Source organism: Verrucomicrobium spinosum DSM 4136 = JCM 18804, assembly GCF_000172155.1.
Classification (GTDB): Bacteria; Verrucomicrobiota; Verrucomicrobiia; order Verrucomicrobiales; family Verrucomicrobiaceae; genus Verrucomicrobium; species Verrucomicrobium spinosum.
Window position 1 is genome coordinate 7,142,409 of sequence record NZ_ABIZ01000001.1, and the last position, 57,671, is coordinate 7,200,079.

Consider the following 57,671-nt stretch of genomic DNA (forward strand, 5'->3'; position numbering starts at 1 on the left):
GCCCCATGCCCTTCAACCATACCTGGACAGACCGCATCAACGCCTGCTGGTAAGTGGGCAGGCTGCCATCCAGACTGCGCACCCGAATACGCAAGAGCGCCTTGCCAGGGGTAGTGCCCCGCTGACTCAGAAACCAGGCTTCCAGCGGTGCAAAAAGCAGCAGCGTGACAGAATTGAACAACAACTGCTCCATCCCCGGCCGCATGAGGACCTCCACCGCCTCAGGTGGCAGCAGGCCTCTCAAGGCGAGGCCCAGCGTAAAGCTGAACCAGAAGTAGTCCACCATGCGCGCCCAGAAGCGCATCCATGGCCGCGGGCGATCCAGATCCTCCGGGACCACATGCTTGGCGGCCTCTGCCGCCGCCACCACATCCGGGGCGGGCGGCCAGTATCCGTCGAATTCATCCAGCTCCCTGAGGGGCACCCAGTTCGGCACGCCGAGGCGCCACACCAGTTCATCGCCCTTCAGCAGACCTTCACGGATCTGCTCAATGATCCGAAACTGCGAGTGCGGACCACTCCGGTCGCCTGCGATGGAGAGATGATATTCCATCCTCAGGAAAGGTAGGCAGCGTGGCTCCGTCCACCATGGACAGGCCCGAGCCGAAAGTAAGACCGATCAGAGACGATAAACAATACGGGCTTTGTCGCCGTCATAGTGGGACATTTCCAGCTTTACCTGGTCACCAATGACGAGACGAATGAACCGCTTGCGCATCTTGCCGGAAATGTGGGCGAGGACTTCGTGGCCGTTCTGGAGCTTCACGCGGAACATGGTGCCAGCGAGCACGGCGGAAACGGTCCCTTCCAGCTCGATCGGCTTGTCCTTGTCTTCCATGCCCTCAGGGCTCTGGCCCAACTGAGGACCAGGGCGCCCCATGAAACCACGTCCACGCGGACCACCACGGTGACCCCCGCGACCGCGACCACCTCCGCCACTCCGACGCGGAGGGCCAGCATTTCGGGGTCCAATCCCGCCTTGCGGGGAATCATTGCGGTTCGGTTGATTCGGCTGGGGTGTCATATTTGATCTACAAAAAAACAAAGGCACAGAGATTGCCCGAAGGTGCCGCCTGAGAGGGGGGCTGACAAGCTGAAAGTGGGCAATCCCACCCACCCTACACCCGTTTTCCAATGAATTCCTCCTATCTTGGAACAAAAATCAATGTCCCGGTGGCAGTGTCTTTCACATACTTCACAGCCACAGACTTTTCACCCCTGCCGCGGGGCAGCAACCAGCCCTCCAGATCGAACTCATACGTGCGCCCGTGGGAATAGCGCGTCCACCCCTGGCACAGGCCCTGTTTGTCGTACACGTACACATCACGCCAGGCCTTGCGGACGGTGAGCAATGGATCCACATACGCCTTGGCCCCGGTGCGTTCCAGGAACTCAGGCAGCAGCACCTCGCTCAAGAGCGTGAGGTTGTATTGGCGAAGGTGATACCGGATCGCGGGATTGGGCTCCTGCCACGAGGCGGTGAGGCGGCCGTCATTCTCGCGGAGGATCCCGTAGTCCACGAGGCGCTGCTGGGCGGCCTTGATGGCCTCCTTGGCCCCCGCTTTGGAGGAAGCGCCAATGAGCGCCTGCAACTCCGGCGTAGGCAGGGTCCAGAGATCCAGCCGGTCCGCCACTTGGGACACTGCCAGCTCCATCCGCCCGGCCAGGGGGTTCTCGCCTTCCGTGAGTTTCGATTTGAGGCTTTCCTGGAGCTTCTTTTGAGCGTCCTCCGCCGCAGCCTTGTCCGCGCCGACGCTGAGCTTTCGCCAAGCCTCCTGTGAAGGAGCGAGGTCAGAAGCCAGACTTTGGAAGGCGTTCGCCCCTTCCTTGCCCAGTGCTTCCGTCAGCAGGCGGCTCCCCTTCGCCGTTCCGTCACTTCCCAATTTGCGACCCAACGCGAGCCAGCGAAGGTCCGTCTCCGCAGGCAATCCCAGATCGGGATTGCCGGCATCATAGCAAATCTCCTGAAGCCGACCCTCGGCATCGTAGAACCGCATTTCGCTGGCTGGCATGGCGAAGCAGACAAACGCCGGGGCCGACCAGGTGACGCCATTGCCTACGAAAACGCCCACATCCACCCGATGCGAGGTGATTCCTGTCGCGGCCTTCGTTTGCGGTTGCCACTTCACCGTGATGCGGGCCGTGTCCCCACTGCCCTGTGGTTCGATCTTCACCCGCTCAGGGTCCCCTTGCAGCAGCACCCACTTGTAGGTCAGGGGACGACTCATGAGATCGGGCGACTTCCTCGCTGTGACCACGATCTGCCGCTCTTGAGCAGCCCCTCGAAAAACACGGGCAATGACACCCGGCACATTGCCCAGCTTTTCATCTGTCACGGTATCCAGCTCAAAGAAGTCCTTGTTGGGCGTGGCCCCGGTCTCCTCCAGCACTTCCAAGATGGCCACCGGAGGAATGAGTGGGGGCAGCATGTCATGTGCCTCCGCCACCATCTTCGCCTCATCGATCTGGTTGCCGTCAAAAACCGGAGGATGCGCCGCACCGGTGAAGTAGTCCGCCTCACTTTTCACCACCCGGTTGCTCCTGCGGAACACGGCCTGCAAGGTGGGTGCCAGGATGCGGTTGCGCAGCAGCACCTGTTGGGTTTCAGGCGGCAGGGCGGCGGCCGCGCTGAAGAAGGCCTTAAGGAAGGGCTGATCCGTAAAGGACGAGCCCTGGGAGATCACCACGAAAGGTGTGTTCGCCGGAAACAGATCGCCCCAACCATTGCGACCATTCCACCCCGGGTCGTAGTCCTGATGCTCCGGGTAGAAGTAGAGATTGTTGCCCAGATACTGTGCGTTGAGAAACTCGAACCCCTGGCGGTTGCCCATGTAGAGGCGGGGCAGGCTGCCGCCTTTGTCGGCTGCGGCTGACATGGAGCAATTCCCAAGCACGGGAAACGGGCGCACTTGATTGGCGGGGCCAATCTCCGCCTTTCGCTCCTTTTCGACCGCTGTCGGCTGATAGAGCTGCACCTGCGGCCAGACCTTGATGTCGTACAGGGAGTGCCCGCCATCGCGGTTTTCGTACTGGAAACCATTGAGCCCCGCTGCCGTGCCCTCGCCGTGCCACTTCAGGATGAGCTTCCCCACCTCGTCCGTCCGGGTCGTGACCTGCGCAAAAATCCCCGTCTGCAGGAAAAGGCAAAGAGCCGCGTACAGGCCCGGTCGAACGCCGGGACTTTGCCAAATGGTGCCGTGCTGCATGTCGTTGCCTTTCCGTGCCGTAATTCCTCCCCCTGCATTCCCTCTCGCAACCCCTGCCCACGTTTAGCCACCAGGCCAACGAGTGTCAACGCAGCTCCCCAACTGAAACCAGAAAACCTGACACTGCATCCTGTCAGATGTGACAAAGCCAAGGTTGCGGGCGGACGGAACCACGCTAGAGCACCGCATCGTCCAGTACGGCGTTTGCGCCGTACTCCTACCACCAGTTGCCTGTTCGTTGATCCCGTCCGCCACCTGCAAAATTCGGAATGGCCATTCCCATCATCATCAATCCCGCTGCCAACAGCACCAAGGCTTCCGCCCAGATGGAGCGCATCCGGAACCTCCAGCCCACCCCTGAGATCCATGTGACGGAGGGCATCGGCAGCGCTCGTGAGATTGCCGCCCGTCTCGCCGCAGAGGGGCACCCCATCGTGGTGGCGGCAGGAGGCGATGGTACCGTAAACGAGGTGGTGAACGGACTCGCCGCCCACCATTTGTCCATCCCCGATGCAGCACAGCACACGACGCTGGGCATCCTGCCGGTTGGCACCATGAACGTCATGGCCTACGAGATGGGGCTGCCGGGCCGGAACCTTGAAGCCTGCTGGGACATCATTCACAGGGGAGCCACACGTGAGATCGATCTCTGGCAGGCCAATGAGCAGTACTTCGCCCAGCTCGCAGGCGTGGGGTTCGATGCCGAGATCGTGCAACAGACTCCGTGGGAGATGAAGCGTCGCTATGGCCCCCTCAGCTACGTGATGACCGCCGCCCGCATCCTCGGTCAGGAGGCACCGGTGCTCTCAGTGGAAATCGAAGGCCGCCCACCACTCTATGGCTCCGTGGTACTGCTGGGCAACGGCCGCCACTACGGTGGCCCGGTGCCTGTCTTCCGCGATGCCTCCCACACCGACGGCCTGCTGGACGTCCTGATCCTACACCAGCGGCGTCCCCTGGAAGCCTTCCAGTTCCTCGCCGCCCTCGTGGCTACGGGTTACCAGGAGTGCAACGACATCGACTACCTGCAGGTAAAATCCCTCAAGGTCACCTCACAGCAGACGGTGCCCTATGAACTCGATGGCGAACTCGGCCTCAACACTCCGGTGGAGATCAGGCTCGCGCCCTTCAAACTGAAGGTGCGGGCAGGAGCGTAGCGCAGATTGTTAATCTGCTGTGCCGCCGACAGGCAATCGGCATCAGTCAAAAACAAAGCGGCCTTCGAGTTCCCCCGAAGGCCGCTTGTCATTTCAGCAGTGAAAACTGAAAACTTGAATCTGCAAACACCCTACGCGCCCACCAGTTTGCGGGCCTCATCCAGAGCCGCATCCACCTTGGCCACTTCCTTGCCACCGCCGCGCGCGAAGTCGGGCTTGCCGCCGCCTTTGCCGCCCACGATGGGGGCGATGGCCTGGATGATCTTGCCCGCCTGAAGCTTGGCCTGATGATCCTTGCTCACTGTGGCGATAAGCGAGACGTTGCCGCCGGCGGTGCCGGCGACCACAACGATGCCACTGAAGAGGCTCTTAAGCGCATCGCTCACGGCCATCGCATAATCGCCATCCACCTCGCCCAGATTGGCGATGATGGCGTCATTGCTGGCTAAGCCGAGGAGAGCCTTCGCACGCGCCGCCGCTTCGCGCTGCTGGGCGGACTTGAGGGCTTTTTCCAGCGCCTTCTGCTGATCCAGGAGCGTCTCGATCTTCTTCTCGAGATCCAGCGTGCCTTGAGCCAGGACCTTGCCGGCGAGAAGCTTCAGCAGGTCCGCATCGCTCCGGGCCGCGCGATAGGCTTCAAGTCCGGCAATGGCCTCAAGACGACGCACCCCGGCGCTCACAGCACTCTCACTGACGAGGCGGAACAGACCAATCTCACCCGTGGAGCGGGTATGCGTGCCGCCGCAGAGTTCCATGCTGTAACCGTTGAGCGCGTGAGCCTGGCCGCCGACTTGCACGACGCGAACCTTGTCCCCATACTTCTCTCCGAAAAGCTGCATGATGCCGGGGTTGGACTTCACCTCCGCATACGGAAGCTCGTCCCAGGAAACAACATCATTGGCCACGATTCGCTCGTTCACGAGACGCTCGATGTCGGCAAGCTGGGCAGCAGTCAGGGCGGCGCTGTTGAAGTCAAAGGTGAGTTTGTCAGGTCCGACGAAGCTGCCCTTCTGGGTGGCTTCCTTGCTCACCACTTCATGCAGCGCCCAGTGCATGATGTGCGTGACCGTGTGGTGACGCTCGATGGCGCGCCGGCGGGAAGGCTCGACCGCGAGTTGCGCTTCCACGCCCACGGAAGGCGTGTCTTCCCCATCCAGGAAGTGCAACCAGGTGTTGCCCACCTTCTGGGTGTTCGAAATGGGGAAACTGTCCGCACCGATGATCAGCGCCCCAGAGTCGCCCACTTGACCACCCATCTCAGCATAGAAGGGAGAGCTGTCGAGTACAACGGCCGTCTTGTCCTTCATGGAAACAACCTCCAGCACTTTGGCGGGCGCCTCGAGGTTGTCGTAGCCGATGAACTTGGTCGGCTCCTTGGTTTCGATCTCGCTGAGGGAAACGACTTGCTTCCGGCCTTTGCTGTCTTCAGTGCTCCGCTTCTTCTGCTCTGCCAGCAGGCGCTCGTACTCGGGGACGTCCACCGTCAGGCCACGTTCGCGAGCCAGCAACTGGGTCAGGTCGATTGGGAAACCGAAGGTGTCGGAAAGGCGGAATGCCACCTCGCCCGTGATCTCGGTGCCTTTGCCAGCGAGCTTGTCGGCCTCGGACTCAAAGAGGCTGATGCCGCGATCCAGCGTGCGGTTGAAGCTTTCCTCCTCCATCTTGAGCACAGACTTCACATGCTCCTTGCGGGCGCGGAGTTCAGGAAACACCTCACCCATGTGCTGGGCCAGCACGTCCACCAGCTTGTAGAAGAATGGCTCCTTGAACCCAAGGGTGCGGCCATACTTCACCGCACGGCGCAGAATGCGGCGCAGGGTGTAGTTGCGGTCGTTATTGCCGGGGGAGATGCCGTCGGCGATGGAGAAGCTCAGGGTGCGGATGTGGTCGGCGAGGACGCGGAAGGCCACGTCGATCTTCTCCTGCTCCGTATCACCCGTGCTGCCAGAGGCGGGCAAAGTGCTGGCATAAGTTTTGCCGCTCATCTTCGAGATCTCGTCGAAGATGGGCTTGAAGACGTCCGTGTCGTAGTTGCTGATCTTCGCGTTCTCGAAGTCCGTGAAGTTCCTCGTGCCCTGGATGATGCTGGTCACGCGCTCAAAACCCATGCCCGTGTCCACATGCTGGGCGGGGAGCTTCGAGAAGGTCTTGTCCGCATTTGCATTGTACTGGATGAACACGTTGTTCCATATCTCAATGCAGTCAGCACTGCTGCCGTTCACCAGTTTGGCACCTTCGCGCTGGCGGCCCTCGTCCAGGTCGCGGGGACCAGGCGTGAGGTCGATGTGGATCTCTGTGCAGGGACCGCAGGGACCGGTCTCCGCCATCATCCAGAAGTTGTCCTTCTTGTTGCCGTTGACGATATGAATCTCCGGATCCAGCCCCACGCTGCGGAACTTCTCCGCCCAGTAGCCCCAGGATTCTTCGTCACGCTCGGCGGGATCACCCTCACCCGGCTGGTAGATGGTCGCAAACACGCGGGTCGGCGGGAACTTCCAGCGCTCGATCACAAGTTCCCAAGCCCAGGAGATGGCGTCCTTTTTGAAGTAGTCGCCAAAGCTCCAGTTCCCCAGCATCTCGAAGAACGTGTGGTGGTAGGTGTCCAGACCCACGTCCTCCAAATCATTGTGCTTGCCGCCGGCGCGGATGCATTTCTGGGTATCCGCCGCCCGGGTGGGCAGGCCCTTGTGCAGGACGCCCGGCCAAGTATCCACATCCGCCGGACGCTCCCCCAGGAAGATGGGGACGAACTGGTTCATCCCGGCATTCGTGAAAATGCGTGCTCCATCCCGGCTCGTGTAGCCGACATTGTCGCTGGGCACGATGGTGTGCTGCTTCTCTTTAAAGAAGTCGAGGAAACTCTGGCGGATCTGGGCGCTGGTCATGGGATGCGGGCGGAAAATGAGCGGGGACACTAGCCCCGTTTCGGCGGTCGGCATAGGAAAAAGTGGGACTCCGGACCGCGGGAGGCCATTCGGGCAAGTCGGCGCTTGCCCCCACCGGGGGGTTTGTTCTATCTTCGGCCCGTATGGACTACCAATCGCCGCCCCCGCCGCCCGAAGGTCCGAAACCGGAAATCCCCCCCACGCCGCCCCCGGCAGCTGAGATTCCGTCGGCCCCTGCCGAGGGCTCCCACCCCGGACTGCCCGGCATGGGCATCTCCCAGGAGGAACGGAACATGGCTATGTTTTGCCACTTGGGCAGCCTGGCGGGGTATGTCCTCCCGTTGGGCAACCTCCTGTTACCGCTCATCCTATGGCTGGTGAACAAGGACAAAATGCCCTTCGTCAACGATCAGGGAAAGGAGTCCGTCAATTTTCAGATCTCCATCACCATTTACTTTTTGGCCTCCTTGGTAGTTGGCTTCCTGACCTGCGGGTGGGGCCTGCCACTCGCCCTCCTGCCGCCGATTTTCTCCCTGGTCATGGCCATTATCGCCTGCCTGGAAGCCAACAAAGGCATTGCCTACCGCTATCCCCTGTGCATCCGGTTGATCAACTGACCCATGCAATGTAGGCCGGTCCTTCTCCCACCCGGTCCCTTTTCGCTATTGTTTCTCCGACATCAACCACTCCCTCCTCTACTCTCACTATGGACGAAAAAATACTCTCCAAGCCAAAAGACCCCCTCGACGAGTCACATGACGCTGTCGGACTGATGGACGCCCTGATGGACTTCTCGTTCAAGACCGCGATCACGCCCAAGATCGCGCATGTTCTCTACATCGTCGGCCTCATTGCCGCCGCCCTTTTTACCGGTCGCTGGGCTCTCGACTCCTTCCAACGCGGCATCATGGGTGGCATGACGTCCCTGCTCTTCGCCCCCGTCCTCTTCATCCTCTACGCCCTGCTCACCCGCATCCTCCTCGAGGTCGTCGTGGCCCTTTTCCGGATCCTGGAGCATCTGAAGAGCATTGACCGGAAGACGAAGTAGGGTGCCCCGGCGCTTTATTTCTGTTTGTAGTTCGAACTAGAGTTTGAACTACAAACAGCTTCTACCGGCGATGCCCCCTGTCACGCCGACACCCCGCGCCACTACGACTTCTTGTCGTCCAAACCTCGCTCGATCTTATAGAGCACGAACTGGGCATGGGCCTGATTGGCCGCTGCCACAGGGTTCTTCTGGTACTGCGCCTGGATGGTCCGCAACTGGACCAAGGCCACACTCTGCACCGCTGGCTGGTACGCCCGACCATTCACGATGTTGAGCAGCCGGTCCACATAGTCGAGCTGGAGGTTCTGACGCAAGGTGCTGACAGAGGCATCCGCTGCCTCACCCGTCATGACGGCAGCAGTGAGATCGCTCATCATGGTACCGAGGACATAACGATTCCCATAAAGCGTGCTGTCCAGGATGCGGTGCTGAGTGTTCGGGTGCATGAGCTGGTCCAGCAGGGAACGCTGGACCTTGAGGGCGCGCTCATGCAGTTTGGGATCCTCCCCGTTGTCACGGAAGTCAAACCCACGACGCTGCTGCTGAAGGTGGGCGAGGAGCTGCTCCGGCGCGACCCAAGCCTCCGGACCGAAGCCGTATTGGGCCAGGGCCCGCATGGCCGCCTTCTGCTTCTCCAGCTCGACCGGGCGGAAAGGTGAGGGCGGGTTGTCCTTCACCTGCCCCACGTAAGCGCGCTCTACATACACGCCACCAATGTACCGGGAAATGGCCGTGAGGGCATTGCTCGACTCCGAGGTGAGGGAGATGTAGGCATTGGTCAGCTCCTGCCAGCTCTTGCCCTGGGTGGGATAGTCCGCGAGCAACTTGCCCGTAGCCTGCTTGACCAGTTCACAACGGGCCACGCCATACGCGACCGGGTCGCTGCTCATGTCAAAGAGCATGGCCCGCGGGTCGATGGCCTTGCCATTGGCGCGCATGTCGTCCGCGTCATTGGCAAAGGCAAGCTGGGGCTCGTGCGAACGGCCCGCAATGGCGGCGAGGCGTTTACTTTCCTCCTGCGGCTCCGGTGCGGCCACGCTGTAGCCGTACTCGATGGCCCAGTCATCATACGGCCCAGGGGCATTGATGTAATATTGCCCCTGGCGCGCCCGGTCCGGCCCCAGATTCAGCGGCATGTAGTCCATGACGGATCCGCTCAAGCCGGTCTTCTCCGTGAGGGCACGGTTCTGCAGCTCCTCCGGGGAGTGCAGATGACTGGCGCGGAAGTTGTGGTTCAGCCCGAGCGTGTGGCCAAGCTCGTGCAGGATGAGCTGGGTGAGGCTTTCCTTGAGCAGCACATCGAAGTCCACATCATCCGCCTTGCGCAGGCGCATCATCTGGTTCCCAAAGAGCAGCCCCTGCTGCATGACGTTGGCGGCCATGCACGAGTTCTTGTCAAAGAGGTTGCCTCCCTCGGCAGCATCCATCCCGGCCAGTCCCACCTCATTCCAGAGACGGCGGGCCATGAGGCGGTTCTTCACAAACACAAACTCCAGCATGATGTCGGAGCCCAGGATCTGTCCGGTTCGAGGATTCACAAAACTGGGGCCGTAGCCGCCGAAGGGGGCCTTGGGCGAGGAGGTCCAGCGCAGCACGTTGTACTGGATGTCGTCCGCATCCCAGTCCGCATCATCCGGCTGCTCCTTGATGATGAGGGCATTCTTGAAGCCGATCTTCTCAAAGGACTTGTTCCACTGGAGGGCGGCGAGACGGATGGTGTCACGGAACTCGATCGGGGTCGTGTTTTCGATCCACCAGACGATGGGCTCCACGGGCTCGCTCAGCGGTGCATTGGGGTCCTTCTTTTTGAGGTCCCAGCGGTGGATGAAGTCGCGCCATGGGGTCACCTCCGTGGAGGTCTGGTCCGTGAGCTGGGTCATGAAATAACCCACCCTCGGATCATCCACACGGGGCTGGTAGCCGTTGTCCGGCATGGCGATGAGCGTGTGCTGGATGGTCACGCTCACATAGCGGGGGTCCGTCACATCGCCCAGTTGTTTGTCATCGTCGTTCCGGGGTGGCGTCGGATTGTCAAACACATACTCCACCGAGCAGAGCGTGTTCTTGGGGTAGGACTTCAGCTTGGTGAACTTGGTCTTCGTGTCCGAGAGCTTGCCGAGGAACGCCTTTTCCCCGCCGCCAGGCTTCACCTGCAACAGGGTTTCCTTGAGGAAGAGGTTACCGGCATTCAGCAGCACGCCCTCAGTATTCTCCGCCACCACAGCCTCAACCGCCATCACGGCATGGCTGGTGTTGGCCTGCGCGGCACGAGCCAGCGGGTGCATGGGGTCGAAGTAGAAGGCGGTGTTCTGCTTGATGAACTCCACCTTGTCGTAGCTGCGCTTCATCACGAACACGGTCTCATCATGGAACTGGCCGCGATTGTGACCGGCAGCGAGCACCCCTTCCACCGTGTGGGAGAAGTAGATGAACTCACGCTCCATCTGGTCCTTCCGCACAAACAGATAGACCGTCCCATTCTCGCGATCACGATGCAGGTTGAACAGGCCTTTGATCTCATCGCAGTTCTTCGTCACATCGGCGATGGTCTTCTTCTTGGGCGGAGCGGGCACCACCGTCACGGGCGCAGGTCTTTTTTCCTCCACCTTGGCAGCAGGTGCTTCCACAGGATTGGGTTTCACCTCCGGTTTGGCCTCTGGCTTGGCAGGTACTGGGGACGGTGTTGGAGCAGGCGTAGGCGCAGGTGTCGGGGCCGGTTCAGGCTTGCCAGGGGGCGCTGGTGCAGGTGCAGGCGTGGGACCAGAACCGGGCGCTGGCGCGGGAGCCGGGGCAGGGTTAGGGGCAGGCTTCGGAGCAGGCTCCTGGGCAGCGCTCCAGACGGCGATGATCAAACAAGTCAGAGGAAGCGCGAGCATCCCGGCTGGGCGGAGAGAGAATTTCATATTGCAATGGCTATTGCCAAAGACGCGCCGATGGGGCGGTTTTTTAGGACTACTTTGCCGCGAGGTCAGAAGAATCCCAATCCAGGCTCACAAAAACGGGTCGATGATCCGAGCCAAAGTCAGGCCCCACCTCCCGTCCACTCACTTTCCAGTCAGACGAAACGAAGACGTGATCGATCATGATCCGGTCTGGCAGCCACACATGCCGGGTAGCCTCAAAGAGCCGCCCCTGACTGGTGTCCACCAGATGGGTCTGATACAGGAAGTCCTTGTAGAGCCAGGCCCAAGGAGTGCAGTTGAAATCGCCCGCCACGATCACCGCGCGCCCCTCCTGCTGACGCTGCACGCTCCACAGCCTGATCTCTTCATGCATGACATGGCGGTCCGCAATCTCAGCCGCTGAGGTCGGGTGAGGGGCGTGCACATTCAGCAAACTCACGGGCTGCCCCTTAAAGTCGAACTCCGCGACCATCCCAAGCTTCTTGGGCCCGCTCTCCCCCAGCTTGTGGAGTCCGACTTTTTCCCAGGCCCCCCGGCTCAGGATGGCCAGGCCCCACGATCCTTTGCGATGATACTCCAGCCACTGGTGGGGATAGAGGTCCTTCAGACGAGGCAGCATCTCCGCCCAGCCTGGCGACACCTCCTGTAGGACCACCACGTCCGGCTGGCGATCCCTCAACAAGGTCTCCAGCGCAGCGTGATTCTGATTCCGACGGAGCAGGTTGATGGTGGCGATTTCCAGTGTCGAGCCCTTGGCCACCACGGTCGTCGGAGCCGCGGCAGGCCGGGCATGAGGCCACAGCGCAGCGATGTTCAACGCCAAGCCCGCAGCACTGAGGCCGACCAGCTTCCACCGGCGCAACCCCAAGCAGAACAACAGCCCAAGTGCGAACGCCACCACATATTGGGGTCGCAGATGATTGTAAAGATCTGGATACCAATGCCAGCGTCCCGCAAATCCCAGCAGAGTGACCGCGAGCCCAGCCGACAATCCCGACTCCAGCCAGTGCCGGACAACAAACCGGAAGAGTCCTCGCACTTTCATTTCCGCAGAGCGGGATTCACTGGGTCAGTTCAGCCCAAAGATCTCCGCATCCCTCACCACGGGATAGGCACGCCCGCCCTTTTCACTTTCCGTCAGCAGCAACAACTGCTGCAAGCCAGCGGGGATTTCAGAAAACAACAAGGTGACCTGGAACTCAGGTTCCGCCTCGCTCACATCCAGCGGGGTGCATTCGATCACCCACCCCTGCACACTCCATTCACGATGAAGCCCAAGCAGATCCGTCTGGATCGAGAGGGCAAGTTCTGAAGAGACTTCCAAGGCCCGACTGCTGGCGAAGATCACGCCAGTAGTGCTGATGGAACACATCCGGGTGACAACACTGCCCCCGCTCGCCGCTTTTGCCTTCCGTTGGTTCGCTCGTGTACCCATGGCTTTGCCTTGGTTTGTGCAACGGAAGGGAAGCTGCATGGGGTGCTCCACGGTGTCAACCGAGTTGCATGTGAAAGATGAACATCTTCTCAATCTGAAGAACGCGGATCGAAGGCGTCCCGCAGCCCGTCACCGAGGAAATTTAGCGCGAGCAATGAGGTGGACATCAAGCCTGCAGGGAAGGCGAGCAGCCACCACTTGCTGTCGAGCGGATTGATGACCTGCGCCCCATCCTTGAGCAGCGAGCCCCAACTGGCCGCCGGATCCTCGATGCCCAGGCCGAGGAAACTGAGGAAGCTCTCGTCCCGGATCACCGCCGGAATGGTCAGGGTCAGATAGGTCAGCACAATGGTGCTAAGGTTGGGCCAGAGATGCTTCCAGATGATGGACCAGCCCTTCTGCCCCATGGCACGGCTGGCAGTCACGAACGCCAGTTCCTTCAGCACCAGCACCTGGCCACGGACAATGCGAGCCATGGTGAGCCACTGGATGAACCCCAGGGAGAGCACCAGGAGGAAGATCCGCTTGTACGGGATCATCGCTCCAGCCCAGGCTTCCAACCAGCCCCATTTCTCCCGCTGACCCCAGAGGCGCAGACCGTCCAGGGCATCAGTGAAATAACCATCAAATGCCGCGATGAAGATCATCACAAAGAGCAGGCTGGGCACCGAGTTCAAGATGTCCACCAGACGCATCATGCCGCCGTCCACCCGCCCCCCGGCATAGCCGCTGATCATGCCGTAGGTGCCGCCAATGATGAGGCTCACCAATGCTGCCACCAATCCCACCCCCAGACTCACCCGGGCCCCTGTGAGCAGACGGTAGAAAAGATCCTGCCCGTTCACATCCGTGCCCAAGAGGTGCCTCGACATGCCCCCATCACACCAGGACGGCGGCACATAGGAAGACTCGCTCACCATCTTCACCTCCGCTGGCAGAAACGCCGGCACAAAAATCGCCGTCAGCGCCACCCCCAACAGGTACCAGAAGCAGAGCATGGCCACGCGATTGCGTCGCAGCACCTGCCAGCCATTCGGCGGCGAGCCTGCCCATCGATGAGGGGTCGCAGCAGCGTCAGGCATGCAACTGGATGCGTTTGTCGAGGAACGTGTACATGACGTCCACCACGAAGTTAAAGAATACCAGCAGGGCGGAGTACACCACCACCGCCCCCGTCAGCAGGAAAGGGTCCGTATTCTGAATGGCATTCACAAACACCATGCCCAGTCCGGAAATGTTGAAGACACTCTCCACCACGAAGGAGCCTGTGAGCACATACGCGGCCATGGGCCCGAGGTAGGTGACGACAGGCAGAATCGCCACCTTCATCCCATGCCGGGCCAGGGCGGTCGCGTCATCCAGTCCCTTTGCCTTGGCCGTGCGCATGTAGTTCTGCGACTTCACATCCAGCAGGCTGTTCCGAGTCAGGCGGGCCACATAAGCCAGAAACGGCAGCGCCAGACAAATCGATGGCATGATGAGCTGTGCGATCGTGCCAAAGCCCCCGATGGGCAGCCAGCCTAGCTTCAGGCCGAACAAAGCCACAAAGAGCGGCCCGGTGATGAAGGACGGAATGCTGATGGCCGCAAGGGCTAAGAACATGCTGGTGACGTCCAGCGCCGAGTCCTTGCGCATCGCCGCCAGAAACCCCATCGACACACCGCCCACGGCGGCGATGACAAAGGCACTGCCACCCAGTATCAGAGAGTTGGGCAGCTTCTGCCCCAGAACTTCCGCCACAGAAAGATTCTGATACCGCAGCGAAACATTGAGGTCCCCTTTCAGCAGGCGCTTCACATAGCGCGCCAACTGCCACCACTTGGGACCATCCAGTTCCGCATTCTTTTCCCGCTCCGCCTTGGCCGCCGCGGTGAGTTTCTCCCTCTCAAACGGTCCGCCCTTCTGGGAGATGGACAGCAAAAACGTCAACGACACCACGAACCCCAGCACCACGAGGCTGCTGAGGAATCGGCGGAGGATGAACGCGAACATCGGCCCCCGACTTAGGCGCGACAGCGCTCAAGGGCAAGAGGCAAACTGGAAATGATAAATTCTGAATTTGGAATGAGGAATGAACAGCCAACACCCTGCCCAGAATCAAGAGCTCCGCCGTTTGGTGCATTGCCCTCAATTCATCATTCCTAATTCAGAATTCCTGATTTTCTGCCGCTACTCGAGAGTAATGCCGCCCCAGTAGCCAAACTCCCAGGCCCAGCCGGTGGCGGCACCTTCGAGCTTCACATCCACTTCCTGGCCGGCGAATTCACTGAGGTCGGCGGCGACGGTCTTCCAGCGGTCGCCATCGTGGCCGATGACCTGCTTCTTGATGACCTTGTCCCCCACCTTGATGCGGAGCTCCCAGTCGCCCTGATCATGGGACGCCACCACCACGGTGAGCTTGTGCGGTTTACCCGGGGCCAGCTTGACCTTGCGCTCCAGAGTGGCGGGTTTGTTCTCCGCAAACGGGTGCATGAGGAGCACATTCTTCCGCCCCTGGTACTCTGGCAGCTTCACCGGGGTCCGCTCGAAGTCCGGTGCCGAGACCTTCCAATCCGGATTCCACAGAGACACGCTCTCCCAGTCGATGGCCCGCCAGTTAGTTCCGCCGGAGGGCTTCTTCGCCACCGGGGCGTCCATGTTGGTGCTGAGGGCGATCTTCTTCTCCCTGGTCAGCGGCCCCTCTTCTGGTGGAGCCAGGATGTACCAGATGAGGTTGCGGAAGGCATCATCCGGCAGCGCGCCGAACCCCATGGGCATGAGGCTCTGGTGAGTGTTCTCCACCTTGGCCACCTGATCCCGCGGCACGATCTGCTCTGCACCGCCGATGGCCAGCACCTTCACATGGGAGGGCGTGTCCTCCACCACGCGGCCGCTCACCGTGCGGTTGTCCTTGGTGGTCACGTTCACCGCTTCATAGCCATTGCCGATGATCTGGTTGGGATCGATCACATTGGACAGCAGCGCATCGAGGTTGCTGCGACCACTGCCAATCAGTTCCGGCCCAACCTTTTGACCACCGCCGAAGAACTCATGGCAGGTGGCACAGGTGGCCTGGAACATGAGCTTGCCAGCCGCCAGATCCGGCTCCCCTTCCAGGCTCGCTTTGCGCTTGGCAGCGATGAGGGCCTTGACGTCCGCATTGGATTCACGCCAGACGCCCAGCAACTCTTCCGCCCGCCTCTTCAATGCCGCATCCTTCTGAGTGGCGAAGAAGCGGCTCACAATCACCGGTACATCGGCACGGGCCACACGATGGTCCTTCACCGCATCCAGCAGCAAGGCGGCCCATTGCGGGCGGCTCGTCAGGGTTTGGGAAATAGCAGTGCGCACCGCCGGGCTGCCTTTGGCCCAACGCTGCAAGAGCAGGGCAGGCATGGCCTCACCACCCGCCTCCGCCGTGGTGCGTACGGCTTCCAGCAGCAGCGGCTCGGGAACGTCCGACTTCACGAGCGATTGAAGCCCGTCCAGGATGGCGACACCACCGGCCTTGCGCGCCACTTGCAGCGCATCGATGCGCTGTTGCAGCGGGGTCTTGTCATTGAGCACCAGCGTCATCGTCTCGGCCACCGCGGCCTTGTCACCCCAGAGCACCGCCAGGTTGTGAGCCTGCTTGCGCACCTCTCCGTTCTTGCTGGCGCGCCACGCTGCGAGCTGCGCGGAGGGATCGGCCGTGGGTTTCAGCACACCACTCTCCTGGCCCTTCACCAAGCCGTCGAGCGTGGTGGCGAGAAGGGCCTCTTCACCCTCCAGTCTGGCGGCGAACTGCAGCGCGAGATCCATGTTCTTTGCATCTCGTGTGTCTGACAGACGGCGCATGGCCTTGTATGCCAGCGTGCGCGACATGGGCTGGGAAGCCGGAGCCACCGTGGCCAGCCATGGCACCCACTTGTCCGGCTTCGCGGAGAGGTTGGGCTCGAGAGCCATCCAGAGATGGAAGGCGATGAGACGGTCGTTCTCTGCGCCGCTGGATTTCAGGAGGTTTTCGAGCGCCACAGGGTCGAGATCCCCAATCGCGTAAGAGAACGGTAAAGGATAAAGTTCGCGTTCCAGTGCCTTCACGTTTGGTTCTGGGAGACGACTGGTACGCCCCAGAGGAGTTGGCATAAAGTACTTCTCCACCATCACCCCTCTTAGGGCCACTGCCGCAGCTTTTCGGACCGTGGGATCGGCATCAGAAGCCAGCTTTTCCAGGATGGGATAGAAGTGCCGCTTCACACTCTGCCCTTCACGGACATACTCCACTCCGTAGTGCAGCATGTTGTCTGGCGTCTCTCCCGTGAGTCGGGCCGCCCAGATGCGCAACGCCGGATCGGCATCCGTCGCCGCAAGTTTAATGGCTTCCAGAATCTGCTGAAAATCTCTCACGCCGCCGGCATTGAGGGCCCACAGCGCCTCCATCCGGGTGCTGGGTTCCCTGGAGGTTTTGAAAAGCTCAAGAAGAAGGGGTGCCGCAGCGCGATCATTCAGCTCCTCCAAACAGCGGCGGGCCGTGCGCCGCACCCAGTTGTTGCTGTGACCCATGAGCTTCACCAGTTCCGGCGTGCCCAGCTTCTCCAGATTCAGGTCCTTTGATTCCCTCGAACCCACGCCGGCCTTGGCCAGCGCGGGATCATCCTTTCCGGTGTACACCACCCGCCAGATACGACCACGGGCGCGGTCCACGCCTTCGGGATTGGCCTTGGCATTCTGATAGCAAGGGTACTTGTCGCACCAGTCCATCACCCAGAGGAACCCATCCGGCCCCGTCTTCGTACTCACGGGGCGGAACCACCCGTCATTGGCCCGCAGGAAGTCGCGCACCGGGGCGGCCTTGAAGCTGGCCCCCATCGGGTTCACCACTTCCTCATGAATGGCGTTGTCATGGATGTTGCCGATGAACAGGTGCCCGTTCGCATCAGCGGGATAGCGGCCCCCTTGATAAATCTGAATGCCCGCGTAAGCGGCGCGGAAGTGCTTGAAGTTCACGATGCTGGGCAGCAGCTCGTACGAGTACGGATTCTCCGGCGCTCCACCCTGACGGACATAGAGCCCACCCGGGGACATATGAAACAAGTGATCGATGACGCAGGCGCTGACGAAGTGATTGCCCGCAGCGTCAAAATCACATCCCCAAGGGTTGCTGGTTCCGTCTGCATACACCTCAAACATCCACGGAGCAGCCTTGGACTTGTAATGCGCGTCAGAAGCCCAGGATTCCACCGGCTTGCACCGCCCGATGCCAGCGTTGAACACCACCCCCTGATCCTTGGGATCTCCCGGGCGGCGCACCTTGGAGTGGGTGAACACCCCGTGCGTCATGTAGAGCCAGCCATCCGGCCCCCAGGAGAAGGAGTTCAGCAGCTCGTGCGTGTCCTCGCGGCCAAAGCCGGTCAACACGACGCGCCATTCATCCGGTTTGTCATCGCCGTCGTTGTCCCGGAAGTGGAGAAGATGCGGCTGCTGGCCGATGTACACGCCGTTGTCCCCATAGAGAATACCGCAGGCGAGATTGAGGCCCTCCAGGAACACTGTACGCTTGTCGGCCACGCCATCATTGTCTGTGTCTTCCAGAATGACCACGCGATCTCGCGGAATCGGCCCCTTGAGATCCGGCATGGGGTGATAGAGATCATCCTTGGCCTCGCCACCGAAGGGCGCAGGGGCCGTGGAGCCTTCCGGGTATTCGTAGAGCTCCACCACCCAGAGCCGCCCCTTGGGATCCCAGGCCATGCCCACGGGATTCTCAATCATCGGTTCGTGGGCAAAACACCGCACCTCATACCCGGGCGGCACAGTCATTTTCTTCTGCGCCTCCTCAGGGGTGGGACAGATGGAGTTCGCGGGAGCGCGCTCGCCCACCAGCTCTTTGCTGGCGGTTTGGGCTGAGGCGGTCCCCACGAGCCCCAGGGCGAGGAGCGACAGGAAAAGGGTGGGAGTTCTCATGGGAAGGAAGATGCGTGGTCGAATGCTACGAAAAACGGCCTGGGATCTGGCGGACAACTTTTATGACGAATCGGTCGTCAAGGTTCAAGGCGTACTCCCCTTTGCCCCACTGCCCAAGATGCACCTTGTGACAGTGAAAATTCTCTCCAACGTCCTCCCATGCAGAAAAAGCGGACGATCAAGATCAACAAGCCCCCGATTCTTTACCCGGAAACTCAGCGAATCATCACCCGGGTGGAAAAGAAACTGGACGGCCCCTTCATCGCCTACTGGTCCAGCGGCAATGGTTCTGTGTGCCACAACGACGTGGCGGCCTTCTTCGAAGTGCTGAAGAACCTCGGTCACCAGAAGCATCTCTATCTTTTCATCAAGTCCAACGGCGGCAACGGGCAGGCTGCCCTCCGCATCGTGAACCTGCTGCGCCAGTACGCCACCAAGATCACCGCCCTGGTGCCGCTGGAGTGCGCCAGCGCTGCCACGATGATGGCGATCGGTGCCGATGAGATCAAGATGGGCCCCCTGGCCTATCTCACCGCGGTGGACACCTCCCTCACCCACGCGCTCTCCCCGGTGGACCGTAACAACTACGCGGTGGCCGTGAGCCAGGACGAGCTGAACCGCGTGCTGCGCCTGTGGCGCGAGTCCTCCCAGGCCGGCGACACCAACCCCTACAAGAATCTCTACGATCACGTGCACCCGCTCGTGTTTGGGGCGATCGACCGCGCCAGCTCCCTGTCCATCAAGATCTGTGAGGAGATCCTCTCTTATCATTTAAAGGACGCGACCGAGCGGGAGCGCATCAGCAAGCACCTCAACTCCGCCTACCCCAGCCACGGCTATCCGATCATGTTGCGCGAAGCCAAACGCGTCGGCCTGAAGGTCACCGAGCTGGATCCCGAGCTGAACGATCTGCTGGTGAGCCTGAGCGAGCGCTACTCAGAAATGGGGCAGCAGGCCATCACGGACTTCGACGAGAAGAACTACCACGACCATGAGATCCTCAACATCATCGAGGGCAAGGGTGTGAGCTTTAACTTCCAGAACGACAAGGACTGGCACTACCGTGAAAACGAAAGGCGCTGGGTGCCGCTCAATGACCAGAGCGCCTGGAACAAAAACACCATGGTGGCCGGCAAATTGCGCACGACCCGCTTCCACATTCGCTAAGTTAAGAGCACTCCCCGGGGCCACTCGTCACCCACTCCTCCTGGCATGAAGCCCCACACCTGCCCTCGGTCCGCCTTGCCAGCCCATGGGCTTTCCTGGCCCGTGGCGCTGGTGATGGTGGCTCTGATCGCCTCTGTAGCGGCCTATTGGTGGCATCTACAGGACCAGGCGCACGAGGCGCGGGTGGTGGCGCGAGTAGGACCGGCCACTGCCACACAAGAGATCACCCGCCATCAGGTTGCCGAGGCCTTGAGATCCCTGCTCTGGCGGCGCAGTGAGACCTGGGAGTCGCTGTCTCCCCAGCTTCAGCAGCAACGCCGCCTTGAAGCGCTCGACAGCCTGGTGAGCTCGCATGCACTTCATCTTTGGGCGCTCACCCAGCCAGGGAATGAGCACCCGACAGCAGCGGAGGATGCCCTGCAAACCTTCATCAAACAGTTCGAGATCCCTGACTCCTGGCGGCAGCGTTCCAAACTCCAGCAGATGAATGAAGCCCAGCTACAGGCTTGGGTGGAAGAGGAAACCCGGCAACGCCTGGCGTTCGACGCCGAGATGAGTCGCCGGATGGCCAGGGTGACGCCCGATGAGATCAAGGCATGGCTCCGCGATCACGCCACTGAGGTACAGATCCCAGAGCGACTCTCTGCCAGCCATGTCTTTCTAAGCGGTCACGATAAGGACAAGCCAGACCGCACCGCAGAAATCACCGCGTATCATCGTCGCATCATCGCAGGCGAGACCACACTCTCCGCACTGGCGGGTGAGGTCTCCGAAGATGGTCGCAGCAACAAGCTAGGCGGAAGTCTGGGCTGGTTCAGTCGCGACCGGGTGCCTGCCAACTTCGCGGAAAAGGCCTTTGCCCAGAAGGTTGGGGAGCTTAGCGCCCCTTTCCGCACGGAACTTGGTTGGCACATCGTCTTGGTCCATGCGAAGCGCCCCGCCCGCCCCGCCACGTTGGAGGAAGCACAGGCCGAAGTCGCCGCCCATCTCACCTCCGTCCGGCGCAGCGCCGAATCCGCCAAGTTGAAGGAGGAGATCCTGAAGCTCATTCCCGTGGAAAAGCACCTGGACCGCCTGACCGGCGTGGCCCCGGAAAACTAGGGGCAATCGACGCTGCGCAACCTCATTGCGTATTCCAGCAGTCCGCCTACTCTAGCGCCATGTTTGGCAGCAAAAATAACAGCGTGGGCGTCATCGGCCTTGGCATCATCGGAAGCCGGGTGGCCGAGCGCCTGCGCAATGCGGACTTCAACGTGTATGTCTGGAACCGCTCCATCAAGCCTGAGCCAAACTTCATGGCCTCCCCTGCCGAGGTGGCGGAAGTCGCCCAAGTGATTCAGATTTTCGTACGTGATGCCGAGGCACTCGTAGCGGTGATGGAAGACATGAAAACGGCCCTGACGCCGGATCATGTGGTGCTCTGCCATTCCACGGTCAACTCCTGGGGCATTCGCCGGGCCGTGGCCATCGCCGACAGCGTGGGGGCAGCCTTCCTGGACGCCCCTTTTACCGGCAGCAAGACGGCGGCAGAGAAGGGCCAGCTTGTTTATTATATTGGCGGCGATCAGGCACCCCTGGATCGCGCCCGAAAAGTCCTGGAAACCAGCGGCAAGAAAATCATCACCCTGGGGAAGGCGGGCGACGCCACCGTGCTCAAAATCGCGACCAACCTCATCAGCGCCGCAGTGATCGAAGCACTCGCTGAAGCCATGGCCATCACCAAGGCTGAAGGCATTGATGTTTCCAAGCTGCAGGAAGCGCTGGCTGACAACGCGAACTCCTCCGCCCTGCTCACCATGAAGCTGCCCACCATGGCAGCCCGCAGTTACGCCCCGCATTTCTCCCTGAAGAACATGCTCAAGGACGCCCGCTACGCCCAGGCGATTGCGGACGAGAAGGGCCTGGCCCTGCCCGTGCTGAATGCCTCCGCCTTGGCCATGGACCGAGGGGTGCGGAGCGGGCAGGGTGAGTTTGACTACTCCGTGGTGCTGGAAAACTTCGCCCCCATGCTTCGCGCCGTCGAAGAACGGGCAGCCCGGTTCAAGGCCAAAGAAGCCGCTGCCGTGCCGCCGCCCACACCAGTAGAGGCCGCACCAGTAGAGCCCACGCCAGTAGAGCCCACGCCAGCTGAGCCCACGCCAGCTGAGCCCACACCAGCTGAGCCCACACCAGCTGAGCCCACACCAGCTGAGCCCACACCAGCTGAGCCCACACCAGCTGAGCCCACACCAGCTGAGCCCACACCAGCTGAGCCCACACCAGCTGAGCCCACGCCAGCTGAGCCCACGCCAGCCGCGGAGACACCGCCACTGGAAACTGAAAAGAAGAAGGCGGAGGCGGACGCCGTGAAGACAGAGGAGGCTGGCAAGGTGACACCTCCTGCGGATGCCGCAGCAGAGAAACCCAAGGAGTCTCCCCTCAAGCCCCTGGCACCCACATCCGCCTCAGCCGACGCGCCTTCCCTTGCCAAGAAAGACGAAGCCGCAAAAGACAAAGCTGCACCTGAGCCGTCATCCGAACTCCCTGCAACCATCACCAAGGATGCCGAAAAGGCTCCTGCTGAAAAAGAAATCTCCGAAAGCAAAGACGCAAGCACCGCCACCGCGGAAACCAAAGACCAGCAAAAGGACGAGAAAAAAGAGAAGGACGTTCCTGAGATCAAGGTGGCGGGAGATGCTCCTGCCGAGAAGAAAGAGGGTGAAAAAAGCGCTGCCGAAAAGGCCCAGAAAACCGCCAGGGATTCTGATGAGAAAAAGGCGGAGCCAGATGCGCCGACTCCTTCCGGTCTTCCTAAACCTCCTGCCATTGCCAAGGCTGGGCTGAAGCCCTCCGCCCCCGGCTCAGACAAGACCGAGGACATCCCAGACAGCAAGTTGGCCGAGGGCACAGCAGACTCGTCCAAAGTTGAGAAACCCAGCTCTGCCCCAGCCCAGACCGAAGTCGCCCCAGCAGTCAAACAGCCCTCCTTTGTCAGCCGCCTCTTCCGAGGAATCACTGGCAGGGGCAAAAAGGACAAACAAGATCAGGCGACACCGCCTGTGGCGAAAGACGTCAAAACACCCGATCCTGTAAGCGCAGCAACACCTTTGCCAGCCGCCCCAGCGGTCACCGGGAAGGACAAGGGCCAAGACAAACCCAAGGAGGCCGCCAAGGAGAAGGACAAGACTCAGAGCTCACCACCGACCGCCAAATCTTCGGGCGGCTCTCTCGCCGCCGTGCTGGCCACGGAGTCCAGAGAAGTCAAAGCGACTTCGACCGACTCCGAGAAACCTGCCCTCCCCCCGACCAAACTGCCGCCACCACCCATCAGGCCAGTCAAGACCTTGCGCCCCAAGAACCCCGCGGCCCCTGCCACCACACTGGTGGCCAAGTTGCTAAGTGACACGGACGCAGACGATGGGGATGACGATATCGACGGGCCGGCGGCCATCACCGCGGTCGCCGCTCCTCCTCCTCCTTCTGATGAAAAGGAGAAAGGAAAGTTGGCCCCGCCTCCCGTAAACCCGGTTGTGGCTCCCGAGAAAACGGCAGAGCCAACGCCTGCTATTGCAGAGATCGCCCCTGCCTCTGCGGGCTCTCCGGCTCCAACGGTCAGCGAGCCTGTTTCCCAACCTGTTGAGGTCGAAACAACCCCGACTCCTGCGGAGGAGAAACCAGCCCGGGCAAAAACCGAACCGGACGCTCCAAAGCCCCCCCCCGCAGACACCCCCTCTGTGGTTGAGCTTGCTCCTAAATCGGAAGTCTCCGCCAAGACTGAACCTGAGCCCGCCGTGCCCGCCTTCGACGCAAGCAAGTCGCTGGAGGACATTGCCCGTGAGGTCAACGCAAAGCTCTCCGCCTTTCCGAAAATCCCGGAACGTACGGTTGCCCTGCCCGAGACCAAAGAGCCGGTCGCAGCACCGCCCCCCATCACTCCACCTCAGACCCGTCTGGAAGGCACCCGCGGTTTCATCGTCCCCAACCTGGCACCTGCGCCGCCATTGCCCGCCGAGGGACCCGCCAGCGGGCCAGCCCCTGCCCCTAATCCTGCGCCAGCACCCGCGGCGGTTAAAGCTACCGCGTCTCTGGCGGACACAGAGGCCTCTGAAAAGGGCAAGTCCTCACGCAAGGGGGACCCAAGCCAGCCGGAAAAAAAGGAGCCAGAGACCCCGGGCTCACCTGAGGCGGCTGTTCCCGCGGATCGCAAAGCCCCGCCCCAAGCTTGAACATGACCAAAGAACGCTTCGAGGAAATTTCGCAGCAAGGCGGATACGTCAACCTGAGCGCCCGGTCCAAGTGGCTCCTCCGTGGAGCCGACCGGGTGCGCTACCTGAACGGGCAGGTGACCAACAACGTCAGGGCCGCCACTGAAACCCGGTCCGTCTATGCCTGCGTGACCAATCTCAAAGGCCGGGTAGAGGGAGATATTTTCATCCACGCCAGTGCGATCGGTGACGACCCGGTCCTCGTGGTGGATGCCGAACCCGGTCTGCGAGAGCCCCTCAGCCTGCGGCTGGAACGTTACATTATTGCCGATGACGTGGAACTGCTGGACGTGACCGAAGAGTGGCAGCTCTGGCATGCCTTCGGTGAAGAGGCCACCCAGTATCACGAAATGGCACTGCCAGAGAGCGCGCATCGCGCCGCTGCCTGGCGCTTTGGCCTGGAAGGCGTGGACCTCTGGTGGCCCGTGGCGGCCGGAGATCCGCCTCTGGCAGAAGGGATGCGCCCTCCGCTCACATCCGAAGAACTGGAGACCTGGCGAATCTGCGCCGGAGTGCCCCGCTGGCCAAATGAGCTCAACCCAGAGGCGTTCCCACCTGAAGCAGGTCTTCAAGAGCGGGGCATGGACTACGCGAAGGGTTGCTACATTGGGCAGGAAATTCTCTCGCGCATCAAGACCACTGGAAAGATGCCTCAGAGTCTGGTGCGGCTGCAAGGGAACGGCGATGCCGCCGCCCTCTTCCCAGCCGGAGCCCTGCTATTTCACCAGAAGGAGGACGGCATCTTGACCAAGGTGGGCCATGTGACCAGCGCCACCCTGCATCCAGGACACGGTCTTCCGGTCGGTCTGGGATATGTGAAACAGGCGTTTGCGTCTGCTCATTCACTATTGCTTGCGTTCGAAGAGCCGCCTAGGATAACTTTCGAAGTTGATATTCTCATCTCATGAACTGGAATCTTGCGCTGCTCCCGGCTCTGGCCCTTTCCACCCTTGTGCTGGCATCTTGTGAATCCACGGGCCCGGCTGGTGGCTCGGTGATCACGAATCCCGACGCCGATGAAGTCACCCGTATGGAGAGCCAGTGGGGCATGAAACCCCGGATCGTGAAGCCACGTCTGCGGCCCATGGAACCCGGCGATCTGCCGGAAAATACCGTGCCGACACCGAATCCCACCTACAGTGCGGAGCCTGAATTTGCTCCCGCTGCACCCGCCCCTGCCCCCCAGCTTCAAGAGCCCATCCCCACGGAAGCGCCCACCGTGGATCAGGCCACCATTCAGAAACTGCGCTGATCCGGCCTGAAGCGTGCTCCTCCTTGGGTTTCTTCACTCCAGGAGCGCCCCTCCCCCCCTCGCGACGCACCTCTACGCAGATTCACGCGTAAAACCGCTCGCACAAAAGGCCAATCGAGGCTAACCACGCTACGCATAACCCGCACCCCAAGTCGTCCCCATGAAGTTGTCCTTCCGCTGCCTGTTCCTGGCCACGTTCCTTGCCCTGCCTGCCGTCCATGCTGAGCAACCTGCAGCAACTGCCTCGTCCAAGCCGGTCGCCGCAGTCAAAAAGCAACTTCCTGCCGAAGCGCAGAACCTTGTGGAAGAGTCTCACAAGCTGGCGGTGATGAAAGTCATCTTCGGTGGTGAGGAACGACAGATCGTGTTTGAACTCCTTCCGAACGACTCCCCGGTCACCGTCCAAAACTTCGTGGACAACGTGAACAAGGGCACCTACAACGGCCAGGCTTTCCACCGCGCCGTGGATGGCTACTTGGTCCAGACCGGGGACCCCACCAGCAAGGACAAGGACCAGCGGGACCAATGGGGCCTGGGTGAGGAGTACACCATTCCCGGTGAGTTCAAGCTTCCGCACACGGTCGGCTCCGTCGCCATGGCCCGCCGCGGTGACAAAGTGAACCCCAATCGCAAGTCCAACGGCACCCAGTTCTACTTTGCCGTGGGTGACATGAGCAGCCTCAACGGCCAGTACAGCGTCTTTGGCAAAGTGGTCGTGGGCCTGGATGATCTGAAGGAACTCTCCAAGGTGGCCACGGACTCCAACGACTGCCCGCTGGAGCGCGCCGAGATCAAGAGCATCAAAGTGGTGGACCAGAAGGGCCCCGTGGTGGCCATGGCCTCCAGCAGCGCCAACAAAGGCAAGCGTGGCAAGACCAAGCCGGACTCGCTTAAGAGCCCCTTCGAAAAGTTCCTGGAACGCGTCTGGTAAGCTTCACGGGGAACGTATTTTATACTGACCTTTCGGGCAGTGGAGCCACAGCGTCTCCACTGCCCTTTTTCTTTTGTTGTCTCCATTTCGCCAAAAGGGCGGTTCTCCCCTGAGTTTGCCGATCCGTCTGTTTACATGCTTGCCAAAGCTGCCCCCTTTTGATTGACTTTGAGATTACCCTAAACTCCACACTGCGGGTGATTCGCACCACCCGGCTTTCTACTTCAGCACATGAGTCAAAACCGCTACGAAGTCCTGGGAAAAATTGCCGATGGCGGCCTGGGAAGTGTCTTCAAAGCGTACGACCGGAATCTGCGGCGGGAAGTGGCGCTAAAACGGGTGCGCGCGGAGTCGGCTGAAGAGGCCGACCGGCAGGCAGAGCAGCTCTTTGAAGAGGCGAGAACGCTCTCCACCCTACAGCATCCGCACATCGTCACCATCTTCGATGTCGGCAAGGATGAAGAAGGTGCCTACATCGTGATGGAATTGCTCAAGGGAGAGACCCTTGAGGACATCATTGAGCGGGGAGCCCTGAACGAAGGGGACTTCCGACAGCTCGTGAGTCAGTCGTTGGAAGGGATGATCGCCGCCCATGCCACAGGGCTGATCCACCTCGACATCAAACCGCAGAACTTCATGGTGATCTGGCTGCCCAGCGGCAAGTTCCAGATCAAGATTCTCGACTTCGGCCTTTCCAAGATCGCGCACCAGCCCATGGTACAGGAGACCGATGCGGAAGGAGCCATCTTGGGCAGCATCTTCTTCATGGCACCGGAGCAGTTCGAGCGCTCCCCGGTGGATGTGCGCACGGACCTGTATTCATTGGGATGCGTCTATTATTTCTCCCTCACGCAGCAGTACCCTTTTCAGGGCGAGACCGCACCGGAGGTGATGGCGAGCCACCTGTACCACAGCTTCATCCCACTGGCTCAGCTGCGCCCTGATCTGCCAGTGGATCTCTGCCGCTGGGTGGAGTGGCTCATGAGCCGCTCCCCTGAGCGGCGGCCCGCCTCGATGGACAATGCCTTTGAGTGGTTCCAGGCAGGCCAGGCCCCGTTGACCCCAGAGGAAGAGGATGCCATTGCCCGTCGCCCTCCTCCGCCAGACATCCTCACCGCTCCGCCCGCCGTACCCAACTTCAGCGGCACAGCCAGTCAGGCTCTGCGCCGGAGCGCGCCCAGATTCACCCGTCCAGGCAGCGTCACTCAGGCCCTCGGCTCCAAGCCAGTGCCCAAGCCCCTGGCCAAGCCCGTCAACATTGCCGCCGCGGCGGCCCCCAGGCACCTCCAGCACAGGAAGGCACTGCCGAAGTGGTTCACAGCTGGAGTACCTGCCACCCTCGCCATCGGAGCGGTCCTTTACTTCGGCACGCAGTACGCACTCCGGGTAGTGGGAGAGAACCGCTTCGAGGCGCTGGCTCACATGAGCAAACCCACCGGATCGGCCAAGGACGTAAACCTGCTGCTGGGCTTCCTGGAAGACCCCCGCAACAGCGACGCCGCTGCCGAAGTGCTGAGCAAGTTCGAGGAAAAGGAAATCACCAACAAGCTCATCCGCCAGCACATCTCCCGCACCAGAGAGCCTTGGGCGAGGAAGAACATCGCCGTGCTGGCCGGCACTCGGGGCATTGCCGATGCGGTCGAGCCCCTCCTGCGGCACCTGGCTCGCGCCACCGAGCGGGAGGTGCGGATCGCCACCTGGAATGCCCTGGGCCGCGTGGCCACACCAGCGGAAGTTCCCTTCATGCTGGAGGAAGTCTCTGGCTCAGATGCCGACGAACTCCGGGCGGCTGAAGGCGCGCTGGTGAACGCTGCACGCAAGGAGCCTGAAGCCGAGCGCCGCAGCCTGCCTGTCCTGCAAAGCTATCGCGCCAACTCGGGTACTGATGATGTCCAGGCGATGCTGCTACGCACGCTTGGCCGCCTCGGCGGTTCCAACGCCCTGGATGACATGAGGAAGGCACTGGAGGATGGCAACGCCAAGCTCCGCACTGCCTCTGCACTCGCCCTCGGAGAGTGGCCCAATGCTGAGCCCGTAGCCGCTTTGGAAGCCTTCATCGCACGTGAGAAAGACTCGCTCGTGCGGACCAATGCGGTGAACAGCCTGGGCATTCTGGCTCCCCTGTCCGGCAACATTCCCCAGGAGGAAATCGCCGTGGTGCTTGCCAAAGCATTCGACGCCACCCGTGATGGTCGTGAGCAAGGTGCCATCCTGGGGGCCATCGCCCGGGTGGCGGATCCTGCTGCGGTTAATTTTTTCCGCGATCTTGGCAATCGCGAACCCCGCCGCAAACTAGTGGCAGACAGTGCCATCCGCACGGTCAATCAGGCCCTTGACCGTATGATTCCGGTGACGGCAGAATCGACCACCCTGGAGTCCGCCAAGGCGGAGCTTCCGCCCGGGCCACTCACCGTGGCAGACGGCGCGATCGTCAACTGGATCAACACTGGGGATCAGGTCAACTGGCTCGTGAAAATCGAGCAGCCCGGTGAGTACGAACTGCAAATCAACCAGTTTTTCGACAAGGCCAGCCCGGGACGTTACCGTGCCACTTTGGGCAAAGAATCCTTCCTGAAGACCGTGGACAAGACCTCCAGCACGGAGTTTAAGACCGTAACTGTAGGGAAGGCCCGTTTTGAGAAGCCCGGCCTCTACCGCATCTGGATCCGCCCGCAATACATCGCGGATGGGGAATACCTCATGAAGCTCAAAGATGCCACCTTGACCCGGGTGGGAAGCTGATCCGGGAGTCGGCACCTTCTCCCTCTGCCATGCCAACCTCCTCCCCTCCCTTTCCCGTCTGGCTGGTGGCGTTGATTCCGCTGGCATTCTTCATCATCTTCCCGCTCTTCTGGTGTTTCGTCGTCTGGCTCATCAGCCAGTTCAGCGGTTGGTCCCGACTGGCCTCCACCTATGCCGCCAAGTCCCCGCCCGAAGGGAAGATGTGGTCGGGCCAGTTCGGCATGGTGGGTGTGGCCAGCTACAAGGGTGTGTTAACCATCCATGCTGGACCCGCTGGTTTCTACATCGAGACCCCCTGGCTCTTCCGCACCGGGCACCCGCGGCTGTTCATTCCCTGGGCGGACATCCATGACCTCCAGTTCAGCCGCCTCTTCTGGGGCCGCGAGATGGCAGGCTTCGCCATCGGTTCCCCCAAGCTCGGCTCCATGCGTCTGCCTGCGGAGATCATTCGCGAAGCGCCGCTGCCGGGATAGGGTTGAGGAGCGCTCACCAGACTCCACGATTTCCAGTCGTTGCCATTCAAGATTGGCCAAAGCAATTCCATGCTTCAGACAATGCGCACCAAGTGGCTCCTGGCTGGCCTAGGCTTTGGCTTAACTGCTTCTTCCCTCCGTCGCATATGCCCCCCTCAGGAACCATTCCCACCCTTGGAAAAAACTAACGAAATCGGACAAACGTTGCACCGGCGTGGGCCCATGCTTGATCAGATGCTGCACGCCGGGATGATCATGGACGGGCTGCGGCACCACCTCATGGATCTCCGGAAGCGCCTCCGTGTAGCGGTCGTCTATATGTTTCATGGACAAATCCAGCGGATTCACCTGATCCACGGATAGACTGCTAATCGGCAACAGTTGCTCAATCGCATCCATGATGCCCCTCAACGGATTCTCCCCCATGGGTTCCCCATAGATACGGTGCAAAGAGTCTGAAAAGGCCTTAAGGCGGGCTTGCGACAAGTAACCTGAGGCCATGCACAAAAGTACCATCTGATGCATTGAGTTAGCAACCGGGAAATAGGTAGATTAGTTCATATTGCTTGGTTCGGCGCAGCAGCTCGTAGCTGCGCTCGTGAGAGTGCGGAAGGATCGCGTGGCCCTGTGATGTCATCAGCACGCCACCATCTCACAAGCGGCCTGACCACGTTCTTACGAACGCAGCCACGACTGACTTCCTGCCCGCGCAGCCGCAGCTCGCCCCCCACTCCATCACTCCATCACTCCATCGACCGCCACCATCCGGTAACCAATCCCCGGCTCATTGCGGATCTGCACGCCTGCCGCGTCTCCCAGCTTCTTGCGCAGATGGGCCACATACACGCGCAGGTACTGGGCCTGTTCGGTGGCGTTGGGGCCCCACACGTCTTTCAGGATCTGCTTCTGCGTGATCACTCTGCCCAGATTGCGGGCCAGCAGCTTGAGCAGGTTGTACTCGATCGGCGTAAGCTTGAGCTCGGCACCGGCCAGCTTCACCTCCCGTGCGGCGAGATCGAGGAATAACTTCCCCAGTTCCAGCGACGGCTCCTCCGGCGTTTTGCGACGTCTTTGAATGGCCCCCAGACGGGCCGCCAGTTCCGCGGTTGAGAAAGGCTTCGTGACATAATCGTCCGCGCCGTTCTCCAGCGCCGCCACCTTGATGGCCTCCTGATCACGAACAGACAGAACAAGCACCGGGGTCTCAGTCCATTCGCGGAGCCGCTTGAGCACCTCCAGTCCATCCATGTCCGGCAGCCCGAGATCGAGCAGGATGACATCGGGGTGACGGAACGCCGCCTCAGAGAGGCCGAGAGAGCCGGTCCCGGCCTCAAAGACTTCATAGCCTTTGCTCTCCAGCGCCAGACGCAGCAAGCGCCGCAGTTGCACCTCGTCATCCACCACGAGGGCACGACTTTGACCAGGTATCGGGGAAGCACTCATGGCAGTGAGGGGGTGGTCAGCGTCTCTACAGGCAGTGTGATGACAAACTCTGCCCCTCCGTCGGGCCGGTTCGAGGCTTTTACGTCTCCATCCAGCGAGCGCAGCAAGGCGCGCGAGATGGAAAGCCCCAGTCCCGTGCCTCCGGTGGGGCTGCCGGGTCCGCGGTAAAACTTCTGAAACACCTGCTCCTCCCCGTTCTGCGGCAGACCAGGGCCACGATCCGCGATGCGAACCGCAAGGATGCCGCCATGCTGCAGCGCTGCATGAATCTCCACGGGGCTCCCGTCCGGCGTGTACACTGCCGCATTGTGAAGAATGTTCGCGAGGGCCTGGGCGAAGAGATTGGGGTCGAGTTTCACAGCAGGCAGGTCTGCAGGAATGTCCATCGCAAGTGGATGCTTGTCGAGCACCTCCCCCACGGAGTGGCGGGCCTGCTCAATCAGATCTCCCAGCAGGCACCACTCCCGCACGGGCTGGACCGCCGCGGACTCGATGCGAGTCATCTGCAACAGATGATTCACGACCCGCTGCAACCGCGCCGAGGCAGTGTGAATCTCCTCCACGTACGGGTTCTTCACATCTGACAGCCCCTCCAGTGCCGCATGAATGACGGCAAGGGGCGTCTTCAATTCGTGAGACACGCTGTCCAGCAAGGTGCGCTGCAGACGCTCGGACTGCTCCATCAACTCGGCATGCCGCACGGCGAAAATGAAGTGCTCCTTCTCCAGGACCAAGGCCAGTTGCAGTGCAAAAGCCTCAATGGACTGGCGGGTCGTGAAATCCATCAGGGCCTTTTCCGACAAACGCACTCCAAAGACCCCCATCTGGGAAGTCGCCGTCTGCAAGGGGAACCAGGCGGCCTCAGACTCGGGCAGCGTGTCCGTGAAGCGACCGGCAGGCTGCTTGTTTTGATAGCTCCAATTGATCACCCCCCACTCTTTGGCGCTTGGCTTGAGGGTGCTGGCCTCATGGACCGCGTGCGGCAGTGATCGGTCCATATTTCGCACCACCACGGCTGTGTCGGCACGCAGGAATTCATTGATAGCGCGCAGCGCCTCCTCAAGACCACGATCTGGCTCTGCCGTAAGGGCGGCGCTCTGGGTGACTCGCAAGAGGGCGGCAGTCTGCCGCTGCCTCCGGCGTTCTGCCTGCTCGCGCTGCCGCAGTCGCGTGGTCAGGTGGCCCATGCTGAAGGCCACAATGAAGAACATCACGAACATGACGATGTCATGCGGCTGGTTGATGTGGAGCGTGAAACGGGGCGGAATGAAGAAATAGTCCCAGGTGAAAGCACTCAGCGCGGCCATGGTCAGCACCGGCCCCCTGCCGAGGCGGACGGCGGCAACGATCACCGCCAGCAGGAAGACAAGACCTGCAAAAACATAACCTGTATAAGGAAGGAGCAGCCAGCCAAGCAGCGCCACGGCGAACGTGAGCCCCAGCGCCCAGACATACTCGGCAACCAGACCGGCAGGAAGCTCAACGGGCTGTAGTTTGTCCGACCTGGCTGAACCACCAGCCAGTTCCGGCCGCACCATGCAGACGTCGATGTCACCACTTTCCTGAACCAGCCGGTCAGACAATGATCGGTGCCTCCAGGCTCTGTTGCCTGGTTTTCCGACCACGATCTGGCTCACATTGCGGTCTCGGGCGATCTGCAACAGGGAAGCTGCCACATCCTCCCCCGTGACACTCACCACCTCCGCCCCCAGTTTGCGGGCTAGCGCCAGTGATCGGGACAGACGCTCTTCATCAGCCGGCACCAGTCTTTTGGAGCCCTCCACCCACGCCACGATCCATGGGCAGGAAAGCCGGTTGGCCGCCCGGCGCGTCCAGCGGATGAGGCTCTCCGAGTACGGGCTGGGCCCCACTCCCACCAGCAACCGGGCATTCGTCTTCCAGGCCGTGCTCACCCGCTTCGCCCGGCGGATGTCCTCCAGGTCGCGATCCACGTGCTCGGCGGTGAAACGCAGCGCCATTTCCCGCAGGGCCGTGAGGTTGCCTTCCTTGAAGAAGTTCGACACCGCCCACTCCGCACGGTCTCCAAGATACACCTTGCCTGCCGCCATGCGGTCGAGCAGTTTTTCCACGCTCAAATCCACCAGCTCGATCTCGTGTGCATGATCAAGGATCGAGTCCGGCACGGTCTCTTGAATGGTGATGCCCGTGATCTGACGGACGATGTCCACCTGGCTTTCGATGTGCTGGACATTCACCGTGGTGTAAACATCCAGCCCCGCTCCAATGAGCTCTATCACGTCCTGATACCGCTTGAAGTGGCGGGAACCAGGGGCATTGGTGTGCGCCAGTTCGTCCACCAAAACGAGTTCGGGGCGCTGCTGGAGCACTGCATCCAGGTCAAACTCCTCCAGGATGTGCCCGCGATGCTCGAGCTTCCTGCGGGGCAGAACCTCCAGATCCTTGAGCAGCGCGGCTGTCTCCGACCTCCCGTGGGTTTCCACGACCCCCACCATCACCTTCACCCCTTCTTTCTGGCGCTGGCGTGCTGCCTGCAGCATCGCGTACGTCTTGCCCACGCCCGGGCACATGCCCAGGAAAATGAAGAGGCGTCCCAGACGGGACTCCTTTTCGGCACGCTGCAGCTCTGCCAAAAGGGCATCAGGATCTGGCCGGTGGGGTTCAGTCATCAGAATGCGGGCGGATCAGTTGGTTGACGTCAGACCGGGCTTGAGGCGCTTGTTTTTAACACGGGTCTGCGGAAAGGGCTGCTTGTCTTTTTGATAATAGCAGATTTCCACGAGAGTCGGCCAGAGCTCAAGCGAGGCGTGGATCTGGCTGATGACATCATCCACAATACGACTCACGTTCTGCTGGAAGAAGTCCGGCTCAAAACCATAGAACACCTTTGCGAGATTCTCTGCGAAGAGGTTGAGGGTGTGCTTGCGCTCGGGGTCCGCGGCTGATTCCGCAGAAGTCAGCACCCGGGAATAGACCGCCATGACCTTGCTCAAAATCTCCTGCGTGTCCTCCAGGGTCACCTCCCCGTTGTAGCGGAACTTGATGCCCAGGTCGTCGCGGTGGTACACGCTGTCCTTGATCTTCTTCTTCAGCAGGCTGCAGAGCTCTTCGTTGAAGACCTCCATGGCCAGCGGATTGCGCATGTAGTTGTTCTTCGTGTGGCGCTGCACCGCATCCACATGGGCAGCCGCCACTCCGGGCTGCTGGATCCAGAGACGGTAGATGTAGTCCTCGAACCTGAGGCGGGTGGGGAAAAAGGGAGGCAGCCCCAGCCGGTTGTCATAGCCGGAGACACCGCAGTCGATGCGCCAGTTCTTCTTGGTCACCACCGGCCGGAAGTTCACCAGGACGTACACGTCGTTCAGGGCATTGATGTCCGACTGTTCTTCGTCGGCAAGAAACATCTCCACATAGTCGAGCGCATCAATGTCGTTTGTCCCCGTGCGGTAGGTCTGGGCAATCTTCACCACCGACTCCCTCGGCAGGCGGCCGGGTTGGAGCATCAGGGAGTTTTCGCGGGAGAAAGTGCTGGTAGTGTTGGTCTCCAGATCCATCGAGGTATCCACCAGCATCTCCCCCCGTTCGTAGTTCGCCGGCATCTGTCCCGCCTTCTTGCCCAGAGCATCCTTAAACGCGGCCAGCAGGTCAAAGGACTTGCTGACGTAGCCGTTCTCCGAGGTCCGGCAGAGCTTGCCGCGGCAGACTTCGTTGGCCGCCAGGCTCTCCATACTGTCCTCGATGAGCGCGTCAGGCCGCATGTCGTCATCGGAGCTGATCAGATAGTGACCAAGCGTGTACATCAGCGTGAAATTCCGGTTCCCGCCATAGCTGGGCCGGAAGAGATTCCGCACCAGTGATTCAAGCTTTTTGTCACGCAGCTTGCGGTTCAGGAAACCAATGAACTCCTCCTTCTCCCTCGGCCCCACGTAGAAGAGCTCGTTGGCGGTGCGGGTCTGCTCCAGCAGACTGTAGTATTTCTGGTGGGCAGCCAGACTGGAGTCGTCGAAGACTAACATCCGTGCGGCATGGCCGTTGCGCCAGAAATTGTCGTCGTAGGCTTCGATGGTGGCGGCCACATCCCGTAATCGATAGGTAGGAATGGCAAAATGCGTCTGGGCAGAGTTCATGTCAGTAGGCGATTCAACTTGGATGACGTGTCAGTGAGCATTGCAGTGCAATGGGATGTGCCCATGATGGGGCAATCCCGGGGCACCTCACGATCTGCGTGGGATGCCCCGGGATTGTCCCGACCGCCCTCGGCAGGGCGGCGGGGCGGACGGCCTTCCCTTACGGCAGCTCGTCCAGCGCCAGATTGAGACGCCAGACATTTAACCGGTCAGTGCCAATGGCACGCGAGGGTGGTGGCTCTGTGAGCTTGTCGATGAGTGCCTCCACTCTTTTGATGCCCTCAGCATCCAGGCCGCGCTCTTTGGCAATCCCTTCGACCTGCTGGCGTGCCTGGAAGGAGCTCAGATAGGGGTGGGGCGTTTCCACAGTGGACTCACCAAGCTTGAAGTAACGTGGCCCGGTCAGCTTCCCGGCCAGGAGCTGTTCCGCCACGACTTTCTCATCGGGAATGGAGAGTTTTTGCCCCTCGCGGTGGCTTCGCAAAAAGTGGGCGACGCCCGAGAAAAAGAGAAACAGCACCACCAGCACAACGGCATAGAGGCCGAGGATGCGAATCGGAAAATGGTCATTGACCTGGGACTTCATGGCAGGACAGGGCTGTGGAGCAACCAGGCGGGCCCGGCCTGAACCGGACCCGCACTGACATCCATTTCGCTCGACGTGTGTTATTTCATCGTAGAAGACAGTTTCTCCAGAGCCAGGTTCAAGCGGAGCACATTGACCCCCGCATCTCCCAGCACGCCCAGACCAGGCCCCTCAATGCAGGTCTGAACAAGGCTGCGCACCTGGTCTTCAGACAGTTTTCTCGCCCGGGCCACCCTGGCAGTCTGCAGTTCGGCATTGCGCAGGCTGATGTGAGGATCCAGTCCGCTGCCAGAAGCTGTCACCGCATCGGCAGGCACCGGTTCATCCGCCTTGAGCCCATTGCTTTCACGATAGGAGGCTATGCGATCCTTCACGGCATCCGCCAGCTTTTGTGAGGTGGGGCCGAGGTTGGACCCGCCGGAGCTGGCCGCATCATAGCCATTGGCACCGGCGGCTGAAGGACGCGGTTGAAACCAGGCCTCCCCGGTAAAGTTCTGCCCCAGCAGAGAAGAACCCCGGAGGGTGCCGTCGGCATCTCTGATCAGGCTGCCATTGGCCTTGTCCCGAAAGACGCCTTGGGCAACTGCCCAGACCACCACGGGATAGATGCCACAAAGCACCACCACAAAGACCAGGGTGGAGACCACCGCCCCACGCACATCAAGCAAGAACGATTTCATATGTTTCAATCAAGCGAGGTTAAGAGTCGTGATGATGACGTCGATGGCCTTGATGCCTGCGAAGGGCAGGATGAGGCCACCGAGCCCGTAGATGCAAAGGTTGCGCTGGAGCACCGCCACCGCACCGACCGGGCGGTATTGCACCCCGCGCAAGGCGAGCGGGATGAGGGCAATGATGATGAGCGCATTGAAGATGATGGCGCTCAGGATCGCGCTTTGCGGCGAGGCCAGGCCCATGATGTTGAGCGGGGCAATGGCCGGGAACGTGACCATGAGCATGGCAGGGATGATGGCGAAGTACTTCGCCACATCGTTGGCAATGCTGAAGGTGGTCAGCGAGCCCCGGGTCATGAGGAGTTGTTTCCCAATCTCCACAATCTCGATGAGCTTCGTGGGGTTGCTGTCCAGATCCACCATGTTGCCGGCTTCACGCGCGGCCTGGGTGCCGGTGTTCATGGCCACGCCCACATCCGCCTGGGCCAGGGCCGGGGCATCATTGGTGCCGTCCCCGGTCATGGCCACCAGATGGCCCTGCGCCTGCTCGGAGCGAATGCGCTTGAGCTTGTCCTCCGGTGTGGCCTGGGCCATGAAGTCATCCACGCCCGCTTCCGCGGCAATGGCGGCGGCGGTCATCGGATTGTCCCCGGTGATCATCACAGTGCGGATGCCCATCTTGCGCAGCTGGGCAAAGCGCTCCTTGATCCCCCCTTTCACCACGTCCTTGAGCTCCACCACGCCCAACACCTTCTGACCATCCACCACCACAAGGGGCGTGCGACCCGCGCGAGCGGCGGCTTCCACGCTCTTCTCCACCTCGGCGGGATAGAGACCGCCCTTCTCCTCCACATAGCGCCGGACGGACTCTGCCGCGCCTTTGCGCACGCTCCGCCCGTCAATATCCACCCCGCTCATGCGCGTCTGCGCCGTGAAGGGGATGAAGGTGGCATGGGGCTCCGCCACCTCCCGACCACGGATGTTGAACTTCTCCTTGGCGAGCACCACGATGCTGCGGCCTTCTGGAGTTTCGTCAGCCAGCGAGGCCAGTTGCGCAGCGTCCGCCAGCTCCTGTTCAGTGACCCCGGCCGCGGGACGAAAGTCCGAAGCCATGCGGTTGCCGATGGTGATGGTGCCCGTCTTGTCGAGCAGGAGCACGTCAATATCCCCCGCAGCCTCCACCGCACGACCACTGGTGGCCATGACATTGCGACGGATCAGGCGGTCGATGCCACTGATGCCGATGGCGCTCAGCAGTCCACCGATGGTGGTGGGGATGAGGCACACCAGAAGGGCGATGAGCACCGGGATGGTGAAGTTCGTGCCAGCATAGATGCCGAAGGGTTTCAACGTCACCACCACCAGCAGGAAGATCAACGTGAGGGCCGAGAGCAGGATCGTCAGGGCTATCTCATTGGGCGTCTTCTGGCGCTTGGCACCTTCCACCATCGAGATCATGCGATCCAGGAAGGTGTTGCCCTTTTCCGATGTGATCCGGATGATGATGCGGTCACTGATGACCCGTGTGCCGCCGGTGACAGCGCTGCGATCACCGCCGCTTTCACGAATGACCGGGGCAGACTCGCCAGTGATCGCGGCCTCATCCACGCTGGCAATGCCTTCAATCACCTCGCCATCAGCGGGGATGACATCGCCAGCGTCGCACACCACGACGTCACCCTTTTGCAACTCGGGAGCAGGCACCCGCTCCTCCTTGCCGCTGCGCACGCGGCGGGCGACCGTATCCTTGCGGGCTTTCCGCAGAGAATCAGCCTGGGCCTTGCCGCGGCCTTCGGCCATGGCCTCCGCGAAGTTGGCAAACAGGACAGTGAACCAGAGCCAGATGGCCAGCTGGACGATAAAGAAGCGGTCCACCGGGGCCGTGAAGATGCTCACAGTGGTCAACACCGCACCAACCAGCGTCACGAACATGACGGGGTTTCTGATCATCAGGCGCGGATCGAGTTTCTTGAACGACTCTCCAATCGCCGGACCGGCGATCTTCCAGTCAAAGAGGGAGGGAACTTGGTGGGACATGGTAGCAGGAAACAAATGGTTTAGAAGAGCTGGCCCTTGAGCATCAGGAAGTGCTCGACAATCGGCCCCAGGGCGAGGGCGGGAAGGAAGTTGAGAGCGCCGACGAGCAGCACCGTGCCGATCAGCAAGATGGTGAAGGTCACTCCCGCCACCGGGAAGGTACCCACACTGGGCGGTGCTATTTTCTTCTGCACCAGCGAGCCCGCGAGCGCCATGATCGGGATGATCATGAGAAACCGGCCAATGAGCATCGCCAAGCCCAGCGTCACGTTGTAGTGAGGATCCCCGTTGGCAGGATTTGCCGTGAGGCCGGCAAAAGCGCTGCCGTTGTTGCCCGTGGCGGAGCTGTAGGCATAGAGCATCTCACTGAACCCGTGCGGGCCGGCGTTGTTCAGCCCGGCCAGCCCCCAGTCACTGACGGCTGCCCAGGCGGTGAAGCCAAGAATGGAAAGGCACAGGACCAGCAGGGAGAGCATGGCCATCTTCACATCGTAGGCCTGGATTTTCTTTCCGAGGTACTCAGGCGTGCGACCCACCATCAGTCCAGCGATGAACACCGCGAGCACCACAAAGACGAGCATGCCGTAGAGCCCGGCCCCCACCCCGCCAATGACCACCTCACCCAGCTCCATCATGAACAACGGCACCAGTCCGCCGATGGCGGTGAAGGAGTCGTGCATCGAGTTGACGGCCCCACAAGAGGCCGCCGTGGTGATGGTGGCGAAGAGGGAGGAGTTGAAGATGCCAAAGCGGACCTCCTTGCCCTCCATGTTGCCATCGCCCAGCGCGACGCCGAGCCCCTGGTGGATGGGATTGCCCTGAGCCTCTGCCCACCAGCAGGTGATCACCCCCGCCAGAAAAAGAACCATCATCGCCCCCCAGACCGACCAGCCGTGTGCCTGGTTGTTGGTCATGCGACCGAGATAGTAAGTCAGCCCGCTGCCGATCGCGAAGATAGAGAGCATCTGTAGAAAGTTGGAGAGCGGAGTGGGGTTCTCATAGGGGTGCGCCGCATTGGCGTTCACAAAGCCGCCGCCGTTGGTGCCCAGCATCTTGATCGCCACCTGGGAGGCCATGGGCCCCTGCACAATGGTTTGCGTCGTGATCACCTGCTCCTCCATGACGGGCTTGCCGTCTGCACCCAGGATGGACTCACCCGCCTCGTTCTTCTTCTCCACCAGTACCTTCTGCGGCTCCAGGAGCGTGGCCGTGTCATACGGTTTGAAGTTCTGGATCATGCCCTGGGAGACCAGGAACACCGCAAACACCAGGCTCAAAGGGAGCAGGAGATAGTAGGTGCATCGAACCAGATCGACCCAGAAATTCCCCAACACACCTGCGGAATGACGTGTGATGCCGCGGACCAGGGCAGCCGCGATGGCGATCCCCGTGGCGGCCGAAGTGAAGTTGTGCAGCGTGAGCCCCACCATCTGGGAGAAGTAGGACATTGTCCCCTCGCCACCGTAGCTCTGCCAGTTCGTGTTGGTGGTGAAGCTGATGGCCGTATTGAATGCCAGATGATGGTTCAAGGGACCGAGGCCCTGGGGATTGAAGGGCAACAGGTGTTGCAGACGCAGGATTGCGTAGGTGAGCGCACAACCTGCCAGGCTGAAGAGCAGCATGGCCACAGTGTATTGCTTCCAGTTTTGCTCCCGGGTGCGGTCCACGCCCATGACAGCGTAGGTCAACCGCTCCAGCGGACCCACCACGGGGTCCAGCAGCGTTTTGCCGTTGGCATCCAGCACCTTCGTGAGGTAGATGCCCAGCGGCTTGGTAATGAGGGCCAGCAGCCCGACAAAGAGGGCAAGCTGAAGCCAGTCTGATGTATGCATGAAAAGGTTCAGGTGAATGGGTTTCAGGAAAGTGCTAGAACTTTTCCGGCCGGATCATGGCCGTGAAAAGGTAGATGAAGAGGAGCAGCGCGACGCCGCCCACGAGGATGGTTTCCATGGCAATGCAGGATGAGTCAGGGGTTAGAGCTTCTCGCAGAAGCGGATGTAGAATCCGCTCGCGAGGAAAAAGCCGGTGAAGGCCGCGATGTAGAGGAGGTCAGTCATGGGTGGTTCCGGGGTGAAAGTTTCATTGGAACCACGATCCTCCACCCGCCCCGGCCCTCGAATTAAAAGGGGGCCAGGAGGTGTTAAAAAAGTGTTAAAACGGGGGTGGGTGGACATGGCACACTCCGGCCTTCGACGCCGGCAGCCCCCAGGGGTCAATCAGTCTGGGCACTTCCATCACCTGGCGACGAAGTCGCTGTGGAGCGCCGCTTTGGCTACGCCTTGTGAGATTTGCCTCCCTGCACCCACCAGCGAAGCCCCATCTCCTCCTTTCACGCCACATCGCCATCAGCCCGACACAGGACTCCCTAAAGGCGGCGATTCTCGCCGCACTCCCAAAGATGCTTCGCATCCAGGTGGCGGACATCTGGAGGAGCTTTCACACAAGACCAGCCTGAGAAGCCAGAGGCGTTTTTTATCACCCCTCATCTCACCCCAGGCGCTCGCGCCGCCTAAACCAGCGGAGCGCCTCAACAGCCCGCTTGCGGGCCCCTCAACCAGCGCGCAGCGCGCCTAAACCTCTTCTCAAGCAAACTTCCGCATGCGCGCCCTTACGTCATCCTTCAAACGATCCACAAACCCCAGGGCAAAGTCCTCAGGGTTCAAGGTATCATCCTGAATGAGCGGGGTCAGGTCCATCGCAAACGTCAGCGAGTTTGTCGCGTCCGTCGTGTGGGAGTCAAAGTAGGTCGCATTCGCGCGGCGCAGCCCTTCCTCGGCCAGGTCATAGCGTTTGCCGCCGCTGATCTGGGAGTCAAACACCGCCAGCAGCGCACCAATCAAATGCGGATACTGGTCCACCCAGAGCATCACCTTGTCCTCGCTGAGAAGCCAGTCGAGCTTGCGCCAGACTTCACAACCGTACACGCGCTGCGGGCGCGCCTCTTTGGGCAGGGAGCGCAGGGCCTCCAGGCAACGCAGGAAGGTGGCCACATGCGTGTCGTGACGGTCAGCGGGGTTATGGAGATAAACAAACTGGGGCTGGGTGAGCTTGAGGATGCGCAGCAAGTCATCGGACACATCTTCCCGGCGACCGGACTTTACATCCTCACTGGGATAGCCAAGCTGGACCATCACACTGTATTCTCCCACGAAGGCGGCCTTACGCTGCTCGTGCTTCCGCACTTCCAGCATCTCCTCATCCGTGTAGTGGGCATACGGCCCTTTGCGTGGACTGCCGGAGCCGTTCGTCACCACCACGCCACCGAACCACTTCTCCTCCCGCCTGAAGCACTCGGTGATGCCGTGATAGGCCGCAATTTCCAGGTCATCCTGGTGGCTGACGATGCCAAGGTGGGTCACCCGGGCAAAGGCCTGGGCGGGGTCGGTCTGGTCGGGGACAAACAAGTCGGCTTTAGAGTGGCGAAAGAGCATGGCAGGTGGTTCACGATGAGCGGAAACCGCCTTGGAGCAAGGCGATTGGTGGCATTCCGCAGAAGGAATGTCCGCAACCGGCCCGTTGGGAGCAAAAATCTCCAACAATCGAGCCAGGCGGACCAAGGTTCCCGGAGCGGCTGGCACGCTTTAGGCATGCAACGGTTATGTCACGCGATTCTCCATGAAAATGGAGGGATCGTGGTTTTTATGCTTGCCGTTGCCACTCAAAGTCGTGTTTACTTTGACGAACTTAATTAATTCGGATGCACGCTTCATCCGCACGACCCCAACCGCCCGAGGACGCCTGCGCGTTTCTTACGGGCGGTTTTCTTTTCCCCCCATGGTCAGGCTGACCGCACCGGTCCGCCGCCCCTGAACCTCAACCACCCCAAACAACGCCCTATATGCTCCACGAAGCCGCTCCTTCCCCCGAACTGATGCTGAGTCTCGAAGAGGAAATCACCAACGGGAGGGAACACGGCAACGGGGGCGGCGTCCAGTACGCGGGAGGCGGAACAGGGACGCGAAGGAAACGAGGAGTCAACGGGCGCAACGGCTCCGCCCAGAGCACCCGGGTGAAGTCCTTTGTGCTGGACACCAACGTGCTGCTGCATGATCCGGCCTGCCTGCAAAGGTTCGAGGACAATGAAGTGTGCATCCCCGTGGATGTGCTGGGTGAGCTGGACCGGTTCAAGAATGAACCGAGCGATCGAGGAGCCAACGCCCGCGAGGTGCACCGCGCGCTCTCCCGCGCCTTTTCACAGCCCGGCGCGGATGTCATGCAGGGCGTGAACACCGCCGGTGGCGGCCGGGTGCGCCTGGTGGTCTTTGATCTCAAGGAGGCGCTTCAATCCAAGCCGGTGCAGCGCTTCGAGCGTGTGTTTCATGACATGGAAAAGCCGGATCACCGCATCCTCGCATGCGCCCTCTGGCTCGGTCACCTCTCCGATCATCCGGTGATCCTCGTGAGCAAGGACCTGAACATGCAGCTGAAGGCACGCGCGGTGGGCATGCCGTGCGAGGACTATCTGCATGACAAGGTGGAGGCGCGGGAAGTCTCCCAAACCGAGCTCGTCACCGTGCAGGTCACCTCCCACGAATTGCAGCGCTTCGCCAGCAGCAGCATCCTGGAGCTGGAGCCACGCCGCTACCCTGCCCTGGCCGTCAATGAATACGTCCTGCTCTCCGCCGGGGAGAAGAACACCATGCCCGCCCGCTTCAGTGCCACGGGTTCATTCATCAAATTGCATGTGCCGGAATCGCTTAAGATCCTGCAGGGCCGCACCATCAAGCCCATGAACCTGGGTCAGGCCTGCCTGCTGGATGCGCTCATGAATCCGGAGATCTCCCTCGTCACGTGCTTCGGACAAGCAGGCACGGGCAAAACACTGCTGGCCTGCGCCGCAGGCCTCTCCCAGGTGATGGGCAACACCTACTCCGGCATCACCGTGAGCCGGCCCATCGTGGCCATGGGTCAGGGCATCGGCTTCCTGCCTGGCTCCCTGCATGAGAAAATGCGCCCCTGGCTCCAGCCAGTGTACGACGCGCTGGACCTGCTGACCCGCCCGGCCGCCAATCCCAGCTTCAGCAAGAAGAAGACTTCCCGCCACGGCAACCCCAACCCACCCACGCAGGGCATGACGCCCGGCAGCGCCGCCGCCCCCTACGATCCGCTGGTGCAGTCCGGTGTGATCGAAATCGAGGCGCTCTGCTACATCCGCGGTCGCAGCATCCCAGACCGCTTCTTCATCCTGGATGAAGCGCAGCAGCTCACTCCGCTGGAAGCCAAGACGGTGGTCACACGCATGTCCCGCGGCAGCAAGCTGGTGCTCATCGGCGATCCCGCCCAGATCGACAATCCCTATGTGGACAGCCGCAGCAACGGCCTGGTGTACACCCGCCAGCGCATGCGTGGCCAGTCCTTTGCCGCCCACGTCCCGTTGGGCAAAGGCGAGCGCAGCCCGCTTGCCGAAGCCGGGGCCCGCCTGCTCTAGTCCCTTCACTCCCGCTCTCAGACTCTGATGCCGGCCCGGGTTCATCGCCCGGGCCGGCATTGTTTTTGGAACCGCAGGTCACGCAAATTCCTCGAACCCCAGATCACGGGTTGTCCACCCGTCCCATCACCAGGATCAATCCACTGGGCTGGTGACGGATGAAGAAAAGGAACGGGTGGTTGGCGATGAACATGACCGGGGGCTTGGGTGCTTCCGCATTGGGTGCACCGGAGGAGAAGGGCCCTGCAGCCATCGCCACTGCCGAGGCTGCCTCAGCCCCCGTCTCGTTGACGTCCACCGTGGTTTCCTTATAGAGTGCACTCAGACGCAGGGGTACGGTGCGGCTCATTGGCCCCAGTTCCGCGTCTCCGGGCGCGATCACCCTGCCTGCGCCCAACGCTTTGAGAAGCATCGTGAAATCACCCCCTAGAGAGAAAGAGAAACGGGGCAGATGCACCGTCACCCGGGCAGAGTCGAGCTTGCCGATCGCCTCTTCCAACCCCGCCTGCGTGAGCGCCTTCTCCACTGCTGGCAGTCCATCCTGCGCATCAGGCAACAAGATGAGCATGCAGAAATCCTGCGACCGGGCCCCCATGGGTAGTTCGAGGAGACCATAGCCCCCCGCCTTCATGCTGGCGTGGCGCAGATCTCCCGTTTTGCGCATCATTTTGACCTGTTTGTCTGTTCGGGCAGAAGGCACCCAAAACGGCCGCTGCACGGTCTTCTCAGCCGGGAACCTTTCTGACCACGCCCCTTTGAAAAAGAGGGTGCTCACCAACGTCAGGACGTTGTCCGCGCCCAAGCCTCCAGGAGGCACCAGGTTCGTAATGCGCCCCCGGGTGCCGCGGCTGATCAGTTCATTGACCCCTTCCACAGCGTTGGCGGGATCATCGCTCTTCAGCACCATGGGCGTCACGCCGTAAGTGTCCTGTGCCAGATCCAAAAAAGAGTCTTCCAGTCGCACCCTGTTGCGAACCAGCAAATTCAGAGACGAGTCAATCGTGACCGCACCTTCCCCAGCCGACCTACCCAAGGCGGTGCCGAGCTCCTTGATGGCCGCTGACCGTGTGGCAAAGTCCGCCTTCCATCCCAGCAGCTGGGCCAATTCCTCCCGGGTCTTCCCCTCCGCGCCCTCCAATACCAGAGATAGCACCCGATGCAGGGCATACGGGCACATCACATAATTCTCTGGCATCGTCTGCAGGGCCGGTGCCAGCTTGAAGGCGAGGACATTGGACGCTTGAGCACCGACCGCTCGATCGGTTTCCGCCCACATCGCTCCCGGCGCTGCGGCAACCAGCAGAGCCAGCGCCCACCATCCAGCCCGCCAGAGTGAACACACTTTCATGAAGCAAAACCATGCCGCCTCCTTCGAAAGAAGAGAAGAAAAAAATCTGCAACTAAGCATCCCCGCCAACGTTCATCCAGCCTCGTGCTCCCTGCCATCCGCTCCGGAGCGCGTGCCAAATCACAATATCAGCAGTCCTCATTCAATTACCGAATATGAAAACGATGCTTACGCTTTTCGCCCTGGCCCTCAGCGCCTCCCTCGCCCTCGCCGCTGATGGTGACAAGCCCAAGCCCCCCGGAGGTGACGGGGCCAAGCGCAACCCTGAAGAAGCCTTCAAGAAGCTCGACGCCAACGGCGACGGCTCCCTGAGCAAGGACGAATTCAAGGCCGCCCCCTTCGCCCAGAAGAATCCTGAGCGCGCTGAAAAAGGCTTCGAAGCCAAGGACAAGGACAAGGATGGCAAGCTCTCCAAGGAAGAGTTCGTCGCCCGCCCTGAGGGCAAGCCCGGTGAACAGGGTAAAAAGCCCGCCAAGCCCGAGGGCGACAAGAAGCCCTGATCCGGCCCCTCGTCCGCTCCCCGTCTGTCATTTTCTTGAAAAATAGGTGCAATGACGGCGGGGGAGCTCCGTTTCAGCAGCAAGCACCTCCAGGTCCCGACCTGCGGCGTGCCACTGAAACCCAAAGCATAACCAAATCAGAGTAACATAGTCATGAAAATCACCGCAGTTCTCTTCGCTCTCCTTGCCACCGCCTCCCTTTCCTTCGCCGCTGACGAAGCCGCCAAGAAGCCCGAAGGTGACAAGCCCAAGGGCCCGACCGAAGCCGCCTTCACCAAGAAAGATGGCAATGGCGATGGCAAACTGACCAAGGAAGAGTTCGCCAAGGGGGCAAAAGACGCCGCCAAGGCCGAGAAGCAGTTCGCCAGCAAAGACAAAGACAAGAGTGGCGACCTCAGCAAGGAAGAATTCCTTGCAGTGGGTGCCAAGAAGGAAGCCAAAGGGGCCAAGTAAGCCCAGCTCTCTTCCCAACGTACGGGACCACCCGATCGTTTTGAATTTGGCCGTCTCCACGCAGGTGGGGGCGGCCTTTTTTGTTTTGCTGGCAGGAAGCCCGGCTCTTCTGTCAAAATGAAGACTCGCTGCACGTTTTTTTACCCATGCCCCCTCCTCCAGTCAAACCGCTCGATCCGGCCGAACTGCCCGCCCTGGCCCAGGCCACCCTACGCACGGCCAAATTTCCCATGCTCTCCAGCATGGACGGCGACCAGCCCAGGGTGCGTCCTGTCTCTCCCGTGAAAACGGAAGGGTTCACCGTGTACGTGGCCAATTTGCGAAGCTACCACAAAACCGGAGAAATCGCCCACAACCCGAAGGTCGAACTCTGCTACCTGGACCCTGACCACAATCAGGTCCGCATCACCGGAGTGGCTGAGGTGGTGACGGACGCTGCCGTGCTGAATGACATCTGGGCTGGGAACGCCCTGTTGCGAGCCTACCTGGGCACGCCGGACAATCCGGAGCTCATCATCTACCGCATCCAGCCTCAACGGGTGCAATACATGCGGGAATGGGCGCTGCACTATCATGAGGTGCCTCTCGCGTAGAGGTCCTGTCTCTCCCGCCCATGCTCCGTCGCACCTTTCTCGCCACGCTCTCTGCTGCCGCCGCGCCGGTCTGTGCGCAGGAAACGACTCCTGCAGCGGGAGCGAAACCCACGCTGCACCTCGCCCGGGCGGGCCACTGGCTGGTCATCAAGGGCAGCCACCTGCCCAAGGGCGAGATCCGTATCAACTACTTGGAAGCCTACTGCCGCGCCGGCTCCGCTGCGGCAGACTGGGTCACACACACGACCGTGGGACACACAACGGAGCTCGTCTCCGCCCCGCCTGACGGCAAGAGCCTGCACCTCCGCTGTCAGGTGAAAGACGGTTTGGTGGTGGACCATAAAATCCAGGCCGGGGACGATGAAATCACCTTCAACCTCAGGGCCCACAATCCCACCAGCCACCTCAACGAGGCCCACTGGGCCCAGCCGTGCATCCGCCTGGGGGACTTCGCCGGGGGCGAGACCGCCGATCCCAAGGAGACGAACATCAAGCTCGACCGTAGTTTCATCTTCCTCAAAGACCGGCTCACCCGGCTGCCCACCAATCCCTGGGCCACCCAGGCACGCTACATGCCTGGACAAGTCTGGTGCCCCAGGGAGGTGCCGCGCACGGATGTGAATCCCCGTCCTCTGAGCACCCTCATCCCCAGCCACGGCCTCATCGGCTGTTTCAGCCAGGATGACCAATGGATCTTCGCCGTCGCCTTCAGCCCCTATCAGGAGCTGTTCCAGGGTGTGGCCCGATGCCTGCACAGCGACTTCCGCATCGGCGAAGTAAAGCCGGGCGAAACCAAGGCGATTCGAGGAAAAATCTATATCGTTCCCAATGCGAGGGATGAGGGCGCATCGCTTTTGCAGAGGTATCAGAAGGATTTTGGCAGCAGTGGCGGAAGCAACGATTAAGTTTAACCACAGAGGCACAGAAAACACAGAGACTGGAACTGCGGTTTAGACAGAATTAACAAAATTAGAAATCAACACCATCTCGGCCAAATAGTAGCTGAACCCTAATTCCGTAAATTCTGTTAATTCTGTCTAAACCTCAGTTGCATTCCCTCTGTCCCTCTGTGGTTAAAAATTTCACCGACCCGCCAGCAGGTCCCAAAACAGCTTTGCCGTAAGTACCGCCACCACGGTCATAAACACGGGCCTGATGAACTGCGCGCCTTTCTTCACCACCAGACCAGATCCCAAGCGTGCCCCCAACAGTTGTCCGGCGATCATCGCCCCGCCCGCCCCAAAGTGCACCGCGTCGTGCGCGAGGAAGATACCCAGAGCCCCCACGTTGCTGGCCAGATTGGCCGTCTTCGTATAACCCGTGGCAGTCCTGAGATCGAGCCCGAGCAAAGTCACCACCGCCACCGTCCAGAAAGAACCAGCACCGGGGCCAAAAAAGCCGTCGTAGAAGCCCAGAGCCGTGCCAGCCACCAAGGCGAACACCACCGGGGGCACGCGTTCCCGTCCCGCCGTCAGGCCAAACCGCCGGTTGAGCATGGTGTACGCCGCCACCGCCGCCAGAAGCCACGGAATGAGTTGTTTTAACGAACTTGTGTCGAGCGCGCTCACCGCCCAGGCTCCCGCCATGGAGGCGCAGAGCGCTGCCGCCACCGCCAGCCAGAGCCAGCGCGTCCCCAAAAGACCGGCGCGGGCATACCGGACCACTGCGATGAGCGTGCCAAAGGAGGACTGCAGTTTGTTGGTGCCCAAGGCCACCTGGGGCGGGAGCCCCACCGTCAGCAACGCGGGCACCGTGATGAGGCCGCCGCCTCCCGCAATGGAGTCGATGAAACCACCTGTAAAACCGGCCAGAAAGAGCAGAAGCCAGACGTAAATCGGCATGACCGGCAACTTCTGCGGCTAGAGCCTGGGGGCGGCGGGTTTGGCGGGTGCCCGCTGGCCGCTGACCACTCCTTGGGAGCGGTCTAGACCAGCCAAAAGGTAGATGGACACCTCCCGTTCCGAGCCCGGCAAGATGGTGTGACTCGTGAACTTGACTTTCAGCATCATCCCTTTGGATACCCCCAATTGAGGTGGGGCATCAGGGCTGGGCTTGTAATCGTCCGCCCCCTGCGCGAGAGGCAGGGTAGAGGTCAGCAAGACAGCAATGAAAAGCGGAAGGCGCATGCGGCAGCATGGCGCATCCAAGCTTTCCCTCCAACAAATTGAGCGGGCCTGTGTCCAATTCTCCAGCAACAAAGCAACCCGAGGTGCCCCTTATCAGATCATGCCAAAATTCTTCAGCACGGTGGTGTTCCTGTTTGGCGGCCTCATGATGGTGGTGGTCGCCGTGAGCATGGTCCAACGGTACATCCCCTGGGGCGATCAGCCTGGGGATACAGCCGCCCTAATCCCGCCTTCAGACCTTCCCCCGCTGGATCTGGGTACGCAGGAGGAGTTTCATCAAACGCTGGACCGTCTCTACACAGAAGGTGGCATGCCGATGGTGCAGAGCTGGGTGGAAAGTCAACTCGTGCCCGGACGCACCCTTTTGATCACGGACGCCACGCCTCCCCGCATGAGTCTGATTGATCGCGAAGTGAGAGCCTGCGACCGGAGCGGCAACGTCCTGATGAGCCAACCAGCCTCGGTGCCACGGAGAGACGCGGACCTGAGACTAGGGCCGCAGGCTGTGACGGTCAGCTGGAACCGGCGGGAACTCCCCACCCCCTACGCACTTACCACTTGGAGCCTCCCTGTTCGGGAAGCCCCCTGAGATCCATCTTCAGGAAAGGTGCCGTCTCAACCACGGCGCGGAACTTGCTGCACATATTCCAGCACAGGGCACGTTCCAGTTCATCCCCTGCGCAGTTTCAACCGTATATCTGCACGATGAAATCCACCCTTTTGCTGTTGCTCACCCTGACCTCCCTCTCCGCTTTTGGAGCGGACCCCAAGCCCTACAAGCTCAACACCTGCCCGGTCTCGGGTGAGGGCCTCGGCACCATGGGCAAGCCCTACTCGTTTGTGAAAGACGGCCAGGAAGTGAAGCTCTGCTGCAAGGGCTGTCTGAAAAACTTCGAGAAGGACTCGGCCAAATACCTCAAAGAGATTGCGGAAAAGAGCCCAAAATAGGCCCCGCTGCCCGTACTCGCAGAATGCCCTGCGCATAAAAGAGAAAGATTGAGGCAGCCGGGCTGGCACGTTTAGAATGGCCCGGAACTTTTTCTCTTTCTCACTGCATGCCCTCACGTCGCTCCGCTCTCCGCTGGATGGCTGCCGGTTCCGGCCTGGCCGCCCTCACCCCCAAGTCCTCATCTGCCGCCCCTGCCTCGCCGCTCAAACACGGCAAGATCAAACAAAGTATCGTACACTGGTGCTTTGAGCGAGGATCCAAGTGGAAGGTGGAGGACACAATCAAGGCCGCCAAGGAACTGGGCTGCGTGAGCGTGGAAGGCCTCGCCCCCCAGCATTGGGACTTGCTCAAGGCCAACGACCTGAAGTGCGCCTACGTCGGTGCCCATGGTTTTGTCAAAGGCATGAACCAGCCCGCCTTCTGGGACGCCAACCTCAAGGTCATTGAAGAGCGCATCAACCAGTGCGCGGAATATGGCAACCCCAATGTGCTGAGCTTCACGGGATTTGCCGACACCACGGCCCAGGGCGGTGGCGTGGTGAGCCTGGAGCAGGGCAAGAAGAACTGCATTGAGGCATACAAGAAGATCATCGGTCACGCCGAGAAGAAGGGCGTCGTGCTCCTGCTCGAGCACCTCAACACCCGTGACTCCGCGGAGATGAAGGGCCACCCCGGCTATCAGGGCGACAACATCGACTACTGCGCGGAGATCGTGCGCGGCGTGGACTCGCCCAACATGAAGCTCCTCTTCGACATCTATCACGTGCAGATCATGCACGGCGACATCCTCCGCCGGCTGGAGTCTTGCAAAGACATCATCGGCCACATCCACACCGCCGGAAATCCCGGCCGCTGTGAAATCGGTGCCGATCAGGAGATCAACTATCCGCCCGCCATGCGGAAGCTGCTCGAGATCGGCTACACGGGTTATGTAGGCCACGAGTTCATCCCCACCAAGGATCCGATGGTGGGCCTCCGCGAGGCCGTCACCCTGTGCGATGTGGCCTGACGCGCCCACTTCCACCGAATCCCCCTTCAGTTTACTATTTCATGAAACCACGTCTCAAACCCACCCTTCTGTCCGCCCTCGCCGTGGGCCTGTTGGCCGTTGACGCCAGCGCCTACACCCTGAAGCCCGCGTACCCCAACGTGGTCACCGAGCTGCCCACCAGCGCGATCATCCCGCCTGACGGCTCCAACCGCCTTTTCCTGCTGCAGCAGCGCGGCAAGATCCTGGTGCTGCCCAAGGACGAGTCCTCTGCCGACGCCAAGGTCTTTCTGGACTTCACCAGCCGTGCCATGGAGGCCAAGGACGGCAAGTTCGAGGAAGGACTGCTCGGACTCGCGTTTCACCCGGAGTTTGCCAAGAACCGGAAGTTCTACGTGTACTACTCCCAGCAGGACCCCAAGCGCAGCATCGTCAGCGAATTCCAGGTCTCTGAAGGCGATCCCAACCAGGCCGATCTGAAGACGGAGCGCATCCTCCTGGAGGTGCCCCAACCCTTCTGGAACCACAACTCCGGGAACCTGCTTTTTGGACCGGATGGCTCCCTTTATATTGCCTTTGGGGACGGCGGGAAACGCGATGACGTGACCCGCACCGCGCAGAACCCCTTCTCGCTCCTCGGCAAGATCCTGCGCATCGACGTGAACACGAAGCAGGGCAGCCGCCAGTACGGGCTCCCGGCCGACAATCCTTTCCCGAACGTCAACGGAACCCGCCCGGAAATCTACGCCCTGGGCCTCCGCAATCCCTGGGGCCTGAGCTTTGACGCGGACGGCACCCTCTGGTGCGCCGACGTGGGCCAGGATATCTGGGAGGAGATCAACCTCATCGAAAAAGGCGGCAACTATGGCTGGAGCTACCGGGAGGGCGCCCGCCCCTTCCCCATCCGCACCGATGCACCCCCAGCCGATGCTAAGTTCATCGAACCCATTCATGAGTACCCGCACTCTGACGGCATCAGCATCACCGGTGGATTCATCTACCGCGGCGAGAAGCTGCCCAATCTGAAAGGAGCCTACATCTACGGCGACTGGGCCTTCGGCAAAATCTGGGCGCTAAAGTATGACAAGGCCGGTAAAAAGGTCATCAGCAATGAACTGATCTTCCAGGCCCCGCTCAACCCCAAGGGACAGGGTTTGATGAAACCCAGCGCCTTCTGCGAAGACCTGAACAAGGAGATCCTCGTTCTCGACTGGAACGGGAAGCTCCACCGGGTGGAGGAGTAGGGGCCGCGTGAGCTGAAATTACGCGAATGACTGTGAAGAGGCGGTGCCTGCACCGCCTCTTTTTTGTGGGGTTGGAGGCTGAATGTGTTCCAAACAATGGACCAGCCCCAACATCTGGCGGCGCAGCCGCTGTGGAGTGCGTGCGTGAAGCTCCGCTTTCGCGGCCCCAGGACATGTAGAAGAGCCTGAGAAGGGGAGCAGAGGCCTGACCGGACAGCCGGCTGCAAGGTCATCCAATCATCCACGTACGCTCCATCTGCCGGACAAAGCGGCGCTTCACGCCGCACTCCACAGCGACTTCGTCGCCAGATGATGTGTACTGCAATGTCGCTTGCTCTCGAATCAGCCTCCAATTCGATTGCGCAATTTGTGTCCATGCAATATGGGATCGAATGGAATCGACGCAAGAGACTCCGGCACCCTGGCCTCACGCTCCTCCGCATCGCCTGGATACCTAGGGGACATTCTTCGTTACAGGCAGCACCTACGAAAAGGCGCACTACTTTCAAGGCACCTCCAGGCTGAACTTTCTGCACAACACGCTTCTTCGCGAAGCACAATCGCACGGTTGGCAACTTGAGGCGTGGGCCGTATTCCCTAATCACTATCACCTAATAGCCCGACCGGATGCGCAAGCGGCCAACACCTCGTCCCTGCGTGACTTCATCAACAGGCTACACACTTTCACGTCGATGGAGATCAACCGACTGGACGGATCTCCTGCACGAAAAGTTTGGCACAACTACTGGGACTCACGACTGACCTATCACAAGGCATACATCGCAAGGCTCAACTACGTCCACAACAACCCGGTCAAACATGGACTGGTCCCAGTGGCGAGCAACTATCGCTGGTGTTCAGCGGCATGGTTTGAGCGAACCGCATCTGCTGGCTGGTTGAAAACTGTCAGTGCCTTCAAGACCGATCAGTTGAAGATTCCGGACGACTTCGAAGCTGACCAAGATTCAAGCTACAACACGGAATCTCCACCTGGCGACGAAGTCGCTGTGGAGTGCGGCGTGAAGCGCCGCTTTGTCCGGCAGGAAGTGCGAACAGCTATGGAGGGACACACATCCGCCGACTGACCGCACCCTTCCCCCTGCTCCCCCATCGCATCTCTATGCCCATGTCCCAGGTCCACAAAAGCGGCGCTTCACGCCGCACTCCATCCCGACGCGTCGGGACAAGCGGGGCCAGGTGTTGTCCGCGCTGAATAGCACATCACGTTTCACCTTCCAACCTCGCCCCTCGCCCTTCGCCCCTCCCCCCCCACCAAAAAAAGCGCCCCGGTTTCCCGGGGCGCTTTACGAAGTTCTAGCAAACTACCCAATCAGCAGACGGCCTTAGCCCACTTCCGCGAGCTTGAATCCGTCGCGATAGACGTCTTCGGTGGCCAGCTTGTTGGCCTCGGCGGCGAATTCGCCTTCGAACTGAAGGGTGTCGGGGTTCAGAGTCAGCCAGGGGCCGACGTGGGCCTGATCCACACCGATGTCGATCTTGTTGGCAGCCAGGTTGGCGGCGAAGTCCTCGAAGGTTTCAAGGGCGAACTTGTCACCCTGGAGACGCTCTTTGATTTCGCCGGGCCCCACCTTCTTGCCAAGGCGGTAGGAGATGTTGGCGATGTGAGCCAGGGCCGCGGCATGGTGACCGTGGGACACGTGAAGGTTCGGGTTCACCAGCTTGCCAGCCTGGATGGAAAGGATGAAGTTCTTCATGTGATCCGGGCCGTCCTGGATCGCGAACTTCTGGCCGTTCCACTTGCCTTCGTTGTCGTAGGCCTTGGCTTCAGCGATGTAGCCGCCTTCGCAATGCACGACGTTGCCGATGCGCACCACGTTCTTGTAAACGGGCTCGAACCCTTTCTGCCAGTTCATGTCAGCCTTGGGAAGACCGCGGTTGTCGAAGAGGATCGGCGCGGTGCCTTTGCCGTAATCATACAGCGCCAGCTGGTTGTTGGCAGTCTGGCCGTCGTCATCATAACCCCAGCGGTTGCCGAAGCTCATCACGCGGGTCGGCAGCTTCTCAGGGTTGTGGAGCATCCAGCGGGCCACGTCGAGCTGGTGCGGGCCCTGGTTGCCGATGTCGCCGTTGCCGTAGGCCCACTGCCAGTGCCAGTCATAGTGGAACTGCTCGCGCATGACGGGCGCGGTTTCGCGCGGACCGCACCAGAGGTCGTAGTTCACCGTGGACGGCGGCTGCTGAGGGCCGGAGACCTTGCCGATGGACTTGCGGGCCTTGTAGTTCACACCACGAGACAGGAGCGTCTTGCCCAGCGCTCCAGACTTGAGGTACTCCTCCGCGGCTGCCCAACCGAGGTCAGAGCGGCGCTGCATGCCGTGCTGGAGGATGAGCTTGCCTTCCACCTTGGAGGCGGCCTTCACGAGAGCGGCACCTTCATGGATGTTGTGGGAGACGGGCTTCTCCACATACACATGCTTGCCAGCGGCCAGGGCGGCCAGGGCGATGACGGTATGCGTGTGGTTCGGCGTCGCGATGGTCACGGCGTCAATGTCCTTGTCTTCCAGAAGCTTGCGGTAGTCCGTGTAGCTCTTCACCTCAACGTTGTTCTTCTTGAGGTTGGCGACGTGCTTGTCCATCACCTCGGAGTCCACATCGCAGAGCGCTACAATGCGCACGCCTTTGATCTTCGACAGGCTGCCGATGTGACCAGAGCCGCGGCCCTTGAAACCGATGACAGCAATCCGAATGTCGCCGTTGGATCCAGCGGCGTTTGCCCAAGTCGGCAGGGCAAGGGCCGTGCCAGCGTAAACCGTGCTGCGCAGCACGTCACGGCGATTCATGGAGGTGGGTGTGTTCATTTTTCAGTATGGAGTTGGCGTTTTGGCGGATTCGTTTGGCTGGAAAGTATTCTCGGTGCCGGAAGAGGTCAGTACAACGGGGGTATTTCAGCCATTTTGCGTTTTTTCACAGATTTGATGGGGGTGCCCGGCATCATTGGGCCGAGTATTCGGTAAACTTCGCACCCAGCGGGGTCGGGGTCGGTTTGCCTTTGGAGAAATAAAACCGGTAACGCAGCGTCAGGCTCTCCCCCTTGGCCAGCTTGTGATCACCCAGGTGTTTCTCGTCTTTTTTGGCTTCAAAATCATGAATGCCGAACGGGTTGGCGGCAAACAAACCGTAGTCCCGGGCATGCCACCAGGTGGGGGCGCGGAAGTTCTTCGGATGCTCAAACATGACCACGCCGACGAGATTGCCCTTGGGATCCGGGCCATAGTAGGCCACCCAGGGAGCACGCTTGCCCCAGACATCTTTGTTCTTGTCCGTGCCACTGTTGTAGGCACGGCCAGCGGCGCCTTCACCCTTCAGGCTCAGACCGGAGCTCAGGCGGATGGCCATAGTGCCTTCCTTGGTGTCGCCAAAGATGACTGCGCCTTCCGTCGCCTTCAGCGTGATGTCGAAGTCGATGTACTTCTCGCCTTCCGGCAATGCGATCACAGTGATCTTGCGGGTATCCGTAAGCTGCACCTTGCCATTCGGGGCCACCCACTTGGTGTCCGCCACGAAGGAGCCCTTGTTGCCAGCGGCAATCACTTCCGAGAACTGAACGTGCTCCTGACGACCAAAGTCTTTTTCCTCACTCCAGAAGTCCATGTCATTCACCGAGCCATGGGCAAACCAGAGACCACGATGGTGCTTGTGATCCTTGGCCTCTCCCGGGACATCTTGCACCATGGGGAAGTTGCGCACCACGTTCTCCCCCGCCCCACCAATGATGGGATAGAGGAACGGCCGGGGCACATCCTTGGTGTGATACTCAGTGAAAAGTTTGCCGTCGATTTCGACTTTCAGCCCCGTATCGCCCGGCTTGAGCGTTACAGTTTGAGCCCCCAACGAGGAGACCAGGGCGAGAAAGACGGTGGCAATGAGGGGAGGTGAGGTTCTACGCATGCAGCCAGAAATTTTGGAGTGAAGGCAACGGAAAGGAAAGGAAAACCTTTCAAGGGGAGTGTCAGCCCCTCACCCTACGGGCGGGGGAAACTCCTTGAGTTTAAAGGGCAGGAGCCGTCCTCTGGTAGATTTGTGACCCTTTGCCCTCACAAAATCCGATCTGCCTGAATCGCTCCTCTCCCCTCATCTCTCAAGGCCTTATCTGCATGTACAGACCATGTCACCGCCGGCATCGGTCCGACACATCTGTACCGCCCTGTTTAGGCAAGGCCGGGCCAGTTTCACAGGGCAATGACGTCCTTCACCACCTTGAGGAGCGTCTGCGCGGTGTAGGGCTTGGGCAGGAAGGTCTTCACACTGGCCCCAGCGGCCTTGGCCGTGACATCGCTGGCACTGACGCCGCTCACCGCCACGATCTTGATCGCAGGATTCATCTTGGTCAGCACCTTGATGGTGGCCTCCCCATCCATCACCGGCATCATCATGTCGGTCAGCACCAGGGCGATCTGTTGACGATGCTCCACGTAGGTGGTCACGGCTTCTGCGCCGTCACAGGCCAGGATCACCTTGTAGCCGAATGCCTCCAGCGTCTGCCGGGTGATCATACGAATCGCCGCCTCGTCGTCCACCACCAGCACCGTTTCGCCCTTGCCCCGGGGCACCTTGGAGTCCTCATCCACCGCGGGCTGGTTCTGCGCCACACTGCGCGCTGGCAGGTAGATGCGAAACTTCGCCCCCTTGCCGGCCTCACTGTGGGCTCGTATGAAACCACCGTGGCTCTTGATGATGGCCATGGAGGTGGACAGGCCAAGACCTGTCCCCTTCCCCACCGCCTTGGTGGTGAAGAACGGATCGAAGATCTTGTCCATGATCGCCGCCGGAATGCCGGTGCCGGTGTCCTCCACCTGAATCACCAGGTAAGGGCCGACCTTGGCCTCCATATTCATGGCGGCATAGTGAGCATCCAGGGTGATGTTATCCACCGAGATGGCAATACAGCCCCCCTCGGGCATGGCGTCACGGGCGTTCACACACAGGTTCAGCAGCACCTGGTGTAGCTGGGTCAGATCACCCGTCAAGCTCCAGAGGTCATTGCCCACGTTGGTGCGAATCTGGATGTTCTTGGGGAAGGTATCGCGGATGATCCTCTCCACATCATCCACGAGGCGGCCCGCATGCACCTCATCCCGCCGCCCCTCCACGCCGCGGGCAAAGGAAAGCACCTGCCCCACCATGTCAGCACCCCGCTTGGCACTGGTGGCGATATTTTCCAGTAGTTCCTGGCTCCCGGAATCCGGGGTATTGAGCTTGAGGAGGTCCACCGCCATCATGATGGGGGAGAGGACGTTGTTGAGGTCATGCGCCATGCCACCAGCAAGCGTCCCGATGCTCTCCATCCTCTGCGCCCGGAAGAACTGGCGTTCCAGGCGCTTTTTCTCGGTGATGTCGGTGTTGATCACCAGCAGACTCCTCGGCTGCCCCTGGTCATCCCGCACGAGATCCCAACGGCTCTCCACGATGAGGGGGCGCCCGTCCTTGGCCTGCTGCTTCAACTCGCCCGTCCATTCACCGGCAGCGTTCACCTGGGTGAATGCCCCCTGAAACTCGTTTGGCTCTGCATGCAGCAGATCCGCCACCTCCCTGCCCAGTGCCTCCTCTGAGGACCAAGCGTAGAGCTGCTGAGCCCCCTTGTTCCAGTAGGTGACGCGACGCTCCAGATTCACCACAAGGATGGCGTCCTGCGCCTTGTCCAGCAGTTCAGCCTGCTCACGCAGTTGCATCTCCGCCTGGCGCTGGGCACTCATGTCCATGCCCACCCCCAGCAAGCAGGGCTGTCCCTCCATCAGGATTAGGCTTGCGGAGTAAATGTAGGGCACCGTCTTTCCTTTCTTGGAGAGCAGTCGCAACTCCGCCAACGCATG

47 protein-coding genes and 1 pseudogene (2 of these 48 cut by a window edge) are annotated in these 57,671 nt (G+C 60.8%); 21 read left to right on the forward strand and 27 right to left on the reverse strand.

The features are described 5' to 3' along the window. The 3 genes from VSP_RS40190 to VSP_RS28920 all read right to left on the reverse strand — a co-directional run. Positions 1–553: the 5' portion of an RDD family protein gene (locus VSP_RS40190; protein WP_009965115.1), read on the reverse strand. Its footprint begins 236 nt before the window's first position; the window shows 553 of its 789 coding nt (coding positions 1–553); it begins with the start codon at positions 551–553; its stop codon lies beyond the left edge, outside the window. Positions 554–619: 66 nt separating this feature from the next. Further along, the gene (gene infA, locus VSP_RS28915) at positions 620–838 is read right to left on the reverse strand and encodes a translation initiation factor IF-1 (RefSeq protein WP_029190850.1); all 219 of its coding nucleotides are present in this window, start codon (positions 836–838) and stop codon (positions 620–622) included. 307 nt (positions 839–1,145) lie between these two features. Further along, entirely contained in the window at positions 1,146–3,206 is a 2,061-nt protein-coding gene (locus VSP_RS28920) for a hypothetical protein (RefSeq protein WP_009965118.1), read from the reverse strand. A 269-nt stretch (positions 3,207–3,475) separates the two neighbouring features. Here VSP_RS28920 and VSP_RS28925 point away from each other — a divergent pair, with 269 nt between their 5' ends. Beyond that, entirely contained in the window at positions 3,476–4,363 is an 888-nt protein-coding gene (locus tag VSP_RS28925) for a diacylglycerol/lipid kinase family protein (RefSeq protein WP_009965119.1), read from the forward strand. Between the two features lie 131 nt (positions 4,364–4,494). On the opposite strand, the gene alaS is transcribed toward VSP_RS28925, so the two are convergent. Then, positions 4,495–7,248, reverse strand: a complete 2,754-nt coding sequence (gene alaS, locus VSP_RS28930; protein ID WP_009965120.1) for an alanine--tRNA ligase — start codon at positions 7,246–7,248, stop codon at positions 4,495–4,497. A 143-nt stretch (positions 7,249–7,391) separates the two neighbouring features. Between alaS and VSP_RS28935 the strand changes: the two genes are divergently transcribed. Together VSP_RS28935 and VSP_RS37890 are read left to right on the forward strand one after the other, a co-directional pair. After that, a complete protein-coding gene (locus VSP_RS28935) occupies positions 7,392–7,865 on the forward strand; it encodes a DUF4870 domain-containing protein (protein WP_009965121.1) in 474 nt (157 codons plus the stop codon). A gap of 89 nt (positions 7,866–7,954) precedes the next feature. Continuing rightward, on the forward strand, positions 7,955–8,296 hold the full coding sequence (locus tag VSP_RS37890) for a DUF4282 domain-containing protein (protein ID WP_009965122.1): 342 nt from the start codon (positions 7,955–7,957) through the stop codon (positions 8,294–8,296). Between the two features lie 101 nt (positions 8,297–8,397). Here the strand turns inward: VSP_RS37890 and VSP_RS37895 are convergent, their stop codons facing one another. From VSP_RS37895 to VSP_RS28970, 6 genes are all read right to left on the reverse strand, one after another. Next, entirely contained in the window at positions 8,398–11,199 is a 2,802-nt protein-coding gene (locus tag VSP_RS37895) for a zinc-dependent metalloprotease (protein ID WP_198141254.1), read from the reverse strand. Between the two features lie 49 nt (positions 11,200–11,248). Next, entirely contained in the window at positions 11,249–12,244 is a 996-nt protein-coding gene (locus tag VSP_RS28950; protein ID WP_009965124.1) for an endonuclease/exonuclease/phosphatase family protein, read from the reverse strand. A gap of 24 nt (positions 12,245–12,268) precedes the next feature. Continuing rightward, positions 12,269–12,634 (reverse strand): hypothetical protein, encoded by a 366-nt coding sequence (locus VSP_RS28955; protein ID WP_157211122.1) that lies wholly within the window; start codon positions 12,632–12,634, stop codon positions 12,269–12,271. 89 nt (positions 12,635–12,723) lie between these two features. Further along, on the reverse strand, positions 12,724–13,716 hold the full coding sequence (locus tag VSP_RS28960; RefSeq protein ID WP_009965127.1) for an ABC transporter permease: 993 nt from the start codon (positions 13,714–13,716) through the stop codon (positions 12,724–12,726). Beyond that, positions 13,709–14,626, reverse strand: coding sequence for an ABC transporter permease (locus VSP_RS28965; protein ID WP_009965128.1), 918 nt, complete (start codon positions 14,624–14,626; stop codon positions 13,709–13,711). Before VSP_RS28965 ends, VSP_RS28960 begins: the two co-directional genes overlap by 8 nt. A 177-nt stretch (positions 14,627–14,803) precedes the next feature. Continuing rightward, the gene (locus VSP_RS28970; protein WP_009965129.1) at positions 14,804–18,556 is read right to left on the reverse strand and encodes a PVC-type heme-binding CxxCH protein; all 3,753 of its coding nucleotides are present in this window, start codon (positions 18,554–18,556) and stop codon (positions 14,804–14,806) included. A 159-nt stretch (positions 18,557–18,715) separates the two neighbouring features. Between VSP_RS28970 and VSP_RS28975 the strand changes: the two genes are divergently transcribed. The 8 genes from VSP_RS28975 (at position 18,716) to VSP_RS29010 (ending at position 29,365) form a co-directional block, all read left to right on the forward strand. After that, positions 18,716–19,723 carry an ATP-dependent Clp protease proteolytic subunit gene (locus tag VSP_RS28975; protein WP_009965130.1) on the forward strand — a complete coding sequence of 336 codons (1,008 nt, stop codon included), beginning with the start codon at positions 18,716–18,718 and terminating at the stop codon, positions 19,721–19,723. A gap of 45 nt (positions 19,724–19,768) precedes the next feature. Further along, on the forward strand, positions 19,769–20,824 hold the full coding sequence (locus tag VSP_RS40195) for a peptidylprolyl isomerase (protein ID WP_009965131.1): 1,056 nt from the start codon (positions 19,769–19,771) through the stop codon (positions 20,822–20,824). A 59-nt stretch (positions 20,825–20,883) separates the two neighbouring features. After that, on the forward strand, positions 20,884–23,928 hold the full coding sequence (locus VSP_RS28985; RefSeq protein WP_009965132.1) for an NAD(P)-binding domain-containing protein: 3,045 nt from the start codon (positions 20,884–20,886) through the stop codon (positions 23,926–23,928). Positions 23,929–23,930: 2 nt separating this feature from the next. Continuing rightward, positions 23,931–24,875: a CAF17-like 4Fe-4S cluster assembly/insertion protein YgfZ gene (ygfZ, locus tag VSP_RS28990; RefSeq protein WP_009965134.1), complete on the forward strand. Its 945-nt coding sequence runs from the start codon at positions 23,931–23,933 to the stop codon at positions 24,873–24,875. After that, the gene (locus tag VSP_RS28995; protein ID WP_009965135.1) at positions 24,872–25,219 is read left to right on the forward strand and encodes a hypothetical protein; all 348 of its coding nucleotides are present in this window, start codon (positions 24,872–24,874) and stop codon (positions 25,217–25,219) included. The genes ygfZ and VSP_RS28995 overlap by 4 nt, the downstream gene beginning before the upstream one ends. A gap of 160 nt (positions 25,220–25,379) precedes the next feature. Further along, positions 25,380–26,150 (forward strand): peptidylprolyl isomerase, encoded by a 771-nt coding sequence (locus VSP_RS40200; RefSeq protein WP_009965136.1) that lies wholly within the window; start codon positions 25,380–25,382, stop codon positions 26,148–26,150. Between the two features lie 231 nt (positions 26,151–26,381). Beyond that, entirely contained in the window at positions 26,382–28,892 is a 2,511-nt protein-coding gene (locus VSP_RS29005) for a protein kinase domain-containing protein (protein ID WP_009965137.1), read from the forward strand. Positions 28,893–28,921: 29 nt separating this feature from the next. After that, complete coding sequence (locus tag VSP_RS29010) at positions 28,922–29,365, forward strand: hypothetical protein (protein WP_009965138.1); 444 nt, start codon at positions 28,922–28,924, stop codon at positions 29,363–29,365. A gap of 120 nt (positions 29,366–29,485) precedes the next feature. Here the strand turns inward: VSP_RS29010 and VSP_RS29015 are convergent, their stop codons facing one another. From VSP_RS29015 to VSP_RS29065, 11 genes are all read right to left on the reverse strand, one after another. Further along, on the reverse strand, positions 29,486–29,764 hold the full coding sequence (locus VSP_RS29015) for a hypothetical protein (RefSeq protein ID WP_157211123.1): 279 nt from the start codon (positions 29,762–29,764) through the stop codon (positions 29,486–29,488). Between the two features lie 336 nt (positions 29,765–30,100). Then, positions 30,101–30,808, reverse strand: coding sequence for a response regulator (locus VSP_RS29020; RefSeq protein WP_009965140.1), 708 nt, complete (start codon positions 30,806–30,808; stop codon positions 30,101–30,103). Next, positions 30,805–33,456 (reverse strand): sensor histidine kinase, encoded by a 2,652-nt coding sequence (locus VSP_RS29025; RefSeq protein ID WP_009965141.1) that lies wholly within the window; start codon positions 33,454–33,456, stop codon positions 30,805–30,807. The genes VSP_RS29020 and VSP_RS29025 overlap by 4 nt, the downstream gene beginning before the upstream one ends. Before the next feature lie 15 nt (positions 33,457–33,471). Then, positions 33,472–34,914 (reverse strand): hypothetical protein, encoded by a 1,443-nt coding sequence (locus VSP_RS29030; RefSeq protein ID WP_009965142.1) that lies wholly within the window; start codon positions 34,912–34,914, stop codon positions 33,472–33,474. A 160-nt stretch (positions 34,915–35,074) separates the two neighbouring features. Beyond that, positions 35,075–35,500: a potassium-transporting ATPase subunit C gene (locus VSP_RS29035; protein WP_009965143.1), complete on the reverse strand. Its 426-nt coding sequence runs from the start codon at positions 35,498–35,500 to the stop codon at positions 35,075–35,077. Positions 35,501–35,580: 80 nt separating this feature from the next. Next, positions 35,581–36,180 (reverse strand): K(+)-transporting ATPase subunit C, encoded by a 600-nt coding sequence (gene kdpC / locus VSP_RS29040; RefSeq protein ID WP_009965144.1) that lies wholly within the window; start codon positions 36,178–36,180, stop codon positions 35,581–35,583. Positions 36,181–36,189: 9 nt separating this feature from the next. Beyond that, the gene (gene kdpB, locus VSP_RS29045; protein ID WP_009965145.1) at positions 36,190–38,211 is read right to left on the reverse strand and encodes a potassium-transporting ATPase subunit KdpB; all 2,022 of its coding nucleotides are present in this window, start codon (positions 38,209–38,211) and stop codon (positions 36,190–36,192) included. A 20-nt stretch (positions 38,212–38,231) separates the two neighbouring features. Continuing rightward, positions 38,232–40,043, reverse strand: a complete 1,812-nt coding sequence (gene kdpA, locus VSP_RS29050) for a potassium-transporting ATPase subunit KdpA (protein ID WP_009965147.1) — start codon at positions 40,041–40,043, stop codon at positions 38,232–38,234. A gap of 34 nt (positions 40,044–40,077) precedes the next feature. After that, on the reverse strand, positions 40,078–40,161 hold the full coding sequence (gene kdpF / locus VSP_RS44055) for a K(+)-transporting ATPase subunit F (RefSeq protein WP_009965148.1): 84 nt from the start codon (positions 40,159–40,161) through the stop codon (positions 40,078–40,080). A gap of 23 nt (positions 40,162–40,184) precedes the next feature. Continuing rightward, positions 40,185–40,385 carry a hypothetical protein gene (locus tag VSP_RS42745; RefSeq protein WP_157211124.1) on the reverse strand — a complete coding sequence of 67 codons (201 nt, stop codon included), beginning with the start codon at positions 40,383–40,385 and terminating at the stop codon, positions 40,185–40,187. A gap of 408 nt (positions 40,386–40,793) precedes the next feature. Then, on the reverse strand, positions 40,794–41,642 hold the full coding sequence (locus VSP_RS29065) for a PIG-L deacetylase family protein (protein WP_009965151.1): 849 nt from the start codon (positions 41,640–41,642) through the stop codon (positions 40,794–40,796). A 407-nt stretch (positions 41,643–42,049) separates the two neighbouring features. Here VSP_RS29065 and VSP_RS29070 point away from each other — a divergent pair, with 407 nt between their 5' ends. Further along, complete coding sequence (locus tag VSP_RS29070) at positions 42,050–43,639, forward strand: PhoH family protein (protein ID WP_232289521.1); 1,590 nt, start codon at positions 42,050–42,052, stop codon at positions 43,637–43,639. A 103-nt stretch (positions 43,640–43,742) separates the two neighbouring features. On the opposite strand, the gene VSP_RS29075 is transcribed toward VSP_RS29070, so the two are convergent. Beyond that, positions 43,743–44,987 (reverse strand): serpin family protein, encoded by a 1,245-nt coding sequence (locus VSP_RS29075; RefSeq protein WP_009965153.1) that lies wholly within the window; start codon positions 44,985–44,987, stop codon positions 43,743–43,745. 155 nt (positions 44,988–45,142) lie between these two features. Here VSP_RS29075 and VSP_RS29080 point away from each other — a divergent pair, with 155 nt between their 5' ends. The 4 genes from VSP_RS29080 (at position 45,143) to VSP_RS29100 (ending at position 47,438) form a co-directional block, all read left to right on the forward strand. Then, positions 45,143–45,487: an EF-hand domain-containing protein gene (locus VSP_RS29080; protein ID WP_009965154.1), complete on the forward strand. Its 345-nt coding sequence runs from the start codon at positions 45,143–45,145 to the stop codon at positions 45,485–45,487. A 153-nt stretch (positions 45,488–45,640) separates the two neighbouring features. Continuing rightward, positions 45,641–45,940, forward strand: a complete 300-nt coding sequence (locus VSP_RS37910) for an EF-hand domain-containing protein (protein ID WP_009965156.1) — start codon at positions 45,641–45,643, stop codon at positions 45,938–45,940. A gap of 146 nt (positions 45,941–46,086) precedes the next feature. Further along, a complete protein-coding gene (locus tag VSP_RS29095) occupies positions 46,087–46,533 on the forward strand; it encodes a pyridoxamine 5'-phosphate oxidase family protein (RefSeq protein WP_009965158.1) in 447 nt (148 codons plus the stop codon). Positions 46,534–46,553: 20 nt separating this feature from the next. After that, positions 46,554–47,438 (forward strand): hypothetical protein, encoded by an 885-nt coding sequence (locus tag VSP_RS29100; protein WP_009965159.1) that lies wholly within the window; start codon positions 46,554–46,556, stop codon positions 47,436–47,438. Between the two features lie 177 nt (positions 47,439–47,615). Here VSP_RS29100 and VSP_RS29105 read toward each other — a convergent pair whose 3' ends face one another. Together VSP_RS29105 and VSP_RS29110 are read right to left on the reverse strand one after the other, a co-directional pair. Beyond that, the gene (locus VSP_RS29105) at positions 47,616–48,374 is read right to left on the reverse strand and encodes a TSUP family transporter (RefSeq protein WP_009965160.1); all 759 of its coding nucleotides are present in this window, start codon (positions 48,372–48,374) and stop codon (positions 47,616–47,618) included. A gap of 18 nt (positions 48,375–48,392) precedes the next feature. Further along, positions 48,393–48,659 (reverse strand): hypothetical protein, encoded by a 267-nt coding sequence (locus tag VSP_RS29110; protein WP_009965161.1) that lies wholly within the window; start codon positions 48,657–48,659, stop codon positions 48,393–48,395. 100 nt (positions 48,660–48,759) lie between these two features. Here VSP_RS29110 and VSP_RS29115 point away from each other — a divergent pair, with 100 nt between their 5' ends. The 5 genes and pseudogenes from VSP_RS29115 to VSP_RS41575 form a co-directional block, all read left to right on the forward strand. Then, positions 48,760–49,248 (forward strand): hypothetical protein, encoded by a 489-nt coding sequence (locus VSP_RS29115; protein WP_156345514.1) that lies wholly within the window; start codon positions 48,760–48,762, stop codon positions 49,246–49,248. 116 nt (positions 49,249–49,364) lie between these two features. After that, positions 49,365–49,607 carry a hypothetical protein gene (locus VSP_RS37915; RefSeq protein ID WP_009965164.1) on the forward strand — a complete coding sequence of 81 codons (243 nt, stop codon included), beginning with the start codon at positions 49,365–49,367 and terminating at the stop codon, positions 49,605–49,607. A 107-nt stretch (positions 49,608–49,714) separates the two neighbouring features. After that, on the forward strand, positions 49,715–50,617 hold the full coding sequence (locus tag VSP_RS29125) for a TIM barrel protein (protein WP_009965166.1): 903 nt from the start codon (positions 49,715–49,717) through the stop codon (positions 50,615–50,617). 41 nt (positions 50,618–50,658) lie between these two features. Then, positions 50,659–51,840 (forward strand): PQQ-dependent sugar dehydrogenase, encoded by a 1,182-nt coding sequence (locus VSP_RS29130; RefSeq protein ID WP_009965167.1) that lies wholly within the window; start codon positions 50,659–50,661, stop codon positions 51,838–51,840. Positions 51,841–52,310: 470 nt separating this feature from the next. After that, positions 52,311–52,925, forward strand: a pseudogene (locus VSP_RS41575) (transposase); the annotation flags it as partial. A gap of 258 nt (positions 52,926–53,183) precedes the next feature. Here VSP_RS41575 and VSP_RS29140 read toward each other — a convergent pair. The 3 genes from VSP_RS29140 to VSP_RS29150 form a co-directional block, all read right to left on the reverse strand. Then, positions 53,184–54,641, reverse strand: a complete 1,458-nt coding sequence (locus VSP_RS29140) for a Gfo/Idh/MocA family protein (RefSeq protein WP_157211125.1) — start codon at positions 54,639–54,641, stop codon at positions 53,184–53,186. 151 nt (positions 54,642–54,792) lie between these two features. Continuing rightward, positions 54,793–55,749, reverse strand: a complete 957-nt coding sequence (locus VSP_RS37925) for a DUF6807 domain-containing protein (protein WP_009965170.1) — start codon at positions 55,747–55,749, stop codon at positions 54,793–54,795. A gap of 281 nt (positions 55,750–56,030) precedes the next feature. After that, positions 56,031–57,671, reverse strand: partial view of a PAS domain-containing hybrid sensor histidine kinase/response regulator gene (locus VSP_RS29150; protein ID WP_157211126.1) — the 3' portion only. 360 nt of this gene lie beyond the right edge of the window; only the last 1,641 of its 2,001 coding nucleotides appear in the window; its start codon lies off the right edge, out of view — the gene reads right to left on this strand; it ends in the stop codon at positions 56,031–56,033.

Excerpts from the sequence above, each read along its gene's own strand:
- VSP_RS29100 (WP_009965159.1), top strand. The coding sequence starts at position 46,554 with ATGCTCCGTCGCACCTTTCTCGCCACGCTCTCTGCTGCCGCCGCGCCG.
- VSP_RS29140 (WP_157211125.1), bottom strand. The coding sequence starts at position 54,641 with ATGAATCGCCGTGACGTGCTGCGCAGCACGGTTTACGCTGGCACGGCC.
- VSP_RS29070 (WP_232289521.1), top strand. The coding sequence starts at position 42,050 with ATGCTCCACGAAGCCGCTCCTTCCCCCGAACTGATGCTGAGTCTCGAA.
- VSP_RS28955 (WP_157211122.1), bottom strand. The coding sequence starts at position 12,634 with ATGGGTACACGAGCGAACCAACGGAAGGCAAAAGCGGCGAGCGGGGGC.
- VSP_RS29130 (WP_009965167.1), top strand. The coding sequence starts at position 50,659 with ATGAAACCACGTCTCAAACCCACCCTTCTGTCCGCCCTCGCCGTGGGC.
- VSP_RS29080 (WP_009965154.1), top strand. The coding sequence starts at position 45,143 with ATGAAAACGATGCTTACGCTTTTCGCCCTGGCCCTCAGCGCCTCCCTC.
- VSP_RS29075 (WP_009965153.1), bottom strand. The coding sequence starts at position 44,987 with ATGAAAGTGTGTTCACTCTGGCGGGCTGGATGGTGGGCGCTGGCTCTG.
- VSP_RS29015 (WP_157211123.1), bottom strand. The coding sequence starts at position 29,764 with ATGGATGCGATTGAGCAACTGTTGCCGATTAGCAGTCTATCCGTGGAT.
- VSP_RS28965 (WP_009965128.1), bottom strand. The coding sequence starts at position 14,626 with ATGTTCGCGTTCATCCTCCGCCGATTCCTCAGCAGCCTCGTGGTGCTG.
- VSP_RS28985 (WP_009965132.1), top strand. The coding sequence starts at position 20,884 with ATGTTTGGCAGCAAAAATAACAGCGTGGGCGTCATCGGCCTTGGCATC.
- kdpA (WP_009965147.1), bottom strand. The coding sequence starts at position 40,043 with ATGCATACATCAGACTGGCTTCAGCTTGCCCTCTTTGTCGGGCTGCTG.
- VSP_RS37895 (WP_198141254.1), bottom strand. The coding sequence starts at position 11,199 with ATGAAATTCTCTCTCCGCCCAGCCGGGATGCTCGCGCTTCCTCTGACT.
- VSP_RS28995 (WP_009965135.1), top strand. The coding sequence starts at position 24,872 with ATGAACTGGAATCTTGCGCTGCTCCCGGCTCTGGCCCTTTCCACCCTT.
- VSP_RS28950 (WP_009965124.1), bottom strand. The coding sequence starts at position 12,244 with ATGAAAGTGCGAGGACTCTTCCGGTTTGTTGTCCGGCACTGGCTGGAG.
- VSP_RS29010 (WP_009965138.1), top strand. The coding sequence starts at position 28,922 with ATGCCAACCTCCTCCCCTCCCTTTCCCGTCTGGCTGGTGGCGTTGATT.
- VSP_RS28975 (WP_009965130.1), top strand. The coding sequence starts at position 18,716 with ATGCAGAAAAAGCGGACGATCAAGATCAACAAGCCCCCGATTCTTTAC.
- VSP_RS29035 (WP_009965143.1), bottom strand. The coding sequence starts at position 35,500 with ATGAAGTCCCAGGTCAATGACCATTTTCCGATTCGCATCCTCGGCCTC.
- VSP_RS37925 (WP_009965170.1), bottom strand. The coding sequence starts at position 55,749 with ATGCGTAGAACCTCACCTCCCCTCATTGCCACCGTCTTTCTCGCCCTG.
- VSP_RS28925 (WP_009965119.1), top strand. The coding sequence starts at position 3,476 with ATGGCCATTCCCATCATCATCAATCCCGCTGCCAACAGCACCAAGGCT.
- VSP_RS42745 (WP_157211124.1), bottom strand. The coding sequence starts at position 40,385 with ATGTCCACCCACCCCCGTTTTAACACTTTTTTAACACCTCCTGGCCCC.
- VSP_RS29105 (WP_009965160.1), bottom strand. The coding sequence starts at position 48,374 with ATGCCGATTTACGTCTGGCTTCTGCTCTTTCTGGCCGGTTTTACAGGT.
- alaS (WP_009965120.1), bottom strand. The coding sequence starts at position 7,248 with ATGACCAGCGCCCAGATCCGCCAGAGTTTCCTCGACTTCTTTAAAGAG.
- VSP_RS29030 (WP_009965142.1), bottom strand. The coding sequence starts at position 34,914 with ATGAACTCTGCCCAGACGCATTTTGCCATTCCTACCTATCGATTACGG.
- VSP_RS28960 (WP_009965127.1), bottom strand. The coding sequence starts at position 13,716 with ATGCCTGACGCTGCTGCGACCCCTCATCGATGGGCAGGCTCGCCGCCG.
- kdpF (WP_009965148.1), bottom strand. The coding sequence starts at position 40,161 with ATGGAAACCATCCTCGTGGGCGGCGTCGCGCTGCTCCTCTTCATCTAC.
- VSP_RS29110 (WP_009965161.1), bottom strand. The coding sequence starts at position 48,659 with ATGCGCCTTCCGCTTTTCATTGCTGTCTTGCTGACCTCTACCCTGCCT.
- VSP_RS29005 (WP_009965137.1), top strand. The coding sequence starts at position 26,382 with ATGAGTCAAAACCGCTACGAAGTCCTGGGAAAAATTGCCGATGGCGGC.
- VSP_RS37890 (WP_009965122.1), top strand. The coding sequence starts at position 7,955 with ATGGACGAAAAAATACTCTCCAAGCCAAAAGACCCCCTCGACGAGTCA.
- VSP_RS29115 (WP_156345514.1), top strand. The coding sequence starts at position 48,760 with ATGCCAAAATTCTTCAGCACGGTGGTGTTCCTGTTTGGCGGCCTCATG.
- ygfZ (WP_009965134.1), top strand. The coding sequence starts at position 23,931 with ATGACCAAAGAACGCTTCGAGGAAATTTCGCAGCAAGGCGGATACGTC.
- VSP_RS29020 (WP_009965140.1), bottom strand. The coding sequence starts at position 30,808 with ATGAGTGCTTCCCCGATACCTGGTCAAAGTCGTGCCCTCGTGGTGGAT.
- VSP_RS29025 (WP_009965141.1), bottom strand. The coding sequence starts at position 33,456 with ATGACTGAACCCCACCGGCCAGATCCTGATGCCCTTTTGGCAGAGCTG.
- VSP_RS40195 (WP_009965131.1), top strand. The coding sequence starts at position 19,769 with ATGAAGCCCCACACCTGCCCTCGGTCCGCCTTGCCAGCCCATGGGCTT.
- kdpC (WP_009965144.1), bottom strand. The coding sequence starts at position 36,180 with ATGAAATCGTTCTTGCTTGATGTGCGTGGGGCGGTGGTCTCCACCCTG.
- VSP_RS28935 (WP_009965121.1), top strand. The coding sequence starts at position 7,392 with ATGGACTACCAATCGCCGCCCCCGCCGCCCGAAGGTCCGAAACCGGAA.
- VSP_RS29065 (WP_009965151.1), bottom strand. The coding sequence starts at position 41,642 with ATGCTCTTTCGCCACTCTAAAGCCGACTTGTTTGTCCCCGACCAGACC.
- VSP_RS37910 (WP_009965156.1), top strand. The coding sequence starts at position 45,641 with ATGAAAATCACCGCAGTTCTCTTCGCTCTCCTTGCCACCGCCTCCCTT.
- VSP_RS29125 (WP_009965166.1), top strand. The coding sequence starts at position 49,715 with ATGCCCTCACGTCGCTCCGCTCTCCGCTGGATGGCTGCCGGTTCCGGC.
- VSP_RS29095 (WP_009965158.1), top strand. The coding sequence starts at position 46,087 with ATGCCCCCTCCTCCAGTCAAACCGCTCGATCCGGCCGAACTGCCCGCC.
- VSP_RS28920 (WP_009965118.1), bottom strand. The coding sequence starts at position 3,206 with ATGCAGCACGGCACCATTTGGCAAAGTCCCGGCGTTCGACCGGGCCTG.
- kdpB (WP_009965145.1), bottom strand. The coding sequence starts at position 38,211 with ATGTCCCACCAAGTTCCCTCCCTCTTTGACTGGAAGATCGCCGGTCCG.
- infA (WP_029190850.1), bottom strand. The coding sequence starts at position 838 with ATGGAAGACAAGGACAAGCCGATCGAGCTGGAAGGGACCGTTTCCGCC.
- VSP_RS37915 (WP_009965164.1), top strand. The coding sequence starts at position 49,365 with ATGAAATCCACCCTTTTGCTGTTGCTCACCCTGACCTCCCTCTCCGCT.
- VSP_RS28970 (WP_009965129.1), bottom strand. The coding sequence starts at position 18,556 with ATGAGAACTCCCACCCTTTTCCTGTCGCTCCTCGCCCTGGGGCTCGTG.
- VSP_RS40200 (WP_009965136.1), top strand. The coding sequence starts at position 25,380 with ATGAAGTTGTCCTTCCGCTGCCTGTTCCTGGCCACGTTCCTTGCCCTG.